The following is a 51,688-nucleotide window of genomic DNA, read 5'->3' as shown; positions in this document are numbered from 1 at the left end:
CAATAGCAGCGGGGAAACGCCCGGTCCCATTCCGAACCCGGAAGCTAAGCCCGCCCGCGCCGATGGTACTGCACCCGGGAGGGTGTGGGAGAGTAGGTTACCGCCGACCCAACAACTTCACACCGTACGCAGCCCGACCCCGGGAAACCACCGGGGCCGGGCTGCTTTCACATGCGTACGGACTTTTGCCGGCACCCAAGAAAGATTTGACAACATCCTTCATAACCCACCCGTTTCCCCAGGTCGCTACATCCAGTGACAACCTGCCGGAGACTCCCGTGTCCGCGGGCGCCGCGGACCGGGGGTCGGCGGCGGCCGACATGTGCCCCGACCCGAGCGCCCCAGAAAGATTCTGCAGAATCTTTCACACCACCACCCAAAACCCCAGGTCGCTACAATACTCCACAACCTGCCGGAGACGAGCGAGCTCGGCGGGGGCCATCGGGGCAGGAAGGCGCCGTCGGAACGCGGCAGCGCCGCCAGCACCCCTACGCGGCGGACTACCCTTGCTAGCCATGCAGTTGAAGCAGATGCGCGTGGGGATGCTGTACGTGGGCGGTTTTGTCGGCCCGTTCGCCGCGCAGTCGTTGGCGGCGGTGATTCCGGATATCGCGGTGACGTTCGACAAGACGGTGCAGGAAGCAGCGTTCGCGGTCACGGCGTACATGATCCCGTTTGCGACGACGATGCTGTTCTCCACAGCCATTGTGCACCGCTTCTCGCCGCACAAGGTCGTGCGGATCGCATACGCCACGACGCTCATTGGGGCGATCATCTGTATGCTCGCCCCTTCGTGGAAGATATTCATCGGCGGCATCGTGGTGATGTCGCTGTCCAACGCGTTCACGCTCCCGATTCTTCAGGTGATAATCAGAGAGGTGACGCATCCGGACAAGCTCGGTGGAGCGCTCGGCAGATACTTTGCTATGCAGTCGCTGGGCAACTGCGCGGCGCCACTCGTCGCCGGCTTCGCAGCAATCGTGAACTGGCAGTTGTTCTACCTCGCGGTGATCGCGGTCGCACTCGCGATGGTCGTCATTGGCGTGCCGGGGATCCAGCCACTAGCAAAGAACACCACCTCGGAAAAGGTAGCGTGGCCGCCGATGATCGTGCACATCCTCACCATTCTGGCGGTTGGCATGAGCATTATCGGCATGGGTGCCGTGCTCACTATCCACCTGGAGAGCGTGTTCAGCATGCCGGCGTCGCAGCGCGGCTTCGTCATCATGGCGGGCGGTCTCGCTGCGTTTTTCTTTGCGGGTCGGATTGGGGGAGCCGTCGATAAGTATGGCGCGCTCCGGGTGCTCACGGCGTGCACGCTCGCCGGTGCCGCCGCGATTGCGCTGGTGCCGCACCTGGGGTGGCCGGTCGTCATCGCGCTGTGCTGGGCGGTCGCCTTCGTCGGCGCGCAGGGTATTCAGACCACGGTGACGTACTCGGCCCTGCGCACGCCGGGCGGTACGAAGTTCAACTCGACGGTGCTCGCGTTCCGCTTCTTTGGCCTCGCGCTCACGCCGGTACTGCTGCTCCCGATCTACTTCCGCAACGCCGCGGCAGGCTTCGCTGTTCCGGCGGCCCTGCTCATTGCGGCGATGCTGCTGCAGCAGTGGCAGGGGCGAAAAACCGCCGCTTAAAGCACGACCAGCGAGTTCTTGGACTGCTCGAGCGTCTCGGCGTTCTTCACCGCACGCTCCAGCACTCGCCACTGCTCCTGCGGAATCGCCTTCCGCGCTGTGGTGATCACGTCCTTGTCGGGCGTGGCCCACGCGATCGGCATGGGCGTGATCGTCTGCCAGTGGTTCTTGTCGTGCGTGGAACGCTGCGCGCCCACTGCGGTGACAGGCACGTGGGTGCCCTTCGCGTCGTTGGTGTTCGGAATTGGCTTCACGACGACTGAGGTCAGGCCCCAGCGCGGCGGCAGCGCCGGATCTACGTTCGCGTTCACCAGCGCCGACAGGGTTACAGTAGTGCCGGCGTTCTCGCTGATGACTGCGGGGGCGAGGGGGTGGGCGTCGTAAAGCGTTTGTGCCTTGCCCACGGAGCGCGGGATGAGGAGCGCGACGAGGAGCATCATGATGCCGAAAAGCGCGAGACCCACCGTGCCGAGGAGGCGCCACGGCGAGGCGGGGCTGATGAAGAGCCAGCACAGCAGCGCGCCGATGAGGGAGAGGGCGAACAGGGCGAAGCCGGAGATCACCAGGTTGCGGGTGTTGCGCAGCATCTCGTTGTGCTGCTTGGCATACTCTTCGTCGACATCGAACTTGAAGACTTTCATCTCGCTCATAGTGCTTCAGTCTAGGGTTCGGCGGCGACGCGAACTAGCTACAGGTCGGACGCATCCACCAAGCGGTACGCGTAGCCCTGCTCGGCGAGGAAGCGCTGCCGGCGCGCCGCGTATTCGGCGTCCAGCGTGTCGCGTGCGACGATGGTGTAGAACAGCGCCTCCGCCCCGTCCGCCTTCGGGCGAAGCAGCCTGCCGAGGCGCTGCGCCTCTTCCTGCCGCGAGCCGAACGTGCCGGAGATCTGGATGCCAACGGCGGCTTCGGGCAGGTCGATGGAGAAGTTCGCCACCTTGCTCACGACGAGGGTGGAAATCTCCCCGCGCCGGAACGCGTCGAAGGTCTGCTCGCGGTTCTTGGTGGAGGAGGAGCCGTCGATAAGCGGGGCCCCGATGTGCGCGGCGACCTCCTCGAGCTGGTCCACGTACGCCCCGATCACCAAGGTTTGCTTGCCGGCGTGCGTGGCAAGGATGCGGTCCAGCGCGGTGAGCTTGCCCCGGCTGCAGGCGGCGATGCGGTAGCGCTCGCGGGTCTCGGCGGTGGCGTAGAGCAGGCGCTCCTCCGCGGAAAGCTCGGTGCGCACCTCCACGCATTCGGCGGTGGCGATGTAGCCGGCGAGTTCGAGTTCTTTCCAGGGGGCGTCGTAACGCTTGGGGCCGATGAGGGAGAAGACGTCGTCCTCGCGGCCGTCCTCGCGCACGAGCGTGGCGGTGAGGCCGAGGCGGCGGCGCGATTGCAAGTCCGCGGCCATGCGGAAGACGGGGGCGGGGAGGAGGTGGACTTCGTCGTAGATAATGAGGCCCCAGTCGCGCGAGTCGAAGAGCTCCAGCGCCTTGTACTCGCCCTTCGTTTTGCGTGTGACCACCTGGTACGTCGCGATGGTGACGGGGCGGATCTCCTTACGCTCGCCCGAGTACTCGCCGATCTCGTTCGGCGTGAGCGTGGTGCGGCGCAGCAGCTCGTCGCGCCACTGGCGGCCGGCGACGGTGTTGGTGACCAGGATCAGCGTCGTGGTCTGCGCCTGGGCCATGGACGCGGCGCCGACGATGGTCTTGCCCGCACCGCACGGCAACACGACAACACCGGAGCCGCCCTCCCAGAACGACTCGGTGGCGTACTGCTGGTAATCGCGCAGGTCCCAGCCGTCGCCGGCGGTGAGCTCGATGGGGTGGTGCTCGCCGTCGACGTAGCCGGCGAGGTCCTCCACCGGCCAGCCGAGCTTGGTCAGCTCCTGCTTGATGCGCCCGCGTTCCGACGGATGGACCGGGGCCGTCACATCATCAATCGGCGCGCCCGTGAGCGGCTGGATCTTCTTACTCCGGAGCACCTCGGTGAGAACCGCCGCGTCTTCGGCCTCCAGGATCAGACCGTGGGCGGGGTGCTTGACCAGCTTGAGGCGGCCGTAGCGGGCCATGGTCTCGGCGACGTCGATAAGCAGCGCCTGAGGCACGGGGAAGCGGGAGTAGCGCTCGAGCACGTCCACCGCCTGCTCCGCGTCGAAGCCGGCGGCGCGCGCGTTCCACAGGGCAAGTGGCGTGATGCGGTACGTGTGCACGTGCTCGGGCGCGCGCTCCAGCTCAGCGAACGGGGCTATCGCCGTGCGGGCGGCGGCGGCCTGCGGGTGCGCGACCTCGAGGAGGACGGTCTTATCCGATTGGACAATGAGGGGGCCGTCACCAAGCGTCATGCCGAAGAGTATGCCCGCCTGGGCTGCGCGAGTCGAACCGCTTGGCCCGGCGGTTTAGGAAACTTTGGTATCTTGGCTTCATGGCTGGCAAAAACACTTCGGTTGTGCTTGGTGAGCGTTACGACCACTTCATCTCGCATCTCCTAGAGTCGGGCCGATACGCCTCGGCCAGCGAGGTTTTACGCGAGGGGCTGAGGTTAGTGGAAGAGCGGGAGCAACGCTTCGAGGCGCTGCGAGCAGCAATCGAAGAAGGACTGGATAGCGGTCCAGCCCTTCCGATCGATTTCGATGCTTACCTCAGGGACATTTAGCTCTACATGATCGAGTTCACGCCTCGTGCGAGACCTGTAGCGCCGTTTTTGCCCCTACGCCCGCGCGCCTTTGAGCGCCTCCGACCACTTGGTCACGCGCCCGTTGTTCAGGATTGAGCGCCGGTAGATGCGCGCGGCCAGCCACACCACCAGCACCGTCGCCGCGAGGGAGAGCAGGAACGACAGCCCGAGCTGCAGCGAGGTGAGGTCGCCGGCAGCCCAGGTCAGCGGTGCGGCGAAGATGGACAGCGGCGGGATCCAGGAGCACACCTGCATCCAGGTCTCGCTGGTGCTGGTCCACCCGAACGCCGGCACGTACGCGCTGGCCATGATGAGCAACAGGATCGGCATCTGCGTGGACTGCAAGTCTTCCGTGCGCTGTACCATCGCGCCGGCGGCGGCGTAGAGCGCGCTGAAGAACAGCATGCCCAGCAGCCAGGCGATGAGCATGATGGGCAGAATCGACCAGTCGAACGGCACGCCGTCGAGCAGCCCGGAGAAGTTGAGGCCGAGCGCGCCTGCGCCGAGGATGACCGCCGTGGCGATAAAGCCGTACGCCAGGTTGCCCAGGATCTTGCCGGCCAGGAAATCCATCGGGCGGACGCTGGCGAGCACCAGCTCGACCACGCGCGAGGACTTTTCCTCCGTCACGCGGCTGCCCACCTGCGCCGCGAACGTGATCACGGTGAAGATCATCACCATCAGCGAAATGAACGCGGTGAGCTGGCGGATGAATTGCTCCTCTGCGCCCTCGTCGCCGTCGACATCCACAGCGTTGACCTGGATCTGCGGCGCCGCGGCGGCGTACTCGGCCGGGTCGATGCCGAGGTTCTGCAGCGCCTCAGCCTGCGATTGCGCCTGCGCAACCGCCTCGACCGCGTCCATCACGGAACCCGACGGGAAGCCGTCCGAGATCACGTCCCACGTGGTGCCGTCCGCGACGACGGCCGCTTTCACGTCGCCGTCGCGCACCAGGCGCTCGGCCTCCGCGCGGTCCGCCGCCCCTTGCGGGTCCAGGCCGGCCGCGGAGAGCGATTGCGTATCGACGCCAACAACAGCCACGCTGTCGCCCGCAGCAGCGGCATCGTCCTTATTGGCCTGCCACGTGAAGAACCCGATCATGCCGAGGGTGGCCACGATCAGGATCACCAGGGTGAAAATCACCGCGCGGCTGCGGGAGATGATCTGCATCTCCCGCAGCGCGGTGGTGCGGACGGTGTGCCAGGGGGAGTAGGTTTCCTGTGCCATTTACTTCACAACCTCCTTGAACAGGTCGTTGAGATCGGGCACCACGCGGGTGAATTCGTGCACTGGGCCTGCGGCCATGGCGGCGTGGAGGATCCGCTGGTCGTCGTCGACGGAGGGTGCTTCGAGGATGACGTGTGTCTCGGTGTCGTCGATAAGCGTCGTGCCCTGCGGGTACCAGCCGCGGGCCCGGGTGCCCACCCGGAAGCGGACGGGGCCGCCGGTGCGCAGCTCGTCGACGGTGCCTTCGGCGACCATGCGGCCGCGGGTGACAATGCCGACGCGGTCGCACAGGCGCTGCACCAGGTCGAGCTGGTGGGAGGAGAAGACGACGGGCACGCCGTGGGTGCGGGCGCGGTCGGTGAGCATGCGCGACATCACGTCGACGGCGACGGGGTCGAGGCCGGAGAACGGCTCGTCGAGGATCAGGATCGCCGGGTCGTGGATCAGCGACGCCGCGAGCTGCACGCGCTGCTGATTGCCTAGCGAGAGGTCGTCGAGCTTCGCGTCCAGGCGCTCGCCGAGGCCGAGCTCGGTGAGCAGCTCGGTGCCGCGCTGCTTGGCGACGTCCGCTTCAACCCCGTGCAGCTTCGCCAGAAAGACCAGCTGGTCGAGGATCTTCTCCTTGCCGTACAGGCCGCGCTCCTCCGGCATGTAGCCGATCTGGCGGCGGATGTCGTCGTTCAGGGGCTGGCCGTCGAGGAAGACCTCGCCCGCGTCGGCCTCGAGCACGCCGAGCGCGATGCGCATCGTCGTGGACTTGCCTGCGCCGTTCGAGCCGACAAACCCATAGATTTCGCCGGGGCCGACGGTGAAGCTCATCCCGTCGAGCGCCTGCAGATCGCCGAAGCGTTTCTGCAGGTTGCGAACCTCTAGTGTGGTCACGTCCGCACCTTTCTTTCCTGGGGGAAATTGCCGCAACCCACCGTAGCGAAAGTTTCTTCCTGTTGCCGGAGTCACACCGCAGGCTGGCCTGCTGCCGGCGCAGATCGCTCAGCTGCTCCCGCAGTTCTAAGCGCTAGCTCAACACCACTCGCGTGATCCGGGGCAGCGCAATCCGGACCACGCGGTCGGTGGCCTCGTCCAACGCGTCGACCTGACCGGCGCTCACCGAGAGAGGCAGAACGGTCGCGGTTTTCCCGCGGCCGTTTTTGTCTACGTACCCCAATGTCACGTGCCTGCGGCCACGGGCGGCGGCACGCAGCGTTTCCAGGGTGTCGCTTGGCTCAACGCCGGCCGCACTTGCAGCCGGACCGCTCCGCAGCACCGCGATGATCCGCTCCGCCTGCTCAGGCTCAATGCTGCGCGGCCGCGGCAGGGGAGAAGGCGTGGCCGGCACGAGGCTCGGCTCGGGTGCGATGTTGAGTTCCACGCCGTCGCTGTTCTCGGCGGTGGGCTGGAAGCCGGCGTCACGAAGCTGCGCCACCAGCCGCGGCAGCGGTTCGGCGGACACCGCAACCGTCGGGGCGAGCACGCGCACCGCAACGCGCTCGGCGGCGGCTGCGATGAGCGCCGGATCGTCGCTGCGGATGTAGCTCAGCGCGCTGCCCGCGCGGATTGAGCCGTGGGTGCGCGACACGTCGTCGATGAGGTAGCTCAGGCCCTGCGGCACCTCGCCGAGCACGTGCCTCCCCAGCCACGCGTGGATATCGGCACTGGTCAGGCCTGTTTCCAGGGCCTTGCGTAACGACGCCTCCGTCACCCGCCACACGCTCGCCAGCCCCGGCGATTCCAACTCCGCGATGCGCTCGAGGAACCGCGCCGCCTCAGGCGCGAGGGGGCCGGGAGCCAGGATGGTCATGTCGGCTTGCGCGATGAGGTAGTCCACCTCGGCAGGAACGAGGGCTTTCGTTGCGGCGGTGATGTCGGTGCCGTCGAGAAGTGCCAGCAGCGGGCTCGATGCTGCGGGGGAGCCGCCGGGCGACGCGAGCGCGCCGACGGTGTGCGCCTCACTGACGACGGCGCCGATCAGCGCGTCGCGCATCCCCGACGCCGCGATGGGGGCGTGAAACAGCAGGCGCCGCATGTCGCCGCCGTGGGCGAGGATGACTTGGCGCGCGTGGCGGATGTCCGGGGCGTGCATCTCCGCGCTCAAAAGCTTGTGGCCGGTGTCCACCCGCCACGGTGAGGCGGCCCAGGCGGCGAGCACGGTCGCCCACTGCTCGGCGAGCGGCGCGTCGATCCAGGTCAGCGCATCGCGGGTGGCGGCGAGGGCGTCGGTTTCGGTGCCGTCGATCTCCGCAACGCCGCGGCCGATCAGCCCGCCGGCCTCGCCGATAGTGATCAAGAGTGCCGGGTCGAAGGCGAGCTCCTTCTGCAGGGCGGAAAGGGCGCGCACGCCCACGGTGCCGTCCTTGTTCAGCGCCACCGGTTGCGCGAGCAAGCGGGTGAGCAGTTGACGCATCTGCCGCACCGTCTCAAGGCCCTGGCCGGCGGCGGCTTCGTCGACGGCGGGTTGGTTGGCGTCGGCAAGCGCCGGCTCCTCTACGGGGAACACCCGCGGGGTGCCGCCGGCGAGCACCTCGCGCACGGGGCGGGGGAGGCGCACGGTGGACGCGTCGACGCGCACGAGCAGCTCGGCGGCGATAAGGCGCGCAACCGGCGTCGTCGGGTCCGCGTCCGGGGCGGCGGCGCGCGTGGTGCCGATCCCGCCGGAGCTGGCCAGTGTTTCCAGCACCCGCCGCTCCCGCGCCGGCAGCGCGTCCACGCGCGGGGCGATGTCCTCAGGGTGCGGGTCGCTCACCCGCCAGCCCGGCGGCAGGCCGGAGAGTGCGCCGGGCGCGATGCGCAGCGCCTCATCCGGGCCGTACACCAGCGCGCGTTCGCGCAGGTGGGTCAGTTCCGCCGAACCAATGCTTGCCGACGCTCTGTTGACGGCCTCGAGCTCGGCGCCGGCGTCGGCAAGCAATTCGAGCGCCCGGAGATCAGCGGCGTTGAGGCTGCGCAGCGCGAGCGCGGCGGAACCGGGCAGCGAGAGCCGGGTGGCCAGCGACGCAGTGGAGGGCGGGGTGGGGAAGAAAGCATCCGGGCGGGTGGCGATCAGCGCGCGGAGCTGCGCGTCGCTGCTCTGTGCGAGCGCGTCCTGGAACGTAGACATTTCGTCCAATGTTACGTGCGTTTCCCGCGCGGACGTGAAACAATGAGGGGCATGGCTAAAGATGCAGCGAAGATCGGTCGCGCGAACCCGGCGTGGCCCACTCATGTTCCTGGTAACGGTCACCCGGTGACTGAGATCTCCTCCAAGCTCACCGGTGCGAACAGCCCGTTCGGCAACGAGCTTGTTCTGCCGCTTCCGGCAGAGCAGACCGGCTACGTGCACACCACCACCCGTCTGAACAAGTAGGGCCTTCCGCCCTGTCATAGGGCGCGGATACGAAAGCACCGGCTACCCCGTTGGTGGGGAGCCGGTGCTTTGTGCTGCTTCAGGCTTAGTTGATGATGCCTGCTGCGCGTGCGGCGCCATAGATGTCGCCGGCCAGAACCGCGTCGATGAGCACCTTGTTGTCGTTGTAGAACGCGTTGTAGTCGTGGCGGTTCGCAGCGTAGGTGTCGTGCACCAGCTGCGGCACGGCGTAGCCGGCGGCGTTCACGGCAGCGACGATCTGCTTGTACACGTTGTCCACGGCGAGGTCGGCGGCCGGGGCGGCAGGTGCCGGTGCCGGAGCCGGAACTGCGGCCGGAGCCGGTGCCGGTGCCGGAGCCGGGGTGGCGGCGACAGCCTGGGCATCGCGGTTGGTCGGCGCGGAACGCAGACCCAGCTTGCGGGAGCAGGCCGGCCATGCGCCCCAACCCTGGCCGGCCAGGGTGCGCTCGGCGACGATGATTTGCTGCTCGCGGGTTGCCTGGTGTGCGTACGGGGCGAACTGGCCGCCGCCGTAGGCGCGCCAGGTGCTCGCGGAGAACTGCAGGCCGCCGTAGTAGCCGTTACCCGTGTTGATGTGCCAGTTGCCGCCGGCCTCGCACTGTGCGAGACGGTCCCAGTCGGAATCCGGGGCGGCGGAAGCCTGCGGTGCGACGATGCCGGCAAGAGCGGCGGCCGCAGCGGTGCCGGCGAGAGCCTTCTTGGCTACCGACGTCGTCTGCTTGGAGTGGCGTCCCATAAATAGTGTCCTCTCGGTTTTAGCCGTTCAGTGTCAGCCGTTCGTAGTCAGCGTGATGCGGGCGAGCCTAACGGTTTATAACGATTCAGTCACGCCCTCGGCACGAAGTTGCGTCGATTCGCATGCTGGACAAGGCAACAACATGGCGTTTGTGCAGCTCACGCGCGTTACAAAAATTTTAGTGGTCTATGTCACAAAATGTTTGGCAACAGACCCGTAAGCCTTCGGGCAGGGAGGAAATAGTAAGCTCGGAGCTTTCGTTATAGGGGAGAAAAGGAGGTCTAGTCATGCCAGTTGGAAAAGTGAAGTGGTACGACGCGGACAAGGGTTTCGGTTTCGCCTCGAACCCGGGCGAGGATGACGTGTTCATCGGCAAGAACGTGCTCCCGGAGGGCGTGGATGAGCTGGTCCCCGGGCAGCGCATCGAGTTCGATTTCGCCGCCGGCCGCCGCGGCCCGCAGGCGCTGCGCGTGAAGGTGCTGGAGACGCCGAAGCGTCGCCCGGTGCACCGCCGCAAGCCGGAGGAGCTGGGCAGCATGCTCGCCGATGTGATGACGATGATTGAGACGCAGATCCAGCCCGCGCTCACCGGCGGCCGCTACCCGGACCGCAAGGAGAGCCGCCAGGTCGCAGAAATCCTGCGCGCCGTGGCGAAGGAGCTTGATGCGTAACGACGGCTCTTATTCAAAGCCGATCGACCATGTGGCGATGACGGGGATTTCCTCTCCGTCATCGCCTTTATCAATTGCCAGGGCAGAGACCTCGGCGACGACGAGCTTCGCGCCGCTGTCGGTGACCGCCTCAACGTCCTGGGTTGCCGCCTCGCCGGAGGTGAAGACGATCTCGTTGTTCGCGGCCGGGTCGTCGTAAATGGTGAGGAGGCGCCAGCTGCCGTCGGCAATCTCGCGCGGCACGGTGACGGTGACAGTAGCGGGGTCCAGCGTCATCGTAGGCGGCTGCCCGCCGGCGCATTCCTCGTCCAGCTCGCAGACGGTATACGGCTCAACGTCAAGCGTCACGCCCGCGGAGGCGACCTCGATCTGCACGTCGCGCACCGGGGTTGAGGGGCGGTTCTTCTGCCACTCCATCACGCCGTACACCGCCGCGACCAACAGAAGCGCCGCGAGAATGATCGCTGCTACCTGCACCCAACCCTGTGCTTGCCGACGTTTCGCCATAGCCAGAAAGTCTAACCCCCGCCCCTAGCCGGCCGGCTCGAAGGTGACGCGGTACAGATCCGGCCAGCGCTTGCCGGCGAGGTAGAACTCGTCGGTGCCCGGGATGTGGGCGATGCCGTTGAGCACGTGGTTCGGGTCAGCGGTGGCGTTGTTCGGCACGTCGGAGGCGTCGATGACAGCGGTGACGGCGCCGGTCGAAGCGTCGATGCGCACGATGTCGGTGGTGGTGAAGATGTTGGCGTACACCGCATCGCCCACGCACTCCAGCTCGTTCAGCCCCGCAACCGGCTCGCCGCCGAGCGTGACCGTGAAGCGCTCCCGCTCCTCGAGCGTGGCCGGGTCCATGCGGCGCAGCTCCGCAGTGCCGTCGGAGAAGATCACCTCACCGGCCTCGGGGCGGGCGCAGATGCCCCAGCCCTCGCCGGTGTACGTGGCGCGGCCGGTCTCCGCGAGCGTCTCGGCGTCGCGCTTCATGGCGACGTTGTCCTGCCAGGTGAGTTGCCACACGTAATCGTCGATACGCGTGATGCCCTCGCCGAAGTACGCCGGATCGATGTCCTGCGCCGCGAGCACCGCGCCGTCGAGGCTGCGGCGGTAGATGCGGGACTCGCCCTCCATGCCGGTGCCGACGTAGAGCGTGCCGTCGGGCGCGACTTCGAGCCCCTGGGTGAAGCTGGTCGGGTCGAAATCGTAGCGTTCCTTAACCACCGCCACCAGCTGCTCGGGCGCGGCCTGCTCGGCCGGTTGCGTGCACGCGGCGGGCAGCAGCGTCAGCGGGAGGGCGGCGGCGAGCGCGGGCACGGCGTGGGGCAGGCGGGGCAGCGTCATGCGCACCATCTTGCCCCACAACACGGCGACCACTGTGCAGCCGCGCGTTTGAGGATGCGCATAATAAAGGCGTGACTGATTCCACCCACCGCTCCCGTTCCCGGTCGCGGCGCCGGAAGGCCGCGCAATCCCCGTTGCTCGCCCCCGCGGCTGTGCAGGCCGCGCGCCGCGCGCTCGAGGAAGTCGCGGACGGGGAGGAAATCGGCGAGCACATCGGCGTCACCGGCCTCGGCGAGAACGTGGCCACGCACCGCTTCGCCGCCGACGTTCCGGGCTACTCCGGCTGGGAGTGGAACGCGGTTGTCGCCTGCGCCACCGGCTCGGACTGGGTGACCATCAACGAGGTCGCGCTCGTGCCCGCCACCGGAGCGCTCGAAGCACCGGACTGGGTGCCCTACTCCGAGCGCCTGCGCCCCGGCGACCTCGGCCCGGGCGACATCATGGAACTTTCGCCTCACGACGATCGGGTTACCGAAGACTCCATGTCGCGCCACGCCATCACGTTCCCCGGCCGCGAGACCAAGCGCTACCTCACGGAGAAGGGCCTCAGCGAGGCGGAGCGCCGCTGGCGCACCGGCGACTTCGGCCCGAACAGCGAGTTCGCCGAGAAAGCCACCCTGTACTGCCGCAGCTGCGCGTTCTACCTGCCGATGGGGGAGCCGGTGGGCGACAACTTCGGCGTGTGCACCAACGAGTACTCCGCCGACGGGCACGTGGTGGCCGCATCCTACGGTTGCGGCGCGCACTCCGACACCACCGTCGCGGACTAACCGCTACACCAGGGCGGCGAGCTGCTTGCGCACCTCGTTGACCTCGCGGTGCGACGGCACCCCGCCCCGGTCGAAGAGCGAGCGCGCCGGGCGCTTCGTGCCGTACTCCAGCCACGTATCCACCAGCCGTGCGCCGTACACCGGGTCAAGCACCCACACCTCGCTCGACGGCAGCGCGTGGGTGTCGAAACCGTCCGGCGCCTCCTCGACGTCGATGCCGTAGCCGGCGAGGATCTGCAGCACGCTTTCCAGGGCGATCGACGGCGTGGTGTCCGGGTGCGTCGACACCCGCACCCGACCGGGCAGTACCTCGATGAGCGGGTACATGACGGCGGAGACGGTGCGAAAATGATCGTCGACAAGCAGTGCCTCGTGCGCCGGGATGCGCGCAAGGACGGACTGCTGCCAGCCCAAGTCGGGCCCCAGATGGCCCGGGTCGGTGCGCTCGTCGCGGATGGCGTCGGCCAGCATCGTGATCTCGCTCGGGGCGGGCGCGAGGGGACGCAGCGCGAGCGCAACATCGCCGCCGCGGACCTCGAGTACGCCCCGGCGAGTGCCGTGGACGCGGGAAAGCTGGATGCGCAGCTGCTGCAGCGCTGAGGGCTGAACCCCCATCTCGCGCAGCCGCGCCGCGTACCGGTCCGCGTCAATCACCGCACCCTCGGCGACGACGAAGTTGAAAACGTCCACGAAACCCCAATCACGCTGGCCGACGTTTGGCTAATTACTCTCCGAAGTGGGAGTCTATGTCAGGCAAAAGCCAGCCAAATTCTATGACCTTCCAAGGGGACCATACCGTGACAACCCGACACGCGCCCACATCCTCGGCCGCGGAACCCACCGGAGCGCTCGACCGCTTCTTCCACATTACTGAACGCGGGTCGAACGTCGGCCGCGAGATCCGCGGCGGCGTGGTCACGTTCTTCGCGATGGCCTACATTGTGCTGCTCAACCCGCTGATCATCGGCACCAGCCCGGACCGCGACGGCGTGGTGCTGGGCATCCCGCAGGTCGCCGCCGTCACCGCGCTCGTCGCCGGCGTGATGTGCATCCTCTTCGGTGTGATTGCGAAGTACCCCTTCGGCATCGCCACCGGCCTGGGCCTGAACACGCTCGTGGCCGTGACGCTGGTGGGGCAGCAGGGGCTGAGCTGGCCGGAGGCGATGGGCCTCGTGGTGATCGACGGCGTGATCATCTGCATCCTCGCCGTCACCGGCTTCCGCACCGCCGTATTCAACGCCATTCCGAACTCCATGAAGGTGGCCATGAGCGTGGGCATCGGCATGTTCATCGCCATGATCGGCCTCGTCGACGCCGGCTTCGTGCGCCGCGTGCCCGACGCCGCGATGACCACCGTGCCGGTGCAGCTCGGCTTCGAAGGCTCCATCGCCTCCTGGCCCACCCTGGTATTCGTGCTCGGCTTGATCATCTGCGGCTTCATGGTCACCCGCAACATCCCGGGCGGCCTGTTCATCGGCATCGTGGTCACCACCATCATTGCCATGATCGTCGAGGCCCTCACCGGCGCCGGCTCCTCGGCGGACGACCCGCACGGCTGGTCCCTGGCGGTCCCGCGCCTACCGGAGTCCCTCGGCGGCGTGCCGGATCTGTCCCTGGTGGGCAAGGTGGATCTCATCGGCGCTTTCATCAACGTCGGCGCCATTGCCGCCTCCCTCATGGTGTTCACCCTCGTGCTGGCTAACTTCTTCGACGCCATGGGCACCATGACCGCCCTCGGCCGCCAAGCCGGGCTTGCCGACGAAAACGGCAACCTGCCCGACATGAAGCGCGCCCTGATCGTGGAGGGCTTCGGCGCCGTCGCCGGCGGTTTTGCGTCCTCCTCCTCGAACACCGTCTACGTCGACTCCTCCGCCGGCATCGCCGACGGCGCCCGCACGGGCCTCGCCAACGTGGTCACCGGCGTGCTCTTCCTCGCGGCGATGTTCTTCACCCCGCTGTACGAGATCGTCCCGATCGAGGCCGCCGCACCCGTCCTCGTCGTCGTCGGCGCGCTGATGATGATGCAGGTCGGCTCCATCGAGTGGACCCAATTCCACATCGCCCTGCCGGCGTTCCTCACCATCGTGGTCATGCCGTTCACCTACTCCATCGCCAACGGCATCGGCGTCGGCTTCATCGCCTTCACCGTCATGGCGCTGTTCGCGGGCAAGGCGAAGGAGATCCACTGGATCATGTGGCTCATCTCCGCCCTGTTCGTCGTCTACTTCGTGCAGGGCCCGCTCCTCGCCGCCCTGAGCTAGGAGCACACTTTGCTTATCGACGATCCTTCATCCCCCCTCCTCGACGACATCCGCGACCTCAAGGGTTCCGACGGGGAGCGCGGCCTCGTCATCGCCGAGGGTCCGCTGATCTGCGGGCGCCTCTTGGAATCGCGCTTCCCGGTCCGGGCGGTGTTCGGCTTCGGGGGTCGGCTGGAAACGTTCGTCGATACGCATGGCGCTGAGCTTCAGCGCCGCGGGATCCCGGTGTACGAGGTGCCTCGCGCGGTGATGGCCGAGGTCGCGGGCTACGACATGCACCGCGGCCTGCTCGCCTCCGCCGACCGGCCCGCGCCGCTGCGCGTCGCGGATGTGCTTGCGGGCGCGCGCACCGTCGTCGTGCTCGAGGGTGTGGGGGACCACGAGAACATCGGCGCGATCTTCCGCAACGCCGCCGGCATGGGGATCGACGGCGTGCTGTTCGGCGCGTCCACCGCGGATCCGCTGTACCGCCGCAGCGTGCGCGTGTCCATGGGGCACGCGCTGCGTACCGCGTTCGCGCACATCGACGGCACGCCGACCACTTGGCAGCGCGGGCTCGCCGAGCTGCAGGAGGCGGGCTTCCACGTCGTCGCGCTCACCCCGGCGCCGGACGCGGTGCAGCTGAAAGACGCGCTGCTGGATCAGCGAACCGGGCGGCAGCACGAGCGGGTGGCGTTCCTCGTCGGCGCGGAGGGGCCGGGGCTGACCGAGCACGCGATGCGCGCCTGCGACGTGCGCGCCCAGATCCCGATGGCTCCGGGCACCGATTCGCTCAACGTGGCGACGAGCGCCGCCGTCGCGTTCTACGAGCGCATGCGGTAGCTGCTCAACGGGCCGGGAAGCTGCCGGTGAGAGCTCCAGACGCTGAGAGCTCCAGGAACCCGCTGCTGTTAGCGGTCCGCGTGGCGGATCTTCTCCACCAGCGCGTCCTTCATCCGCCCGAGGCGGCGGCGCACGTCGCGGCCGATGCGGCGCGCGGCTGCAACGGAGGCGTCAGCGAGCTCGGCGAACTCCTCGCCCTCGGTGTCGCGCGTGCGCACCTCGTAGTCGTCGTAGGCCCCGTCGCCCTCGGCGAAGCGGGCGGCGACCTGCTCCACCGTCTTCACCTGCGGTTTCGCCGGCTTCGCGATCTTCGGCTCCGGGCGCCCGTCAATGGCGTAGCCCACAACGTGCACGTCCGGGCCCTCGCCGTCCAGCTCCAACCCGACCCAGTGGCGCTGCGCCTCGCGCATCAAGTCCTTGGGCTCGAACGGCAGCGTGATGCCGCCGAGCTGCTCCGCCTTCTCGCCGGCCCAGTAGGGCGCCTCGAAGGGCTCCGGCAGGCCGAGATCCTCCAGGACGCGCTCGCGCGTCGCGGTCAGCGAGCGGCGCAGGTCCTCGCCCACGTAGTGCGCGAACCCGGCGTAGTCCGAGTCCGTGCCCTCGGCAAACATGTACGTATCCGCGGCGGGCAGTGCCTCGCGCAGGTAGCGCACCGTTTCGGTGAGCTTCTCCGAATCCGTCACGAACGTCTGCACCACAGCCACACCCGGGTATCCGGCGATGTAAAACTCGCTCTTGCCGGGCTTCGACGAGCGGTTCAGCGGGAACTCGCCGATCGGCGTGATCGGCCACGCTGGGTTGATCTGGCTGAGCAGCTTGCGGCCGAAACCGCGGTCCGCCTTTGGCTCCGACTCCAGCACTGCGGCCGGGTCAGCCGTCGTGACAAACCAGAACGTGACCACCGCGGGGTAGCTGATCGACTGCATCGCGCACCTACTTCTTCGGTCGCTTCGGGGTGGTGCGCACGCCGAGCAGCACGTCCTCCCAGTGCGGGGTGACAGCCTTGCGGCGGCGCTTCTGGGGCTGCTCCTCCTCATCCGGGTGGCGCAGGAAATCGCCCTCCGCAACCAGGTCGTCCCCGCTCGGCTCGGCGTCGGCCGGGGCAAGCTCGGGCTCCTCCGCGCGGAGCGCACGCGTATCGACGGCAGTGAGCGAGCGCACCGGCTGCACAAAATCCGGGTCCGTGAGGTCCGCCGCCACCGCGTTGCGGGCTTCCGTCGTCGCCGCGGAACCCATCTGGCGCTTGTACGACCACACCGCCTCGTTGTCCGTCAGGCCGGCCTGCCAGCGCAGGTGGACAACCCAGGCGTCGCCCGGTTCGCGGGTGGCGTCCCAGGTGGCGTCGGAAAGCGAGTGCCCGCGCGCCGCGAACGCCGACGCCAGGATTTCGAAGAGCGTGAGCTTCGCCGGGCCGTCCTCGCGCAGCGGGTGGGACTGCTTCGCGGCCTCGGCGACCTGGGAACGCTCCAGCAGCACCGGGTGCGCGTACGGCTCGATGCGGCTTTCGGCCACGCCCATCTCGTCCGCGACCTCGGCCGCGGTTGCGCCGGCGCGGATGCGGGCCTGAATCTCGTTCGGGCGCATGGTCAGCGCCTTGGCGTAGAGCGGGTCCGGCTCCGGCAGCGTGCGCTCCTGCGGGGTTTCTTGGACCTCGACCTCGGGTTCCTCCGCCGGGGTTTCGGGCTCCACGGGCGCTTCCGCCTCGTCGGCGTGCGGCACAGCGAACAGCGTGCTGCCGGAGGGGGCGAAACCGGCGTTCACCTCGGGCTCCGCGGCCTCCTGCGGGTCGAGCTCGGCGCGTGCGAGCTGGTAGCGCACCCCATCATTGTCGACGAGGACAAGGAACGTTTCCGTCGATTCCTCATGGCTGAGGTGCAGCTCGCGCATAGCTCTCCCTATTCGGCGGACAGGTTTTCCCAAGCCTAACCCACGGGCCGGGGTTTACTTCGCGCCCACGCCCTGCTCGAGCAAGTAATCGATCGCGCCCGTGAGCTTCTCGACGTCCGCAGTATCCACCGCCGGGAACATGCCGATGCGCAGCTGGTTGCGGCCCAGCTTGCGGTACGGCTCCACGTCCAGGATGCCGTTCGCGCGCAGCGCCTTGGCCAGCTGAGCTGCGTCGATGGTGTCGTCGAAGTCGATGGCGCCCACCACGAGCGAGCGTGCCGACGGCTCCTTGACAAACGGCGTCGCCTGCTCGTTCGCGTCCGCCCAGCCGTAGAGCGCCTGGGCGTTCGCGGTGGTGCGGGTGACCATGCCGTCGAGGCCGCCGTTCTCGTTCATCCAGCGCACCTGGTCGGCGAGCATGAGCAGCGTCGCAACCGCCGGGGTGTTGTAGGTCTGGTTCTTGCGCGAGTTGTCCACCGCCGTCTGCAGGTCCAGGAACGCCGGGATGAAGCGGCCGGACTCCTTGATCTTCGCGATGCGCTCGATCGCGGCCGGGCTCATCGCCGCAAGCCAGATGCCGCCGTCGGACGCGAAGCACTTCTGCGGGGAGAAGTAGTAGGCGTCGGCCTCGTTGAGGTCGACTGGGAGCCCGCCGGCGCCGGAAGTAGCGTCGATAAGCACCAGTGCCTCGGTGTTCGGGCGGGTGACCGGCACCATCGCGCCGGTCGACGTCTCGTTGTGCGCCCAGGCGACGACGTCGGCGTCGGTGCCGTCGAGCTCGCTCGGGGAGGGGGCGGTGCCCGGCTCGCCGGCGACCACCTGCGGCTCCTGAAGCCACGGCGCCTGCTTGGATGCCTTCGCGAACTTGCCGGAGAACTCGCCGAAGCTTAAGTGCGCGGACTTCTGCTCGATGAGGCCGAACGTCGCTGCGTCCCAGAACGCGGTGGCGCCGCCGAGGGAGAGGACGATCTCGTAGCCCTCCGGCAGGTTGAACAGTGCGGCGAGGCCGTCGCGCACCTCGCCGACGACGTCCTTCACCGCCGGCTGGCGGTGGGAGGTGCCGATGATGGCTGCGCCGCGGGCAATCGCGTCGAGCTGCGCGGGGCGGACCTTGGAGGGGCCGCAGCCGAAACGGCCGTCGACAGGCAGGAGGTCAGCGGGCAGGGTGGGGTAGTCGCTCATCGAACAACCGGCTTTCTTCTCGGGGGGCAAGGCCTTCTTTACGCGCATAATATAACGCCGCGTTTGTAAATGTGAGTGTGGTCTACATTCACAAGCCTCTTCGCAGTCATGCGGATCACACCTTTTGCTACTATTGCAGCAGTCATTCACTGGCCTTGGCTGGCGGTGCGTCCTTTCGCGCGTCTACCTGGGCTGGTTCCACCACGTGAGGAAGGGTATTTCGTGGCTTCTGAGAACGAGAACAAGGCCGTACTCCACTACCCCGGCGGCGAGTTCGAAATGGACATCATGCGCGCCACCGAGGGCAACGACGGTATTGTCCTGGGCAAGATGCTCAGCGAGACTGGGTACGTCACCTTCGACCCGGGCTACGTGTCCACCGGCTCCACCGAATCCAAGATCACCTACATCGACGGCGACAACGGCATTCTGCGCTACCGCGGCTACGACATCGCCGACCTGGCCAACAACGCCACCTTCAACGAGGTCTCCTACCTGCTCATCAACGGCGAGCTGCCGAACGCCGAGCAGCACCAGGCGTTCTCCGACGACATCCGCCACCACACGCTGCTCGACGAAGACTTCAAGGCCGCCTTCAACGTCTTCCCGCGCAACGCGCACCCGATGGCTGTGCTGGCGTCGTCCGTGAACATTCTGTCCGCCTACTACCAGGACCAGCTCAACCCGCTCGACGAGGAGCAGCTGGACAAGGCCACCGTGCGCCTCATGGCGAAGGTGCCGATGCTGGCGGCCTACGCTTACCGCGCATCCCGCGGTAAGCCGTACATGTACCCGGACAACAAGCTGAACCAGACCGAGAACTTCCTGCGCATGATGTTCGGCTACCCGACGGAGGAGTACGAGGTTGACCCGCTGCTCGCCCGCGCCATGGAGAAGCTGCTCATCCTGCACGCTGACCACGAGCAGAACTGCTCCACCTCCACCGTGCGCATGATCGCTTCCGCGCAGGCCAACATGTTCGTGGCTATCGCCGGCGGCATCAACGCCCTGGCTGGCCCGCTGCACGGCGGCGCGAACCAGGCTGTGCTCGAGATGCTCGAGGACATCCAGAAGAACAACGACGGCGACGCAACCGACTTCATGAACCGCGTGAAGAACAAGGAAAAGGGCGTCCGCCTCATGGGCTTCGGCCACCGCGTGTACAAGAACTACGACCCGCGCGCCGCCATTGTGAAGGACACCGCCCACGAGGTGCTGGAGCACCTGGGCGGCGACGAGATGCTGGACCTCGCCATGAAGCTCGAGGAGATCGCGCTGAACGACGAGTACTTCATCCAGCGCAAGCTGTACCCGAACGTAGACTTCTACACGGGCCTGATCTACCGCGCCATGGGCTTCCCGACGGACTTCTTCACCGTCCTGTTCGCCATCGGCCGCCTCCCGGGCTGGATCGCGCAGTACCGCGAGCAGCTTGAGATGAACTCCAAGATCAACCGCCCGCGCCAGATCTACACCGGCTACGAGCACCGCGACTTCGTGCCGGAGGATCAGCGCTAAGCTGCCGGCTCACCGCCGCGAGCGGGCTTTCCCTTATACTTTTGGGAGGCCTGTTCCGGCGGTTTTGTCATTCCCGCCACAACACGTGCAAGGAGATTGCCAGCAATGGAAAAGCCCACCATCGAGGTTCCGCAGGAGCCGGCGCCGGTTGACCTCGTTATTGAGGATCTTGTGGTCGGCGACGGTGCCGAAGCCGTCGCGGGTGGTTACGTGAAGGTGCACTACCTCGGCGTGACGTACGACACGGGCAAGGAGTTCGATTCGACCTGGGACCGCGGCGAGGCTGCCGAATTCCCGCTCGACGGCCTCATTGCGGGCTGGCAGGAGGGCATCCCGGGCATGCGCGTCGGCGGCCGCCGCGAGCTGACCATCCCGCCGGAGATGGCGTACGGCCCGGCCGGCGGCGGGCACCCGCTCGCGGGCCGCACCCTGGTCTTCGTCATCGACCTGCTCGACGCTAGCTAGGTGAGCGCCGTGCGCATTCCGCTTACCACGCTTAACGACGGTTATGATTTCCCCCTCCTCGGCCTCGGCACCTACAAGCTGAAGGGCGAGGAGACGGAGCAGATCGTCCGCACCGCCATTGAGTTGGGCTACCGTCACATCGATACCGCCTCGCTGTACGGCAACGAGGTGGAGGTGGGCAAGGCCATCAACGCCGCGATCGCCGCGGGTGACGTCACCCGCGAGGAGCTGTTCGTGACCACCAAGCTGTGGAACGACGACCAGCACCGCGCGGCCGAGGCGTACCAGGAGTCTCTGAAGCGCCTGAACCTGGAGTTCATCGACCTCTACCTCGTCCACTGGCCGGTACCGCAGCAGGGCACTTACGTCGAGGCGTTCGAGCAGATCACCCAGCTGCAGGGCATGGGGCAGCTGCAGTCCGTCGGCGTCGCGAACTTCTACGAAGATGTGCTTGAGGAGATCATCGAGAAGACCGGTGTCACCCCGGTGCTCAACCAGGTGGAGCTGCACGCCGGGTTCACGCAGCCGGAGCTGCGCGCGTTCCACGAGTCCCACGACATTGTCACCGAGGCGTGGGCGCCGCTTGCGCGCGGCGAGAACTTCGACGCGCCCGAGATCGTCGCCGTCGCCGACAAGCACGGCAAGACGCCGGCGCAGATCGTCCTCGCCTACCTGCTTGAGCTCGGTTGCTCTGTGGTGCCGAAGACCTCGAACCCGCAGCGTCTCGTCGAGAACCTCGGCGCGGTCGAGGTGGAGCTCGACGCGGAGGACATCGCCACCCTCGACGCGGTCGGCGGCGGCCGGTTGTACGGGGATCCGAGGACGTTCCCGAATTAAGCGTCGTTAAGCTTCAAGTTCTTAATGAGGGTCTGCCCGCTCGGGCAGGCCCTTCTTGTTGTTCGAGGCGACGGTGGGGGTAGTTGTAGTACCAAAAGTTTCCGCACGTCCCCGGCATGGGCGGGGGTGGAAGATTGGGAAACTCTTGGAAAAGGCTGTTTAACGTTCGTTCACGAAGTGTGCCGTAGGTTACATTCCTTCTGTCGAGTTGCAGGCTTCTCAGCGAGGCCTCAACGAGGCGAGTGTCTATTCGTCTTAGCTAGAAAGGATTGAGGCCGTGGCCGGATCTACAGCTATCCCGACTCGTCGTGAGCCCACTCCCGAGGAGTTCGTCGCAATGCAGCAGAGCTCCGAATTCCAGGAGCTCCGCAGCACATTCCGCGGATTCACGTTCCCGATGATGATCGCGTCCCTCGTTTGGTACCTGCTTTACGTGCTGGTTGCCACCTTCGCGTCCGACGCCATGGCGCGTCCGTTCCTCGGCCTCAACGTGGGCCTGTGGCTGGGCCTTCTGCAGTTCATCACTACGTTCGCCATCACTTGGTTCTACGTGAAGTGGGCGAACAAGAACATCGAGCCGCGTGCGGCGCACATCCGCGAAGTGATGGAGGGCTAAGACCATGCAGACGACTCTTCTCGCCGCCCCCGCTGCGCAGGGCACCGGCAACCCGATTCTCAACATCGCCGTCTTCGGCATCTTCATCGTGGTCACCCTGTTCGTGGTGACCCGTGCCGGCAAGACCACCAGCGAAGCCTCCGACTTCTACACCGGCGGCGCAACCTTCAACGGCACCCAGAACGGCCTCGCCATCGCGGGTGACTACCTCTCCGCCGCGTCCTTCCTGGGCATCGTCGGCTCCATCGCGCTGAACGGTTACGACGGCTTCCTGTACTCCATCGGCTTCTTCGTGGCGTGGCTCGTGGCCCTGCTGCTCGTCGCCGAGCCGCTGCGTAACGTCGGCCGCTTCACCATGGCGGACGTGCTCTCCTTCCGCCTGAAGCAGAAGCCGGTGCGCGTGGCTGCGGCCTTCGGCACCCTGTTCGTGTCGCTGTTCTACTTGATCGCCCAGATGGCCGGCGCCGGCTCCCTGGTGTCCGTGCTGCTGGACCTGCACTCCTTCAGCTCGCAGGCAATCTGTGTCGCGATCGTCGGCGTGATCATGATCGTGTACGTCCTCATCGGCGGCATGAAGGGCACCACCTACGTCCAGATGATCAAGGCCGTGCTGCTCATCGCCGGTGTCGCGATCATGGCTGTCCTGGTGTTTGTCAAGCTGCGCGGCGGCAACCTCTTCGACGCTGCGATCGACATGCACGCGTCCTCCCAGACCCTCGCCGAGAAGGGCTACGCCGCTGAGGCCATCATGCAGCCGGGCCTGAAGTACGGCGGCACCCTGACCAAGCAGATCGACTTCGTCTCCCTGGGTCTCACCCTGGTGCTCGGTACCGCTGGTCTGCCGCACGTGCTCATGCGCTTCTACACCGTGCCGACGGCGAAGGAAGCCCGCAAGTCCGTGACCTGGGCCATCGTGCTCATCGGCTCGTTCTACCTGCTCACCCTCATCCTCGGCTACGCTGCTGCAGCGTTCGTCGGCCCGGACCGCATCCTCGCCGCCCCGGGTGGCGCGAACTCCGCCGCACCGCTGCTGGCGTTCGAGCTCGGCGGCTCCATCTTCATGGCCCTGATCTCCGCAGTCGCGTTCGCTACCGTGCTCGCGGTGGTGGCAGGTCTTGCGATTACCGCCTCCGCCTCCATCGCCCACGACGTTTACGACGCCGTGCTGCGCGACGGCCAGTCCTCCGAGGAGGAGCAGGTCCGCGTCTCCCGCATCACCGTGGTTGTGCTCGGCATCGTCTCCATCATCCTCGGCATCCTGGCCATGACCCAGAACGTGGCGTTCCTGGTGTCCCTCGCCTTCGCCATCGCGGCGTCCGCGAACCTGCCGACCATCCTGTACTCCCTGTACTGGAAGAAGTTCAACACCACCGGCGCTGTCTGCTCCATCTACGCGGGCCTGATCTCCTGCCTGCTGCTGATCTTCCTGTCCCCGGCAGTTTCCGGCTCCCCGAGCTCCATGTTCCCGAACGCTGACTGGGCGCTCTTCCCGCTGTCCAGCCCGGGTATCGTCTCCATCCCGATCGGCTTCCTGGCCGGCATCATCGGCACCTACCTGGGTAAGCCGGACAACTTCGACGCCCTGCAGGCCGAGATGGAAGTTCGCTCCCTCACCGGTGTCGGCGTGGAGGCTCCGGTCGACCACTAGTCGCTGACACTGACGTAACACAGCAACGGCGCGGTTCCGCATAGGAACCCGCCGTTGTTTTTTGTTGCCCGCGCGCAGGGCATGCCGAGGGGCCGCTCGGGGAGCGGCTGGCGGAGAAAATGAGCGTCGAAAAGCGTTAGCCGAACAGTGTTTGCATCGCGCCGTAAGGATGCACCGGGTTGGGGACGGGGTGCCCGTTCGGGGAATGCCAGGTGGGGGTGCCGCGCACCATCTCGACGCGGCCGCGGCTGGGGTGCGCGGGGTCGTCGTCGTTGACCCCGTTGTGGTAGCTGCACAGCATCGCGATGTTGTTGAGGTTTGTCTCGCCGCCGTGGTGCCAGGCGGTGATGTGGTGGGCCTGGTTGTGGTCGGCGGGGCGTCGGCAGTCGGGGACGGGGCAGACGGGGTTCACCATGGCCGCGAGGGTGCGCTGCTTCGCGTTGGCGAAACGCTCCGTGCGGTACAGGTTCACCGCGCCGTGCTCCGGGTGGAAGAGCGCGGCCTGCAGGTGGTGCTCCTCGTCGGCGAACTGTGCGAGGTACTCGGCGCCGGTCATGGTGGTGCCGTCGGTAAGCCCGAGCACCACTTCGTCGCCGGTGCCTTCATGGATGGACACCCAGTCCTCGAGCGCGATCATGAGGGTCGGGTGCGGCGTGGCGAGCGGGACCCCGCTGTGGGCGGCGTCGCCGCGCATGAGCATGAGGAAGTGCGTGAGCAGCTGGGGCGCGAGGGGTTTCGTGTGGTCGACGAGCTGCAGCAGGGCGTGCTCGAGGTCGGCGAGCTCGCGTTCCGACGCCGTGACAATCATCGTGCGCATCCCCGCAATCGAGCGGCCGAAGCGCACGCCCGGCAGCGGGGCGCGCTGCGTGGCGGGCAGGTGCTCGTTGAGGAAGCGGCGCAGCTGCTTGCGGGTGCGGCACGGCGCGGCGGCGAGCATGGCGAGTACTTCGAGGCGGCGCGTGTGGCGCGTGGCTTCGTCCTCGATCGCGGACAGGCGGCGCTCGACCATGTTCAGGAAGTCGAGGGTGAGGCACGCGTTGCGGGCGAGGCGTCGGGCGTCGCGCTGCTTGCGCGTGAACCGCGTGCGCCCGTAGTACGTGGCGTGGAGCTGGCCCCAGGTGTGCACCCAGCCGGGGTTGATGCCGGCGTCGAGCGCGACGGCTTTGTCGAAGCCTTCGAGCGTGTCGACGGAAGTGGCGGCGAGCGCCCCTACGAGCGCGGTGAACGTGGTCATGCCCCGCACACTAAGCCGGGCGCAACCGTCGCGGAAGGCCCGGCGGCGAAGCTGTGGATAACTCCGTTGCGGCGTCAGCAATCACCGCGGGGTTATCCACAGGCGGCTAGCGCCGCAGGAGCGATTGAAGGTCGATCTGCGAAGATAGTTCGCTTGACCCCTTCACCAGTTCGGCCACGGCGGCTGCGGTCTGGCGGTCGTCGGGGGAGATGACCGAATTCAGCGCCGGCGCGACCGGTTGCGGGGCGGCAGCGGCGCCGGGGGTCCACTGCCCCCAGTCGGCGGAGTAGACGTTGTTGATGTCCACTTGGACGCCGTCGATGGTGTCGGTCCACTTCGCCTTCTGGTGGATGGTGGTGCGCGGGTGGATGCGCCCGCCGGAGCCCCAGTCGTGCTGCCAGAAGAAGCTGCCGATGCCGTCCTCGATGCACCACTGGATCACGTTGTAGTTGCCGTACACGCCCGTCTGGTATCCGGCGAGCATCAGCGCGGATTGGAAGGCGCGCAGGTAGGGGCGGATCTGGGCGTCGTACTGGGCGCGGGTGGGGTTGTCGTCGATGGCCACGTAGATCGGCCGGCCGGTCGGGCCGCCGGCGGCGCGGTGGATGCGGATCGCTTCCGGCGCGTGGCGGGCAGCCGACGCCGCGCCGCCCAGCCAGTCGGCGGTCTCGGCGCGCCCGAACTGGTACACGGAGGCGGTGGCGAGGCCGTAGGCCTTGAAGTCGCGCGTCTCGGCGAGCGTGACGGGTTTGCCCAGCATCCAGGTCGCGCCGGGCCGGCGCTCGGACACGTAGCGCACCGCGCCGAGGTGGCCGCGCGCCTTCACAGCGCGTGCCGACGGCACCCCCGCAGCGTAATCAATCACAGTCCCCATCACGCGGCCCTGGGCGCGGGCGGGCACGGGGGCGATGGCGGCGGCCGCGGTCGCGATCGCGGCGGATTTCAGCATGGCGCGACGGCTGATCGTATTCACACCCGTCACACTAGTCCCGCGCGTTACGGGTGGTGGGGAGCGACGCGGTGCTGGTGATCGTCGAGAAGCACGAAGCGGACGTCGGAAAGCGAAGAAAGCGCTTGGCGCACGCCGGCGGCGGTGCCGGACCCGGGGTGGTTCATGTGCGCCAGCACGATGGCGCCGTCGGGCGCGCCGATGATCTGCTGCGCCACCGCGTGCGCGCCGGACGTGGCGCCGTAGTCGCCGTTGACGCTGAAGCCGGCGATCTGCATGCCGGCGTCGCCTGCGATGCGGACGGCGACGTCGTCGTAATGCGCGGTGCCGGCGCGGAACCAGCGCGATTGCACGCCGAAGCCCGCGAGCGTATCGGCGTTGCCGCGGATCTCCGCGATCGCCTCCGCGGGGCTCGCCGTGCCGTGGATGCCGTACGCGGGCTGGCCGGCGACGGTGAGCGGCACGTGGCGGGTGCCGTGGTTCTCGATATGGAAGAGCGGGTCGGCTACGAGCTCCGCGGTGATGTCCGGGTGCGCCTCGATCCACGGCTGGGCGAGGAAGAGGGTGGCGGGGACGCGGTGTTCGCGCAGGACTTGGATGAGGGCGGCGTCGTAAAGCCCGCTGCACGCGTCGAACGTGAGCGCCACGGTGCGCGCGCCGGGCGTGGTGGGCACCGTATCCACGATCCCGGGCAGGTGCGTGCCGAAGGCCTGCGGCACCTCGCCTGCGTACGCTTCCGGCGCGGGCATGCGTGCCGACGTCTGCGTTACCGGCGCCGCCGTTTCCATCCGTGTCGATGTGACCGTGGTGGTCGGGTCCGACATCGTTTCGGTGGGGCGAGCGCATGACACCGCGCCGCCAGTGAGCAGGAGCGAGGCGGCGAGGAAGCGGCGGCGGGTCAGCGGAGCGGGCACAGGGGCAGTGTATGCGTGAGCGGCAAACCGTGCGCGGGGTAGGGGTTGTTAGGTATAAGAAACAGTATGACTGGCAAGTCCTCGAATGCCCTGCGGGCGCTGGTGTGGGTGCACGTTGTGCTGGTGATCTTCACGGTGATCTACGCCCTGCTCGGGCCGCGGGTTGCGATGGACATCCTGGGTGCCGTGGTGTGGTTGGTCGGCGGCATTGCGCTGCTCGTCGGCGCGTGCTGGCCCGGGGTGCCTGCGAGCGTACGCATCCTGACGGTGCTCGCCGCACTCTGTTACGCGCCGGCGGGCGGGTCCCACTTGTACTATGCGGCGTTTCCGCCCGAGGTGATCGGCGCGCTTATCAACCCGCTCGCGCTGGCCGGGTTCTTGGGGCCGCTGTTCGGCTTGCCCGCCGTCGCTTTCGCCGGGCTTAAGCAGCGGCCAGCGGCGCAGTAGCCCACTGCTTGCGGGTGTGCATGACGGCGAACTGGAAGCCGATGAGGAAGATCAGCGTGGCCACCGGGACGAGCACGAAGCCCATGCCGTAGGAGCCGAAGCGCTCCGGGAACCAGCCCCACAGCGGGGTGCCCAGCGCGAGGCCGATCGGGAACGCCATGCCGAGCACACCCCAGATCTTGGCGAAGTCCCGCTGGCCGAACGCGGCCTGCGCGATCAGTGGCGGGGAGACCGTGCCGTTCGCGGCACCGAGCGACATGAAGACGATGAGCACCAGGTACGGGATGAAGAAGGTGACCCACGTGGAGACGAGCACCGCGATGGCCGCGAAGCCGAGGGTGATCCAGAGCGTCTTCATCAAGCCGATCTTGTCGATGAGCCAGCCGAGGAACGGCTTGAAGATGATCAGCGCGATCATCTCGGTGACGATGACGGCGGAGATCTTCTCCGGCGGTACATAAATGTCCCACGGCGTGTTGGAAAGGTAGTTGACCAGGTGCTGGGTCAGGCCGTAGGTGATGCCGAGGAGCAGCACGGAAAAGGCGAGCACGTAGAAACCCGGAGACTTGTAGGCCTCCGCCTGGGTGAGGCCTGGCTCGACGCCGCCGGCGGTGGCGGTCTGGTCTGCGTCGGCGGAGAGCTGACCGAAGGCCGGCACGCGGGCGTCGGCGGGGCTGTTGCGGATGAGGAAGAGCGCAGGCAGCACGGTGAACGCTGCGAAGAAGGCGGCGAGGAAGAATGCGGTGGGGCGCCAGCCGGTGGCGTCGATAAGCTTGGGCAACACCGCGCCGAAGATGGCGCCGCCGATGCCGGAACCGGCGAGCGCGATGCCGAGCACCGTGCCCTTGCCCTTGATGAACCAGCGGTTGATCACCACCACCGGCACGTACTGCGCCGAGAGACCGACGCCGAGGCCGATGATGATGCCGGCGAGGTAGAACATCCAGATCTTCGACGAGATGCCGAACAGCACCAGGCCGGCCGCGGTGACCGAACCGCCGAGAATCAGCAGGCCCTGCGCCTTAATCTTGTCGACGAGCTGTCCCGCCAGCGGCATCGAGAGCGCCGAGCAGATGCCGAGCAGGGTGTAATAAATGAGGAACTCGGAAGCAGAGAACGAGGTGAACTCGCCGAGAATCACCGGGGTGAAGAAGCTCATGGCGGTAAACGAGACCGCCATCGCGATGTTGATTAAGCAGGCACCGATGGCGATGCGCAGGTACACGCCGGACATCTTCTCGCTCGCGGCGATTTGCTCAGGGGAGTAGGCGGGAGCGGGGGAGTTGGAACCGACTGCAGAAGACATGAACCCTCCTAGAGTGTCACCCCTCATGCTAGTTGTGAGCTGGGGTTTTCTCCTGGCAAGGAGGTGTGGTCTCGGCCAAGCCGAGCGTCCTGCGCTCCCAGCGGACTTCGCCGTCAACGACCGAGCGCCCCAGAGAGGAATCGAACCTCCGACACCGGCTTTAGGAGAGCCGTGCTCTATCCACTGAGCTACTAGGGCAACAGGCCAAGATTAGCGCACGTGCGGGCGCGCCTGAAACTTACGCCTCGCCGGTGAGTTCGCGCAGCTTGGCGCGCACCGCGGAGGCCTCGGGGTTCGTGGCGTGCGTGCCGTCGGAGTACAGCACGGTGGGCACGATGCGGTTGCCGCCGTTCACGCTCTCGATCCACGCGTTGACCTCGTCCATGCCGTCGGCGTCCACGTCCACGACCTCGTACGGGGTTTCGGTGCGGTCGAGGCGCTCGCGCAGCTTCTTGCAGAACGGGCACCACTCGGCGGCGAAGATGGTGACGTGCTCGGTGGTCTCGGGTGCAGAGATGCTCATTATTTCCTCTCGAAGCGCTGGTACTTGAACTTGAGGCCATTGCTTTTCGACGTTTGCCACTCACCGTCGTCGGTAAGCGAAAACTCGTCCCCGATGCGGGGCGCGAAGACTGGGGTGGTGACGGCGTCGGCCAAATGAACGTCGATAAGCGTGCGCTCGATGACGTCGACCTCGTCGAGCGTGGCCTCGTAGAGCTGGCCGCCGCCGATGATCCACGCGTCCGTGTTGAGGTCCGGCAGGTCGGTGGAGACGTACGCGCCGTCGGACCAGCGGCCCGGCTCGCGCGAGGACAAGACGTGGTTCGCGCGGCCCGGCAGGGGTTTCACCGGGAGTGCCTCCCACGTGCGGCGGCCCATGATGATGGGGCGGCCCATCGTGATTTCTTTGAAGTGGCGGAGATCCTCCGGCAGGTGCCAGGGCATGGTGTCGCCGTCGCCGATCACGCCGTCGAGGGACTGCGCCCAGATGGCGCCGAGGGTGGCCATTAGACAGAAACCTTTGCGGTGATGGTCGGGTGCGGGTCGTAGCCGACAACCTCGATGTCCTCGAAGGTGTAGTCGAAGATGCTGTCGGCCTTGCACAGCTTGAGCTGCGGGTAGGGGCGTGCGTCGCGGCTGAGCTGCTCGCGCACCTGCTCGATGTGGTCGTTGTAGATGTGGCAGTCGCCGCCCGTCCAGATCAGCTCGCCGACTTCGAGGTCCGCCTGCTGCGCGAACATGTGCGTGAGCAGAGCGTAGGACGCGATGTTGAACGGCACACCGAGGAACATGTCGGCGGAGCGCTGGTACACCTGCATGCTCAGGCGGCCGTCGGCAACGTAGAGCTGGAACAGCAGGTGGCAGGGCATGAGTGCCATCTTGTCCAGCTCCGCCACGTTCCACGCGGACACCAAGTTGCGGCGGGAATCGGGGTTTTCGGTGAGCGTGCGCACGGCCTGGGCGATCTGGTCGATGTGTGCCCCGTCCGGCGTGGGCCAGGAACGCCACTGCACGCCGTAGACGGGGCCAAGCTCACCGTCTGCGTCCGCCCACTCGTTCCAGATGCGGATCCCATTTTCCTGCAGCCAGCGCACGTTGGACTCGCCGCGGAGGAACCACAACAGCTCACCGGCCACGCCCTTGAAGTAGACCTTCTTGGTGGTCAGGAGGGGAAACGAGTCCTCGAGGTTGTATCGGATTTGGCGGCCGAACACGCTGCGGGTGCCGGTGCCAGTACGGTCGCCCTTCGGGGTGCCGTTTTTAAGTACATCCCGCAGGAGATCTTCGTACGGGGTGGGGATTGCCACTAGTTGGAGACTCCTTCAAAGCTGCCGTGCTGCTCGTAGTAGCGAGCACATGCAGCGAGAATGTCATCTGCCAGCTCGGGGCGGCAAATCAGCAGGTCCGGAATGTAGGTATCCGCGTTGTTGTAGCGCAGCTCGGAGCCGTCGAGGCGGGAGCAGTGCAGACCCGCGGCCATGGACACGCCCACCGGCGCGGCCTGGTCCCACTCGTACTGGCCGCCGGCGTGGACGTACGCATCATAATCGCCGAGCAGCACGTGCATCGCCTTCGCGCCGGCGGAGCCGACCTGGGCGGTTTCAAACCCGATCTCCTGCGCTACAAAGGAGGCGACAGCCGGGGGACGGTTGCGAGACATTGCCACCTTGCCGGCGAAGGGGCCGGAAACGTGGCGCACGTCGGAGGACTTGAACACTACGCCCAAGTCCGGCAGACCGACGGCGGCGTGGACCGGCACACCGTCCTCAACCAGCGCGATGTGCACCGCCCAGTCCTGGCGGCCGGTGGCGAACTCCTTAGTGCCGTCGAGCGGGTCGACGATCCACACCCGGTTGTTGTCCAAGCGGGCCAGATCATCAGCTGCCTCTTCGGAGAGGAAGCCGTCACCCGGACGGTGCTGCTCCAACACGCGAGCGATCCAGTTCTGCGCGAGGTCATCGCCAGCCTCGCCGAGCTCACGCCCGCGCAGCAGGCCCACGCCGCGGATGCCCTTCAGGATCTCGCCGGTGCCTTGCGCAATGAGGTTGGTTAGCCTGGAATCGGAGTATTCGGCGCTCATACCCCCGAATCCTACCGGCTAAAGTAAGCCCATGCCCGCCGAGCATTCCGAGGTCTTGAGCCGCTTCCACCCCCAGGTGGCAACCTGGTTCGAGGAGGTTTTTGCTGCGCCCACCGCGGTGCAGGCGAGCGCGTGGCGCGCGATTTCCGACGGCGAAAATTCCCTCGTCGTCGCCCCCACCGGCTCCGGCAAAACACTCGCCGCCTTCCTGTGGTCCCTCAACTCCCTCGTTGAGCGCGCCGGGCAGCAGGCCCTGCCTATCGACGGTGCCCAGCGCTCCACGCACGGCGGCGTCCGCGTCCTCTATATCTCGCCGCTCAAAGCCCTCGGCGTGGACGTGGAGAACAACCTGCGCGCCCCGCTCCAGGGCATCACGCGCGTGGCGCAGCGTATGGGCCGTCAGATGCCGGACATCTCCGTAGGCGTGCGCTCCGGCGACACCCCGCAGGCCGAACGCAACCGCCAGCTGCGCAAACCGCCGGACATCTTGATCACCACCCCGGAATCGCTCTACCTCATGCTCACGTCGAAGGCGGCGGCGATCCTGCAATCCGTGGACACCGTGATCATCGACGAAATCCACGCGCTCGCCGGCACGAAGCGCGGCGTCCACCTGGCGCTCTCCCTCGAACGGCTGGCCAGGCTCGCGGGGAACTTCCAGCGCATCGGCCTGTCCGCCACGGTGCGGCCCATCGAAACGGTGGCCAACTTCCTCGGGCCGCGCACCACCATCATCAACCCGCCCGCCGAGAAGCGCTGGGACCTCGTCGTGCGCGTGCCCGTGGAGGACATGAGCGATCTCCCCGTCCCCGAGGAGGGCTCCACCATCGGGGAGGCGATCATCGACGATCGCTTACTGCTTGACGACGATCCTCTGACCGGCCCGAACGAAGCGGAGCCACCCGCACCGCTCCCGTCAGGCGCGAAGAACAGCATCTGGCCCCACATCGAGCAGGCGGTGTACCAGGAAGTCATGGCGCACCGCTCCACCATCGTGTTCGTGAACTCGCGCCGCACGGCGGAGCGCCTGACCAGCCAGATCAACGAGCTGTGGGCGAAGGAGCACGACCCGGAGGCGCTCAGCGCGCCCACGCGGCGCCCGCCCGCGCAACTGATGAAGTCCGTGGACACCGCCGGCCACGCAGTACCCGTGATCGCGCGCGCCCACCACGGCTCCGTGTCCAAGGATGAGCGCCTGCTCACCGAGACGATGCTGAAGGAGGGGTCGCTCAAAGCGGTGATCTCCACGAGCTCCTTGGAGCTGGGCATCGACATGGGCGCGGTGGACCTGGTGATTCAGGTGGAATCGCCGCCGAGCGTGGCCTCCGGCCTGCAGCGCGTGGGCCGCGCCGGGCACGCGGTGGGCGCGATCTCCGAGGGCTCGTTCTACCCCAAGCACCGCTCCGACCTGGTACAGACGGCGGTGACGGTGCCGCGCATGCGGGCCGGCCTCATCGAGGAGCTGCATCCGCCGAAGAACCCGCTCGACGTGCTGGCGCAGCAGACGGTCGCCGCGATTGCGTTCGAGGACATCGAGGTGGACGACTGGTACGAGACCGTCACCCGCGCCTGGCCGTACCGCGACCTGCCGCGCGAGGTGTTCGACGCGGTGATCGACCTGGTCACCGGCGTGTACCCGTCCACGGACTTCGCGGAGCTGAAACCCCGCGCGATCCTGGAGGGCACCACGTTGAAAGCCCGCCCCGGCGCGCAGCGCGTCGCCGTGACCAACGCGGGCACGATTCCGGATAGAGGCATGTTCGGCGTTTTCCTCGTGGGCTCGGATGCGGAGGGCGGCGTGCCCCGCCGCGTCGGCGAGCTGGACGAGGAGATGGTGTACGAGTCCCGCGTCGGTGACGTGTTCACCCTCGGCGCATCCAGCTGGCGCATCGAGAACATCACGCGCGACCAGGTGCAGGTCTCGCCGGCTCCTGGCCACACGGGCCGCTTGCCGTTCTGGACTGGTGACAGCCTGGGCCGCCCGTACGAGCTGGGCAAGGCGCTGGGCGCGTTTCGTCGGGAAGCGAAAAGCGGCGAGGGCATCGACCCCTCGCTGGATGAGAAAGCCCGCAACAACCTTGTGCAGTACCTCGCGGAGCAGGAGGAGGCCACTGGCATCCTGCCGGACGACACGACGCTGGTGCTCGAGCGCTTCACCGACGAGTTGGGGGATTGGCGCGTGGTGCTGCACACCCCGTTCGGCAAAGGCGTCAACGCCGCGTGGGCCCTGGCCACCGGGTGGCGCGTGGCGCAAGAAACCGGCATGGACGCCCAGGCTGTGGCCGGCGACGACGGCATCGTCCTGCGCCTCCCGCAGGGGGAGAAGGAGCCGGACGGCTCGCTCTTCCAATTCGACGCAGACGAAATCGCGGACATCGTCACCGAGCAGGTGGGCAACTCCGCCCTCTTCGCCTCCCGCTTCCGCGAGTGCGCCGCGCGTGCGCTCCTGCTCCCACGCAAGAACCCCGGCAAGCGCGCCCCCTTGTGGCAGCAGCGGCAGCGTGCTGAGCAGCTTCTCGACGTCGCCCGCAACTACCCGTCCTTCCCCATCATCTTGGAGACGGTGCGCGAATGCCTCCAGGATGTCTACGACCTGCCGGCGCTGCAGGACGTGATGCGGCAACTGAACACGCGGCGCATCCGCGTGGCCGAGGTGACTACGGACACGCCCAGCCCCTTCGCGTCCAGCCTGCTGTTCAACTACACCGGCGCGTTCATGTACGAGGGCGACACGCCCCTTGCGGAGAAACGCGCCGCGGCGCTCGCGCTGGACCCTTCGCTTTTGGCCAAGCTCCTGGGCACGGTGGAGCTCAGAGAGCTTCTCGACGCCGACATTATCGCCGAAGTGGACCGCAACCTGCGCCGCGTCGGCCGCGCCGAAACCTCGGAGCAGTTCGCGGACACGTTGCGCATCGTGGGGCCCGTGCCTGTCGACGAATTGTCCGAGTACACCTCCGTACCGTTAAACACGCTGGAACAGACCCTGGGGCCCGCGCGCGTGATGCGGGTGCGCATCGGCGGGCGCGAGCACGTCGCGCAAACCCTGGACGCGGCGCTCCTCCGCGACGCGCTGGGCGTACCCGTCCCGCCCGGCGTGCCGGCGCAGGTGGCTACCATCCCGGACGCACTGGCCCAGCTGGTGGGCCGGTGGGTACGCACCCGCGGGCCGTTCACGCTGCGCGACTTGGCGGACGCGTTCGGCCTTGCGGTGGGCGCCGCCTATTCCGCGCTGCAACCCTTTATAGATAATGACAAGGTTGTTGAGGGTCGTTTTCGCCAGGGCATCGATGAGCAGGAGTACGTCGCCGCCGAGGTGCTGCGCACCATCCGCACGCGATCACTGGCGGCGGCGCGGGCGCAGGCGCGACCGGTTTCCCAGTCGGCGTTCGGCCGCTTCATGCCCGCGTGGGCGAACGTCGCCCCGGCCGGGGTCACGCCCGCGCTGCGCGGTGCCGACGGCGTGTATTCCGTGCTGGAGCAGCTCGCCGGTGTGCGGTTGCCGGCCAGCGCGTGGGAGTCCCACATCTTGCCCTCCCGGGTGGGTGACTACCAGCCGGAGATGCTGGATGAGCTGACCTCCGGCGGCGAAATTGCCATCGTCGGCGCGGGGAAGGCGGGCGCGCGCGACCCGTGGATCATGTTGCTGCCCACCGATTACGCCGCCCAGCTCATGCCGCAGGTGGACCCGCCGGTGTTGAGCCTGACCCAGCAGCAGGTTTTGGACACGATCGGCCGCGGCGGCGGGTACCTGTTCACGGACCTGTTGGCAGCCGTTGGCGGCGTGCAGAGCGCCACGACGGAGGAGCTGCGCGAAGCCATGTGGGACCTTGTGGAGGCCGGGTTCTTAGCACCCGACTCCTTCGCCCCGATCCGCGCAAGGCTTGCGGGCGGGAAGGTGGCGCACAGGGCGAAGCGGCGGCCGTCGCGAAGCAGGGTGCGCTCGGGACGCACCTCCTTTGCCAACCTCACCCCGCCGGACATGGCCGGGCGCTGGGCGGCGACGCCTGCGCCGGATGCGGATGCCACGCGGCGCTCGCTCGCGTTCGGTGAAGCGTGGCTGGACCGCTACGGTGTGGTCACGCGCGGCAGCATCGTCGCCGAGGACGTGCTGGGCGGGTTCGCGCTGGCGTATAAGACGCTGTCCGGCTTCGAGGAAAGCGGGAAGGCCATGCGCGGCTACCTCATTGAGGGCCTCGGCGCGTCCCAGTTTTCCACGCCTGCAACCATCGATAGGCTGCGTGGCTATCAAGATTCCGACGATATTGTGGGCTGGCCGTCGGGTGCGCGGGAGCCGTTGGTACACGTGCTGGCGGCGACGGATCCCGCGAACCCGTACGGTGCCGCACTGCCATGGGCGGAACAGGGCCCGACCCGCTCCGCGGGTGCGATGGTGGTGCTGATCGACGGCCTTTTGGCCGCGCACATCACCCGCGGCGGCAAGACCATGACCACGTTCTTCGACCACTTCCCCGACGGGGTGGGCGACCCGCTGCCGCTGGTGGTGCACGCGCTTGACGACGCCGTGAGGCGTGGCCGCATGTCTCCATTGAGCGTGGAAAAGCTTAATGGGGGAGCGGCGTTCAGCCTGCGCGAGTACGGGGCGACGGTGACCCACAAGGGCGCGCGCATCGGCGGGAAGGTGCATGCGGCACCGAAGCGGCGGGGCAGGAGTGTGGCCGAGGCGTTGGAGGAAATGGGGGAGCTAGATCCCCGGTTGCCAGCTGCAAACGAGGATGAGGTGCTCAGCTTCGACGACTAACCGGGGGATGGTTGGGACGTGCCTGGTTTCTCATCACCGCCATGCCAGCATTGGTTCAGGTAGCTCCAACTTTTCGAGTAGAGTTACACCTGTTTCCGAATGCTGCCCCGAAACTTGGCCAATACCCGCACGTAGTCGACGCGGCGGCGGAGACGCTCACGCGCTTTGCCAGCCAGCTAGAGGTTGACCCGGTGCTGCTGGTGGTGACTGGGGGCGGGTCCGCGTACACTGGGCGGACGGGATTAACGTCGTACCGGTGTCGCTACTCGGGCCGTGAACAGGGTCTTTTGCGTACCCACGCCAGCACTGAGGTGCAGTTCAAGGGGGTTGCGGCGAATCCTGGTTCGTAGCGGATTGGTTAGGAGATTTGTGCTGGTATTGCGGGTACTGGGTTTGATGTACGACTGGTATCCCGATCCATGACCTACGCTATGAGCCATGAATCCCCGCTTCGAGCTTCCTGAATTCGACTACGAACCGAAGGTCGATATAACTAACATTGCTCAAGTCCTCGATATGCTCGATGCGATCGAAGAGCGGGAGCGTCGCGAATTCAAGTTACATACATTCTCAGGCCGCGGCCCAAGGACGGAGATGGTCAATATCGGGGAGGTCCTTGAGCTCATCGAGGACGGAGTGGCGAGACGCTTCGACGTGAATCGCTAACAACCGATCAGGTGAGCGAGCGGCAAAGGCTTTCCCACGGTGAGCCTCGACTCACTGTGCTGGGTAGCGCACGAGGAGGTCGTCGCCGATCACGGCGCCGTCGTTAAGCTTTGCTTCACTTATCGTCGCACCATCGGCCCGCAACCCCATGATGTGCTTGACGTCGTCTTCGTGGGCGAGGAGGTGGTCAGCGATGATGCGGCGGTGGCAGCGCCACCACACTGCCTCGGAGCACATGATCGCTGTGGGGGTTTCAGCGGCGTGACGGCGCAGTTCGGCCAGCGCGTCGGCGAACTCCTGTCCAAGAGCGTGGTCGGCATAGTTGTGGAAGCTGCGGTTTTGCCAGTTGGCGTTGACCTCGAAGGGCACGGTCTTGGACACATTTCGCCGACCCGCCAGGCCCGCGCTTTTGCCGTACGTGATGCCGTGCTCTGGCAGGTTCTCAGCGAGAGAGTCGTCGTTGAACCAGGGGTACTTCTTCGAGCCGGTGAGTTTGCGCACGTCGATGACCGATTGCACTCCCGCAGCCTCGAGCATCCGGACGAACTCGTCGAGCTCGAGGTTTGAGTGGCCGACCGTGAAGATACGCATGCGGGTTACGGTACTCGCGTGACAACCCGGGAGGTTCCCGGTGCTAACTTTCCCACGGGTCCACGGTGTCGAGGAGGATCACGAGAGATCCGCCGCTCGAGCTCGTCCCTCTCGCGGAGGAATCTGCAGGTGCACTCCGCCGATATCGCGGCTTGCTTCGTAGAGGGCGAGGCCGAGGTTGGGCGGTTTTGTCCCATCGTCGAGGAGATGGCGAGCCTCCGCCTCCATGGAGCGGCCGTTGCGTTTGGCCTGCGCGGCTAGTCTCCGTTTCACGCCTTCAACTTACCGGGAGGATCGATATCGTGGCCACGTCGACGTGCAAGTACACTCCCACCCATGCCTGAAGGCGATTCGGTTTACCAGCTGTCCAAGCGTCTGCAATTCATGGCGGGACGGGAGGTCACGCACACGTCGCTGCGCGTGCCGCGCTATGCCACGGTGGATTTCACCGGCATGGTGTGCGAGGAAGTGTGGCCGTACGGCAAGCACCTGTTCATGCTGTTCGCGGCGGACGGGCACGAGCCGCAGGTGCTGCACACGCACCTGAAGATGGAGGGGACGTGGGCGATGCACCGTGCGGGCGCGCGTTGGCGGAAGCCCGGCTACACGGCGCGGGTGGTCTTAAGGCTCGCCGACAAACCCAAGGCGGACATCGAGCTGGTGGGGCACGAGCTCGGCCTCGTCGAGGTGTTCCCGGCCCGCGAGTTCGACGAGCGGATGGGCTACCTTGGTCCTGACCTGCTGGCGGAAGACTTCGATTTCGAGGAGGCGAAGCGACGCATCCTCGAAGACCCGGAGCGGGAGATTGGCAGGGCGTTGCTCGACCAGTACCGCTTAGCCGGCATCGGCAACGAGTACCGCGCGGAGATCTGTTTCCTGGGTGGCGTGCATCCGAGGGAAAAGGTGAAGAACTCGGACGTCGATAAGCTCCTGCTCCTTGCGCGGCGCCTGATGTGGGCGAACAAGGACGAGCCTGTGCGGGTGAGCACCGGCGTTAAGCGCGCGGGGGAGACCAGCTACGTGTTCGGGCGGAACAACAAGCCGTGCCGGCGCTGCACCACGCTGATTAGGAAAGGTTTCTTGGGCGGGGAGGGGGACTTGGAGCGGGTGATCTGGTGGTGCCCGAAGTGTCAGCCGGAGCCTGTGGAAGAGGGCTAGAGGTGCAAATAAGGATCCATGCGTTCGTGCAGAATCCTTACAATCTGCACTCCGTCCGGCACGGGTCGGTAGTAAATAACGTGGCTAGCGTACTTAATTCTTCTGTATCCAGCTCGGATCTCCTCTACCGAGCGGCCTGCGGCGGGGAATGCGTCGAGCTGAACAAAACGCTCGCTAATGGCGCGAATGTAGGCGTCAGCCTGCATGACACCCCAGGTTTCCGAGGTGTACTCCCAGATATCCAACAGATCGGCATTGGCAAGTTCGCTGGTCCAGACGGTCACCGCGCCCGCCTCGCACGGGCCAGGAACTCGTCCACATTGAATTCGTGAAACCCGCTTTGCTCCCCCGCTTCAAGAGCAGAGTTGAGGGCGGCAATCTTCTCCGTGCGTTCTTCGAGTAGCCGTAACCCAGCTCGGAGCACTTCGCTGGAGGTCTCGAACTTGCCACTCGCTACCTGGTCTGCGACGAAGTTACTGTAGTGGTCACCAAGCGTGACAGAAGTGTTTCTAGCCATGCGACGAGTGTACCGAGAAGTAATATAACGCGCCTACGCCTTCGCGCCCCGCTCCTTCACCGCGCGGCGGATGAAGAACACCAGGAAGCCGAGGATGATCAGCCCGAGGATCACGTAGATCACGTTGGAATACGTGTCCACGTAACCGGTGGCGGCCTCCCAGTTATCGCCGAGCAAGTAACCCAGGTAGATCAGGATGGCGTTCCAGATGCCGGAGCCCAGCGTGGTCCACAGGCCGAAGGTGATCAGGTTCATCCGGTCCAGGCCGGCAGGGATGGAGATCAAGGAGCGCACGCCCGGGATGAGGCGGCCGAAGAAAATGCTGGGCTTGCCGTACTTGTTGAAGAAATTCATGGCAGCGTCCACGTCGGATGACTTGACTAGCCACATCCAGTCGGCGATCTTGCGTAGCCGCTCAAGCCCCAGCCACGCGCCCACGCCGTAGAGGATGTACGCGCCGATCACGGAGCCGGCGACAGACCAGATGAAGACGGCCAGCCAGTTCAGCGAGCCCTGGGCGACGGTAAAGCCGGCCAGCGGCAGCACCACTTCGGACGGGATCGGGGGAAAGAGGTTCTCCAGCAGGATGGCGATGCCGACGCCGGGGGCGCCGAGCAGCTCCATGAGGCTTACAATCCAGTCAATAATCCCTTGCACAACCGGCTATTGTGCCCTACTCAACCTCCAGCGACCAAGTGTGCACCGGCGCGCCGGAGTCCTGATTCTTCAGGTACTGCCGGGTCACGCGGGCAAGTGCTTCCCGACGCTCCTTCGAGTTCACCTTGGACATCGGCGCTACCCGGTTCAGGGCATCCAGCTGCCACATTGCGCCATTCTGGCGGGTGCGCACGCGGCCTTCGATGATGCCGAGGTACTCCTCGCGGTACTCCGGTGAGACACCGAGGGTACGCAAGCCGTCGTCGGCAATGGGCAGCAGGTGCTCGCCCACCAGCTCGGTGACGGGGATGGAGCCCAGGGTGGGCCAGGTCAGGTTCGCGGTCAGGCCGTGGCGGGCACCCTGGCGGAAGTTCTCCTGCGCGTCCTCGAAGTTCAGACGCGACCAGACGGGGCGGGTCTGCTCGCCCAGCGTCTTCACGCAGCCGTAGTAGAACGCCGCGTCCGCGATAATGTCCTTCACCGTCGGTCCCGCCGGCAGGATGCGGTTCTCCACGCGGATGTGGGAAAGCTTGCCGTTGGGATCATAAATCGGGCGGTTCCAACGCCAAATCGTGCCGTTCTGCAGGTTGAGATAGTGCAGGCCCGGGTTGTCACCCATCATCTCCGGCTTGCCGGCCTCCGCGCGGCCTTCCGGCAGCAGCGGGGAGAAGAAGCGCACGTTCTCCTCGAACAGGTCGAAGACGGAGGTGATCCACCGCTCGCCGAACCACACGCGCGGGCGCACGCCCTGGTTGATCAGCTCCTTGGTGCGGGTGTCCACCGCCTGCTTGAACACCGGGATGCGGGACTCGTGCCACAGGCGGTGGCCAAGAAACAGCGGCGAGTTCGCACTCAGCGCCACCTGGGCGCCCGCGATGGCCTGGGACGCATTCCACGCGTTGGCGAACATGTTGGGTGCAACCTGCAGGTGCAGCTGCATCGAGGTGCAGGCGGATTCGGGCGCGATGCTGTCAAAGTCGTGGTGGTAGTTCTCCTCCCTCCACAGGCTCATCTGCACCAACTCGCCGCGGGAATCCATCACGGACTTGTTCAGGCCCGCGTAGCGGTTCTCCGGAGTCATCCAGTTCGGATCCTCCAGGAACTGCGTGGTCAGCGTGGGCAACGTACCAACCATCGCGACACTGGATCCGGCCTCCGCGGCCGCTCTCTTCACGTCGTCAAGCCTCTCCTGCAGCCCCGCCTCGAGCTTGCGCAGGCCGTCGCCGTGGATGTCCAGCGGCGGGTGGTTCAGCTCGACATTGAACTGGCCTACCTCGGCCTGGTACTCGTCGCTCAGGCCGGCCAGGACGGCTTGGTTGTTGGCGTGGGGCTGCATTGCGTCGTCCACGAGATTGAGCTCCAGCTCGAGCCCGATCGTGCCGTGGTCGATGAACTCCGCCTCCTGGAGGTGGCGGTCGAAGGCCTCCAACTCCTCCTCCAGCTGACGGCGGTAGACCGTCCGCTGGCGGGGAGTGTACGACTGCGCAGAAACTTGCTCGCCCATAGGCGAAAATTTTAGCGGTTAGCGCGGTACCAGGAGATCAACGCGTCCGTGGATGCGTCACCGGTTGCGGGCTCCTCCTTGCCGGCGACAGCCGCGGCGAGGTCGTTAGCCTGCTGCTTGCCCAGCTCCACGCCCCACTGGTCGAAGGAGTTGATGTCCCAGATCACGCCCTCGGTGTAGGTGATGTGCTCGTACAGCGCGATGAGGGCGCCGAGCGCCTGCGGGGTGAGCTCCTCCGCCAGGATCGTGGTGGTCGGGCGGTTGCCCGGCATGACCTTGTGCGGCGCGAGGTCATGGGCCACGCCCTCCGCCTCGATTTCCTGCTGGGTCTTGCCAAAGGCCAGCACCTTCGTCTGCGCGAAGAAGTTGCCCATCAGCAGGTCGTGCATGCTGCCGGTGCCGTCCGCGGTGGGGAAGTCCTCCTTCGGCTTGGCAAAGCCGATGAAGTCCGCCGGGATCAGGCTCGTGCCTTGGTGGATGAGCTGGAAGAAGGCGTGCTGGCCGTTGGTGCCCGGCTCGCCCCAGAAGACCTCGCCCGTGTCGTAGGTGACGCGGGTGCCGTCCTTGCGTACGGACTTGCCGTTGGACTCCATGGTCAGCTGCTGCAGGTACGCCGGGAAGCGGGACAGGTCCTCGGAGTAGGGGAGCACCGCGTGGGTCGCCGCGCCCAGGAAGTTGCGGTACCAGACGTTGAGCAGGCCCATGAGCACCGGCACGTTCTGCTCGAACGGCGCGGTGCGGAAGTGCTCGTCCATCGCGTGGAAGCCTTCGAGCAGGCGCATGAAGTCCATCGGGCCGATCACGGCCATGAGGCTCAAGCCGATCGCCGAGTCCATGGAGTAGCGGCCGCCGACCCAGTCCCAGAAGCCGAACATGTTGTTGGTGTCGATGCCGAACTCGGCCACCTTCTCCGCGTTCGTCGACACCGCGACGAAGTGCTTGGCGATCGCGGACTCGTCGCCATTGAACTGCTCCAGCAGCCAGCGCTTCGCGGCGTGCGCGTTGGTCAGCGTCTCCTGGGTGGTGAAGGTCTTCGACGCGATGATGAACAGCGTCTCCTCAGCGTTGCAGCGGTCCAGCACCGCAGCCATATCCGCCGGGTCCACGTTGGACACGAATTCCGCGGTGATGCCGGCGGTGGCGTACGCGCGCAGCGCCTTCGTGGCCATCGCGGGGCCCAGGTCGGAGCCGCCGATGCCGATGTTCACGACCTTCTTAATCGTGTGTCCGGTGTGGCCCTGCCACTCGCCCGAGCGCAGCGCGGACGCGAAGTCGCGCATGCGGCCCAGCACCTCGTGCACGTCCGCGGCGATATCCTGGCCGTCCACCTCGAGATTGCGCTCGGCCGGCATGCGCAGCGCGGTGTGCAGCACGGCGCGGTCCTCGGTGTTATTGATGTGCTCGCCGCCGAACATGGCCTCGATCTTGTCGCGCAGCTGCGCTTCCTCCGCAAGCGCGAGCAATTGCTTCACGACGTCCGCGTCCACCAAATTCTTGGAAAGATCCACGTGCAGTCCGGCTGCGTCGAAGGTGTAAGACGCGGCGCGGTTCTCATCCGCGGCGAAGAGATCGCGCAGGGTGGTCTGCGTCTTTTCCGCCTTCAGCTTCTCCAGGTTGGCCCAGGCCGTGGTGGTGGTGATGTCGCTCATGGTGGCAGTGTCCTCCGTGACGTGTGGTGTGCCTGCTATGTAGCTTCAACGGTATCCAAAAATTCGCCGGCCGGTTCGGCGAAGGCCGAGCTGCTGGAGTTCGAGGTCGTCCTCGACTCCCTCGAGCAGGACTAGCTAGTTACCCAAGCTTGCCGCGGCCGAGGCGCAGGAGGATCTGCGCCAGGCCTGGGCCCTCCTCGCCGAGTTCGTCGCGGAACTGGTTGATAATCGCCACCTCGCGGGTGTGCACCAGCTTGGTGCCGCCGGAGCCCATACGGGTCTTGCCGATGGCTTTCGAGATCTCGGTGCGGCGCTTCACGGCGTCCAGGATCACGCGGTCTAAGCGGTCGATTTCTTTGCGGTACTGCTGAATCTCGGCGTCGGAAAGCGGATCGTCCGTGCCGGAGGGCATGCGGATTTCGAAATCGCCGGTGGTCTCGCTCATGGCAGCATTATGCCACGCCAGTTCGAATGCGAACTGGCCGTGCCGGAGGCGGTCTGTAGGGTTACACAGCATGACCGATCTGACGCTTGGGCTCAATCCGCAACAGCAGGCCGCCGTGACGCACACGGGCGGGCCGCTGCTCATCGTCGCCGGCGCCGGCTCCGGCAAAACTGCGGTGCTGACCAGGCGCATTGCGCACCTGATGCAGGACCGCGGCGTGGCCCCGTGGCAGATTCTCGCCATCACGTTCACCAACAAGGCCGCCGCCGAGATGCGTGAGCGTGTGGCCGCGCTCGTCGGCGAGCATGCGGAGCGCATGTGGGTGGCCACGTTCCACTCCGTGTGCGTGCGCATCCTGCGCCAGCAGGCGCAGCTCGTGCCGGGCTTGAACACCAACTTCACGATCTACGACGCGGACGATTCGCGCCGGTTGCTGGGCATGATCGCGAAGGATTACAACCTGGATCTGAAGAAATTCACGCCGCGCACGCTGGCGAACGCGATCTCGAACCTGAAGAACGAGCTGATCGGCCCCGAGGCGGCGCTCGCCCAGGCGGAGCGCACGCACAACCCGTTCGAGACGACCGTGGCCAAGGTGTACGCGGAGTACCAGCGTCGCCTGCGGATGGCGAACTCCCTGGATTTCGACGACCTCATCGGCGAGGTCGTGCGCATTTTCAAGGAGCACCCGGAGGTCACCGACTACTACCGCCGCCGCTTCCGCCACGTGCTGGTGGATGAGTACCAGGACACCAACCACGCGCAGTACGAGCTGATCCACACCCTCGTCGGCGACGGGCCGGACGCGCCGGAGCTCGCCGTGGTGGGCGACAGCGACCAGTCGATTTACGCGTTCCGCGGCGCGACGATCCGCAACATCGAGGAGTTCGAGCGCGACTATCCGGACGCCACCACGATCGTGCTGGAGCAGAACTACCGCTCCACGCAGAACATCCTCAGCGCAGCCAACGCTGTGATCGCGCAGAACGCGGACCGCCGCCCGAAGAAACTGTGGACGGACCACGGCGCCGGCGAGAAGATCGTGGGCTACGTGGCGGACAACGAGCATGATGAGGCCCGGTTCATTGCGTCGGAAATTGATGCCCTGTCAGACCGCGGCGTGCCGTACAGCGACATGGCGATCATGTACCGCACCAACAACGCCTCCCGCGCGATGGAGGACATCTTCATCCGCTCCGGCATCCCGTACAAGGTGGTCGGCGGCACGCGCTTCTACGAGCGCCGCGAGATCCGCGACATCGTCGCCTACCTCAAGGTGCTGGACAATCCGGACGACACGGTGAGCCTGCGCCGCATCGTCAACGTGCCCAAGCGCGCGATCGGGGACAAGGCGCAGGCCATGGTCGCGCTGCACGCCGACAACGTAGGCGTGAGCTTCGGGCAGGCGCTTGCCGACGCCGCGAATGGCGACGTCCCCATGCTGAAAACCCCTGCGGTGAACGCGATCCGCAGGTTCGTGGACATGATGCAGCAGCTGCGCGAGGACATGGGGGAGATGCGCAACGAGGTCACCGGCATGCCCGACCTGGGCCAGCTGGTGGCGCGCGTGCTCGAGGTGACCGGCTACAAGGCGGAGCTGGAGGCATCGAACGACCCGCAGGACGCGTCCCGCCTAGACAACTTGAACGAGCTGGTGTCGGTGGCGCGCGAATTCTCCTCCGAGGCCGCGAACCAAGTGGCGTACATGAGCCAGGAAGAGCTGGACGCGGTGATGGAGGACGGCGAGCCGGTGCCCGGCAGCCTGCAGGCGTTCTTGGAGAAGGTCTCGCTGGTGGCGGATGCGGACCAGCTGCCGGACAACGAACAAGGCGTGGTCACGATGATGACGCTGCACACCGCGAAGGGCCTGGAGTTTCCGACGGTGTTTGTCACCGGCTGGGAGGACGGGCAGTTCCCGCACCTGCGCTCGCTGGGGGATCCGGCTGAGCTGGCGGAGGAGCGGCGCCTGGCGTACGTGGGCATCACCCGCGCACGGGAGCGGCTGTACCTTACTCGCTCCATGCTGCGCGCCTCGTGGGGTGCGCCGGTGACCAACCCGGCCAGCCGCTTCCTGGCGGAGGTGCCGGATGAGCTCGTGGATTGGCGCCGTCTCGCCCCGGAGCCGGCGATGACCTCCAGCGCCTGGGGTTCGCCCGCACCCGTGCCGCAGCGGGCGATGCGTCCGCGCCGCGGCCGGGAAAGCTCCGTGCCGGTGCAGAAGAACCTGGATCTTGCGCCGGGGGACCGCGTGAATCACGCGAAGTACGGCCTGGGCACCGTGCTCACCGTGGAGGGTTCCGGGGTGCGCGAGACGGTCACGGTGGATTTCGGTTCCTCCGGCACCGTGCGCCTGATGCTCATCGGCGGCGTGCCGATGGAGAAGCTCTAGATCGTGATGCCCGCCTGCGCGAACCAGGGGCGCGGGTCAACCTGGGTCTCGCCGTTCGGCTTGATCTCGAAGTGCAGGTGCGGGCCGGTCGACTGGCCCTCGTTGCCCATCTTGGCAATCTGCTGGCCGGCGGTGACGCGCTCGCCCACAGACACGTTGTAGGAGACGATGTGGCCGTAGACGGAGACCTCGCCGCCGTCGTGCTTGATCACGACCCACTTGCCGAAACCCTGCGCCGGGCCCGCCTTGATCACGGTGCCGTCCATGACGGCGTAGATCGGGGTGCCGATGGCGTTGGCGATGTCGATGCCCTGGTGCATGCGGCCCCAGCGCGGGCCGAAGCCGGAAGTGAGGCGGCCGACGGTCGGGGTGACTACGGTGCGCCCGTCTGCGGTGCGGCCGCGCTGGTACGCGACACGGCCCGGCTCCACGGTGGCGGGTGCAACGTCGGCGAAGGCCGCGGCGATCTCCTCGCCGAGCACGCGCGGGTCGAACACGATGGTGTAGTCGCCGATGCTGGAGGTCGCGCCGGTGTCCGCCACGTTGGAGGCGGCGCCGGCAAGGGCTGCGAGGGCCTGCTTGGCGGTCTCGATCTGGGCGCCGTTGATCTGGATGTTCACCGCATTCGCGGTCGGGGCGGCCGCGGCGGAAGCCGCGAGAGCGGCGGCGACGGCGGCAGCGAGCAGACGGCGTTTCATAGGGGTGACGGACCTTTGCTTCTCCAGGGGCAGTTCCGCGCTAAAACTTAGCGCCTGCCCGCAGGTGAAGCAACGCTCTGACGTGCAGATTTCGGCTGTATGCCACCCAAATCCAGGCGTCCTCGCAGGTCAGCCAGCGTGTTACTGATGTGAAAATTGTGACTAAAGTGATTCTCGGTCGGGGGTAGCCGGAAGGTGTGGCAGCGGCGTCGGAAAGCAAAAACCGCCCCGAAGGGCGGTGTGAAAGTGCGGTGCCTAGAGGAAGATGCCGCGGGCGGCGAGCCACGGAGCCGGATCGATCGGGGAGTTGCCGTCCGGGTGGATCTCGAAGTGCAGGTGGCTGCCGGTGGAGAAGCCCATGCTGCCCATGCCGGCGATCTTCTGGCCCGCGGACACGCGCTGGCCCACAGCCACGTCCAGGGACTGCATATGGCCGTAGACGCTCACCGCACCATCGTCGTGGCGGATGCGGATCCAGTTGCCGTAGCCCTGGGCCGGGCCGGAATCGATCACAGTGCCGTCCTCCACAGCCAGGATCGGGGTACCCGGGGCGTTGGCGATGTCGATGCCGAAGTGGAAGCTGCCCCAGCGCGGGCCGAAACCGGAGGTGTATGCGCCCTCCGCCGGCTTCACGGTCAGCGGGAGGCGAGCTGCGAGATCGGCGGCGGCGACCTCAGCGGAGTGCTCGACAGCCTTGGTGAGCTGGTCAGCCAGGTTCTCAACCGGCTTGTACTCGGCGATAGCCAGGATCTGCGGGGCGGCATCCACCTCGGGGGCGGAGACAACCTCGAGCGGGTTGGTGTTGGCGGCGAGGGCGAAACCCAGCTTCTGGGCGTGGGTCTCAGTCTTGTTAGCAGTCAGCTCTGCAGCGGCTGCGCCCGAGAAACCGGCGGTAGAAACGGCACCGGTGGTGACGGCTACCATTGCGACACGACCCTTGTTCGGGGTCTGCTTGCGGTGCTTGCCGCCGCTGCGAGTCGAACTAAACATACGCCCTCTTTGTAACCATCCTGTTATCCAGACGGTGTAACTGTAACGAATTGGTCTCGGTTCGGCAACCCGCTTCGGGCCTAAAGGTATTCGTTAAATTCAGGCGGTATGTTACATCGCCCTCAGGGGAGTGTTCTGCGCCGATAACCTCGCACTCGGTGGCAGAGTAGGTCAGCGATGAGCAACACGCACGCCCCCCGATCTGCCGCCCCGCGCCGGCCTGACACGCGGCGCCGCCAAGTGCGCGGGCGGGTCCCCGGCGCAAAGCGCACCCGCCCGGAGCCTCCTGCGCCGGAGACGTGGGCGCAGCGCTTCCGCCATTACGCTCCCGCGGCTGTCCTGCCGCTGGCGGTGCTCGCGCTCGCCGTCGTTGCAGTGTGCTTCGGCACCATCCTCATCGGCGGCTGGCGGCTGGCGTACCTGCCGGCGGCGATCGGCCAGACGTGGCTCACGCTCAACGCGGCACCCCTGCGCATCGACGGCGTGGACCTCGGCGCCGTGCCGCTTTTGCCCGCCGTGGGCATTGTGGCGCTGGTGGCCTCGCGCATCCGCGCCGCCACCCGCCGCCGCGTCAGCGTGCTGGACCTCGCAGCGATCCTCGGGTTGATAGTGCTCACCTCGCTCACGCTGTCCGGCATCGCGCTGTTCATGGTGTCGGATGCCTCGAACGTCTTCGCCGTCGCGCCGCCGCACCCGGCCGCAGCGCTGCTCGCCCCGCTGGGGCTGCATCTCGCCGGCTTCATCTTCGGCATCCGCCCCGTGGTCTGGCGCGCGCTCGCCCGCCGCGTGGCTGTGCCCCCGGTTGTCGTCGAGTCCGCGCACGCGGCGTGGCAGCTGGTCCGCGACCTTCTGTGGGCCGCCCTCGCCGTGTACGTGCTGTTCCTGGTGCTCGGACAGGCGCGCGTGAGCGAAATCGGCGCCGCGTACCCGCCGCTGCACTGGTCCGGCCTCCTCGCGCTCGCGGCGCTGACGATCGCGTACCTGCCCAACGCCGCCGTCGCCACGCTCTCGGTGCTGCTCGGAGGCAGCGTCGACTACGCGGGTGCGTCGCTGTCGCTTTTCGACGCCACCGCCGTCGCCCTCCCGCCGCTGCCCATCTTCGCCGCCGTCCCGCCCGCCGTCCCCGCCTGGGCGCCGGCACTCATGCTGGTCCCGGCCGCCATCGCGGTGCGCTTCGTGCTCACCCGGGACTTCACGCTTATTAGCGTTGCGGCCACCGCCACCTGGGCCGCAATCATCGGCATCATCCTCGGCCTCTACGCCTCCGGGACCGCCGGCGCGTACGGCGTCATCGGGCCGGATCTGTGGACGCTCGCGCTGCTGCTCTTCGCGTGGGCCGGCGTGTGCGGCCTCGCCGCCTGGCTGGTAGCGCTCGTGCGCGGCCGCGGCGAGGGGGCCGCAGCCGAGACGGGCGAGTCCGGCGGCGAGGACTAGACTTAGCCCACGTGAGTTGTGAAGCTGCGATGCCCATCGTCGTGCTCGTGTCCGGCTCGGGCACGCTGCTGCAGGCGATCCTTGATAATCAGGACGATTACTACCGCGTGAAGCTCGTTGTGGCGGATAAACCCTGCCCGGCGCTGCAGCGCGCGGAGCGCGCCGGCGTGCCGTCGGCAGTCGTCGGCATGCGGGAGGACCGCGCCGCGTGGAACGCGGAGCTTGCGCGCGTCGTGGGGGAGGCGGCGCCGGCACTGGTGGTCTCCGCCGGCTTCATGCGCATCCTCGGCCCGGCGTTCCTCGCTGAGTTCGCGGGCCGCACCATTAATACTCACCCCTCGCTGCTGCCCGCCTTCCCCGGGGCGAACGCGGTGGGAGACGCCATGGCGTACGGCGTGAAGGTCACGGGCTGCACCGTGCACTACGTCGACGCCGGCATGGATACCGGGGAAATCATTGCGCAGCGCGCCGTCGAGGTGCGCGAGGGCGAGAGCCAGGACGACCTGCACGAGCGCATCAAGCAGGTAGAGCGCGAGCAGATCGTGGATCTGCTGCGCAAGGCGACGTATGAACGAAACGGAAAGGTGACCTTCTAAATGGGTATCGAGATCAAGCGCGCGCTCATCAGCGTGTACGACAAGACGGGCCTGGAGGACCTGGCCCGCGCGCTGGGTGAGGCGGGCGTGGAGATCGTCTCCACCGGCTCCACCGCGCAGCGCATCGCCGACGCCGGCGTGGCGGTCACCGAGGTCGCCGAGCTCACCGGCTTCCCGGAGGTGCTCGACGGCCGTGTGAAGACGCTGCACCCGCGCGTGCACTCTGGCATCCTCGCCGACCTGCGCAAGGATTCCCACGTGGACCAGCTCGCCGAGCTGGACATCGAGCCGTTCCAGCTCGTGGTGGTCAACCTCTACCCGTTCGAGGAGACTGTTGCCTCCGGCGCGAGCTACGACGAATGCGTGGAGCAGATCGACATCGGCGGCCCGTCGATGGTGCGCGCAGCCGCGAAGAACCACCCGTCGGTAGCCGTGGTGACGTCCCCGGCCCGCTACGGCGAAGTCGCCGAGGCTGTTAAGCAGGGCGGCTTCACCTTGGACCAGCGCAAATCCCTCGCGCTTGAGGCGTTTACCCACACCGCTCAGTACGACGCAGCCGTGTCCACCTGGCTGGGCGGCCAGCTCGCCGCCGAACTTGCCGACGCCGTTCCGGCAGCCGACGGGGCCGCCGCGGAAGCGGACGCCGCAGCGCCGGGAGCGCTGCGCTACGGCGAGAACCCGCACCAGGCCGCCCGCCTCGAATCCGAGGGCTGGGGCATTGCTGCGGCCAAGCAGCACGGCGGCAAGGAGATGAGCTACAACAATTACCAGGACGCGGACGCCGCATGGCGCGCCGCCTGGGACCACGAGAAGCCGTGCGTGGCGATTATCAAGCACGCCAACCCCTGCGGCCTCGCGGTTTCAGAGGTCTCCATCGCCGATGCGCACACCAAGGCCCACGCCTGCGACCCGGTCTCCGCCTACGGCGGCGTGATCGCCTGCAACCGCGAGGTCACCCTCGAGCTGGCCGAACAGGTCACCCCGATCTTCACCGAGGTCATCATCGCCCCGTCCTACGAGCCGGCCGCGCTGGAGAAGCTTCAGGAGAAGAAGAACCTGCGCATCCTCGAGGTCGAGCCCGGCGGCATCGAAGAGGAGCGCCGCCAGATCACTGGCGGTTGGCTCATCCAGGAGCGCGACTCCTACCAGGCCGAGGGCGACAACGCCGCGAGCTGGACCCTCGCCGCCGGCGAGGCCGCCGACGAGGCCACGCTCGCGGACCTCGAGTTCGCGTGGCGCGCAGTGCGCTGCGTGAAGTCCAACGCCATCCTGATCGCCGCCGACGGCGCATCCGTGGGCATCGGCATGGGACAGGTCAACCGCGTCGACTCCGCGAAGCTGGCGGTGGACCGCGCGAACACGCTCGACGACGGCAAGAACCGCACCAACGGCGCAGTTGCCGCCTCCGACGCGTTCTTCCCGTTCGCAGACGGCTTCCAGATCCTCGCCGACTCCGGCGTGAAGGCCGTAGTCCAGCCGGGCGGCTCCATCCGCGACGAGGAGGTCATTGCCGCCGCCAATGAGGCGGGCGTGACCATGTACCTCACTGGCACCCGCCACTTCTCGCACTAAGGGCTGGGCGCGTCAATGGGATTGTCGAGTCAGCTCACCGCGGCGCTGCTCGCCGCCGGCATTGCGTTCCCCGGCGTGGCCACCGTCTACGAGCTGCCGGTGGTCGGCCCCGCCCTAGTGCAGGCTTATAACAACGCGCCGGAGCAGCTGCGCCACCGCCTGCCCGCCCCGCCGCGCCCGCAGCAGCCTGCCGCCGAAGCGCCGGCGCGGCCGCTCGTGTCCCAGGCCGAGCTCGACGAGCTCGTCCGCTCGGTGCAGGCCCGCCACGGCGGCCGCGTCACGCTCTCAGTCGCCGGCCGGGAGGGCCAGCTCACCGCCGGGGACAACCAGCCGGTGGGCGCGTTCTCCACAATGAAGGTGCCCAGCGCCATCGTCGCGTTGCGCAACAACCCCGCTACCTACCCGGATGCGCACGCCGCCGTCACGCGTTCCGACAATGACGCGGCGCACCGGCTGAACTACGTCGTCAGCGGCCGCGAGCTCGCCGACGTCATAGCGCAGGCTGGGTCGCGCACCACGAACAGCGCGGGCTGGCGCATGGACACCTTGTGGACTACCGCCGACCAGGCCCAGTTCGCATCGGGCCTTCGGTGCGTGCCGGGCCACGAGCCCGTGCTGGCCATGATGGGCGAGATCGTCCCGGATCAGCGCTGGGGGCTCGGCCGCGTGCCGGGCGCCCGCTTCAAGGGCGGCTGGGGCGATTCGCCCGACGGGTTCGTCGCCCGCCAATTCGGCTTGATCCCGGGGCCACACGGTGATGTTGCGGTGGCGATTACCGCGGTCAACCCGGCTGGGTACGGGGCGAGCGTCGCCACGCTCAATGAGCTCGCGGACGGCCTGCGTGCGAGACTCGCAGTGCTGCCCACGGCGCGCTGCTTAAGTTCTAGTGGTCGTTGCAACACTGATCTGAAGGGTTGGTGTTGGTGATGACGGTGTCACGGTGGGATCCACCGGTTGAGGAGATCACTCGGTTCCACCAGTTGGTGGTGGGTGATGGT

51 protein-coding genes, 1 tRNA gene and 1 rRNA gene are annotated in these 51,688 nt (G+C 66.9%); 22 read left to right on the top strand and 31 right to left on the bottom strand.

The window, feature by feature from the left end:
- Both rrf and M5J20_RS09360 read left to right on the top strand, forming a co-directional pair.
- A 5S ribosomal RNA gene (gene rrf, locus M5J20_RS09365) occupies positions 1 to 109 on the top strand; the annotation flags it as partial.
- A 406-nt stretch (positions 110 to 515) separates the two neighbouring features.
- Positions 516 to 1,634, top strand: coding sequence for an MFS transporter (locus tag M5J20_RS09360; RefSeq protein WP_253578942.1), 1,119 nt, complete (start codon positions 516 to 518; stop codon positions 1,632 to 1,634).
- Here the strand turns inward: M5J20_RS09360 and M5J20_RS09355 are convergent.
- On the bottom strand, positions 1,631 to 2,284 hold the full coding sequence (locus M5J20_RS09355; protein ID WP_367614946.1) for a DUF3239 domain-containing protein: 654 nt from the start codon (positions 2,282 to 2,284) through the stop codon (positions 1,631 to 1,633). The genes M5J20_RS09360 and M5J20_RS09355 overlap by 4 nt on opposite strands.
- Before the next feature lie 38 nt (positions 2,285 to 2,322).
- On the bottom strand, positions 2,323 to 3,966 hold the full coding sequence (locus M5J20_RS09350; RefSeq protein ID WP_253578940.1) for a DNA repair helicase XPB: 1,644 nt from the start codon (positions 3,964 to 3,966) through the stop codon (positions 2,323 to 2,325).
- An 80-nt stretch (positions 3,967 to 4,046) separates the two neighbouring features.
- Here M5J20_RS09350 and M5J20_RS09345 point away from each other — a divergent pair, with 80 nt between their 5' ends.
- A complete protein-coding gene (locus tag M5J20_RS09345) occupies positions 4,047 to 4,277 on the top strand; it encodes a type II toxin-antitoxin system ParD family antitoxin (protein WP_253578938.1) in 231 nt (76 codons plus the stop codon).
- A gap of 54 nt (positions 4,278 to 4,331) precedes the next feature.
- On the opposite strand, the gene M5J20_RS09340 is transcribed toward M5J20_RS09345, so the two are convergent.
- The 3 genes from M5J20_RS09340 to M5J20_RS09330 form a co-directional block, all read right to left on the bottom strand.
- On the bottom strand, positions 4,332 to 5,525 hold the full coding sequence (locus tag M5J20_RS09340) for an ABC transporter permease (protein WP_253578936.1): 1,194 nt from the start codon (positions 5,523 to 5,525) through the stop codon (positions 4,332 to 4,334).
- A complete protein-coding gene (locus tag M5J20_RS09335; RefSeq protein WP_253578934.1) occupies positions 5,526 to 6,407 on the bottom strand; it encodes an ABC transporter ATP-binding protein in 882 nt (293 codons plus the stop codon).
- Positions 6,408 to 6,540: 133 nt separating this feature from the next.
- Complete coding sequence (locus tag M5J20_RS09330) at positions 6,541 to 8,619, bottom strand: helicase-associated domain-containing protein (protein WP_253578932.1); 2,079 nt, start codon at positions 8,617 to 8,619, stop codon at positions 6,541 to 6,543.
- A gap of 51 nt (positions 8,620 to 8,670) precedes the next feature.
- Here M5J20_RS09330 and M5J20_RS09325 point away from each other — a divergent pair, with 51 nt between their 5' ends.
- Positions 8,671 to 8,865, top strand: a complete 195-nt coding sequence (locus M5J20_RS09325; protein WP_253578930.1) for a hypothetical protein — start codon at positions 8,671 to 8,673, stop codon at positions 8,863 to 8,865.
- Between the two features lie 85 nt (positions 8,866 to 8,950).
- On the opposite strand, the gene M5J20_RS09320 is transcribed toward M5J20_RS09325, so the two are convergent.
- The gene (locus M5J20_RS09320) at positions 8,951 to 9,622 is read right to left on the bottom strand and encodes a resuscitation-promoting factor Rpf1 domain-containing protein (RefSeq protein WP_253578928.1); all 672 of its coding nucleotides are present in this window, start codon (positions 9,620 to 9,622) and stop codon (positions 8,951 to 8,953) included.
- A 287-nt stretch (positions 9,623 to 9,909) separates the two neighbouring features.
- Between M5J20_RS09320 and M5J20_RS09315 the strand changes: the two genes are divergently transcribed.
- A complete protein-coding gene (locus M5J20_RS09315; protein ID WP_253578926.1) occupies positions 9,910 to 10,293 on the top strand; it encodes a cold-shock protein in 384 nt (127 codons plus the stop codon).
- Positions 10,294 to 10,302: 9 nt separating this feature from the next.
- Here the strand turns inward: M5J20_RS09315 and M5J20_RS09310 are convergent, their stop codons facing one another.
- Positions 10,303 to 10,800 carry a DUF2771 domain-containing protein gene (locus M5J20_RS09310; RefSeq protein ID WP_253578925.1) on the bottom strand — a complete coding sequence of 166 codons (498 nt, stop codon included), beginning with the start codon at positions 10,798 to 10,800 and terminating at the stop codon, positions 10,303 to 10,305.
- A 24-nt stretch (positions 10,801 to 10,824) separates the two neighbouring features.
- Positions 10,825 to 11,637, bottom strand: a complete 813-nt coding sequence (locus tag M5J20_RS09305) for a glutaminyl-peptide cyclotransferase (RefSeq protein ID WP_437177642.1) — start codon at positions 11,635 to 11,637, stop codon at positions 10,825 to 10,827.
- A 62-nt stretch (positions 11,638 to 11,699) separates the two neighbouring features.
- On the opposite strand from M5J20_RS09305, the gene M5J20_RS09300 reads away from it, so the two are divergent.
- A complete protein-coding gene (locus M5J20_RS09300) occupies positions 11,700 to 12,398 on the top strand; it encodes a DUF3027 domain-containing protein (protein WP_253578921.1) in 699 nt (232 codons plus the stop codon).
- A gap of 3 nt (positions 12,399 to 12,401) precedes the next feature.
- Here the strand turns inward: M5J20_RS09300 and M5J20_RS09295 are convergent, their stop codons facing one another.
- Complete coding sequence (locus M5J20_RS09295) at positions 12,402 to 13,088, bottom strand: hypothetical protein (RefSeq protein WP_253578920.1); 687 nt, start codon at positions 13,086 to 13,088, stop codon at positions 12,402 to 12,404.
- An 83-nt stretch (positions 13,089 to 13,171) separates the two neighbouring features.
- On the opposite strand from M5J20_RS09295, the gene M5J20_RS09290 reads away from it, so the two are divergent.
- A complete protein-coding gene (locus M5J20_RS09290) occupies positions 13,172 to 14,659 on the top strand; it encodes an NCS2 family permease (protein WP_437177641.1) in 1,488 nt (495 codons plus the stop codon).
- Between the two features lie 9 nt (positions 14,660 to 14,668).
- Positions 14,669 to 15,481 carry a TrmH family RNA methyltransferase gene (locus M5J20_RS09285; RefSeq protein WP_256478234.1) on the top strand — a complete coding sequence of 271 codons (813 nt, stop codon included), beginning with the start codon at positions 14,669 to 14,671 and terminating at the stop codon, positions 15,479 to 15,481.
- 68 nt (positions 15,482 to 15,549) lie between these two features.
- Here M5J20_RS09285 and M5J20_RS09280 read toward each other — a convergent pair whose 3' ends face one another.
- From M5J20_RS09280 to serC, 3 genes are read right to left on the bottom strand one after another with little or no spacing between them, the layout of a single operon-like run.
- Entirely contained in the window at positions 15,550 to 16,407 is an 858-nt protein-coding gene (locus M5J20_RS09280; RefSeq protein WP_253578916.1) for a DUF6928 family protein, read from the bottom strand.
- Positions 16,408 to 16,414: 7 nt separating this feature from the next.
- Positions 16,415 to 17,368 (bottom strand): septation protein SepH, encoded by a 954-nt coding sequence (sepH, locus tag M5J20_RS09275; protein ID WP_253578914.1) that lies wholly within the window; start codon positions 17,366 to 17,368, stop codon positions 16,415 to 16,417.
- A gap of 54 nt (positions 17,369 to 17,422) precedes the next feature.
- Positions 17,423 to 18,550 carry a phosphoserine transaminase gene (gene serC / locus M5J20_RS09270; protein ID WP_253578912.1) on the bottom strand — a complete coding sequence of 376 codons (1,128 nt, stop codon included), beginning with the start codon at positions 18,548 to 18,550 and terminating at the stop codon, positions 17,423 to 17,425.
- 222 nt (positions 18,551 to 18,772) lie between these two features.
- Between serC and M5J20_RS09265 the strand changes: the two genes are divergently transcribed.
- The 5 genes from M5J20_RS09265 to M5J20_RS09245 all read left to right on the top strand — a co-directional run bounded on the left by M5J20_RS09265 (position 18,773) and on the right by M5J20_RS09245 (position 23,634).
- Complete coding sequence (locus tag M5J20_RS09265; RefSeq protein ID WP_253578910.1) at positions 18,773 to 20,068, top strand: citrate synthase; 1,296 nt, start codon at positions 18,773 to 18,775, stop codon at positions 20,066 to 20,068.
- Positions 20,069 to 20,173: 105 nt separating this feature from the next.
- The gene (locus M5J20_RS09260; RefSeq protein ID WP_253578909.1) at positions 20,174 to 20,533 is read left to right on the top strand and encodes an FKBP-type peptidyl-prolyl cis-trans isomerase; all 360 of its coding nucleotides are present in this window, start codon (positions 20,174 to 20,176) and stop codon (positions 20,531 to 20,533) included.
- Positions 20,534 to 20,542: 9 nt separating this feature from the next.
- Positions 20,543 to 21,370, top strand: coding sequence for an aldo/keto reductase (locus M5J20_RS09255; RefSeq protein WP_437177640.1), 828 nt, complete (start codon positions 20,543 to 20,545; stop codon positions 21,368 to 21,370).
- A gap of 337 nt (positions 21,371 to 21,707) precedes the next feature.
- Positions 21,708 to 21,986 (top strand): DUF485 domain-containing protein, encoded by a 279-nt coding sequence (locus M5J20_RS09250; protein WP_256478237.1) that lies wholly within the window; start codon positions 21,708 to 21,710, stop codon positions 21,984 to 21,986.
- A gap of 4 nt (positions 21,987 to 21,990) precedes the next feature.
- The gene (locus M5J20_RS09245) at positions 21,991 to 23,634 is read left to right on the top strand and encodes a monocarboxylic acid transporter (protein WP_253578903.1); all 1,644 of its coding nucleotides are present in this window, start codon (positions 21,991 to 21,993) and stop codon (positions 23,632 to 23,634) included.
- 136 nt (positions 23,635 to 23,770) lie between these two features.
- On the opposite strand, the gene M5J20_RS09240 is transcribed toward M5J20_RS09245, so the two are convergent.
- The 3 genes from M5J20_RS09240 to M5J20_RS09230 form a co-directional block, all read right to left on the bottom strand.
- Positions 23,771 to 24,868, bottom strand: a complete 1,098-nt coding sequence (locus tag M5J20_RS09240; RefSeq protein ID WP_253578902.1) for an HNH endonuclease signature motif containing protein — start codon at positions 24,866 to 24,868, stop codon at positions 23,771 to 23,773.
- Positions 24,869 to 24,974: 106 nt separating this feature from the next.
- Positions 24,975 to 25,817 (bottom strand): DUF1906 domain-containing protein, encoded by an 843-nt coding sequence (locus M5J20_RS09235; RefSeq protein ID WP_256478236.1) that lies wholly within the window; start codon positions 25,815 to 25,817, stop codon positions 24,975 to 24,977.
- A gap of 47 nt (positions 25,818 to 25,864) precedes the next feature.
- Positions 25,865 to 26,731, bottom strand: coding sequence for a polysaccharide deacetylase family protein (locus M5J20_RS09230; protein ID WP_253578896.1), 867 nt, complete (start codon positions 26,729 to 26,731; stop codon positions 25,865 to 25,867).
- A gap of 66 nt (positions 26,732 to 26,797) precedes the next feature.
- On the opposite strand from M5J20_RS09230, the gene M5J20_RS09225 reads away from it, so the two are divergent.
- Positions 26,798 to 27,178 carry a hypothetical protein gene (locus M5J20_RS09225; RefSeq protein WP_253578893.1) on the top strand — a complete coding sequence of 127 codons (381 nt, stop codon included), beginning with the start codon at positions 26,798 to 26,800 and terminating at the stop codon, positions 27,176 to 27,178.
- Here the strand turns inward: M5J20_RS09225 and M5J20_RS09220 are convergent.
- From M5J20_RS09220 to M5J20_RS09195, 6 genes are all read right to left on the bottom strand, one after another.
- Entirely contained in the window at positions 27,153 to 28,484 is a 1,332-nt protein-coding gene (locus M5J20_RS09220) for an MFS transporter (protein ID WP_253578890.1), read from the bottom strand. The genes M5J20_RS09225 and M5J20_RS09220 overlap by 26 nt on opposite strands.
- Positions 28,485 to 28,609: 125 nt before the next feature.
- Positions 28,610 to 28,682 (bottom strand) — tRNA-Arg (locus M5J20_RS09215).
- A 40-nt stretch (positions 28,683 to 28,722) separates the two neighbouring features.
- Positions 28,723 to 29,007 (bottom strand): mycoredoxin, encoded by a 285-nt coding sequence (locus M5J20_RS09210; protein WP_253578887.1) that lies wholly within the window; start codon positions 29,005 to 29,007, stop codon positions 28,723 to 28,725.
- Positions 29,007 to 29,492: a dihydrofolate reductase gene (locus M5J20_RS09205; protein ID WP_253578884.1), complete on the bottom strand. Its 486-nt coding sequence runs from the start codon at positions 29,490 to 29,492 to the stop codon at positions 29,007 to 29,009. Before M5J20_RS09205 ends, M5J20_RS09210 begins: the two co-directional genes overlap by 1 nt.
- Positions 29,492 to 30,292: a thymidylate synthase gene (locus tag M5J20_RS09200; protein ID WP_253578881.1), complete on the bottom strand. Its 801-nt coding sequence runs from the start codon at positions 30,290 to 30,292 to the stop codon at positions 29,492 to 29,494. The genes M5J20_RS09205 and M5J20_RS09200 overlap by 1 nt, the downstream gene beginning before the upstream one ends.
- Positions 30,292 to 31,065, bottom strand: coding sequence for a 3'(2'),5'-bisphosphate nucleotidase CysQ (locus M5J20_RS09195; protein ID WP_253578878.1), 774 nt, complete (start codon positions 31,063 to 31,065; stop codon positions 30,292 to 30,294). Before M5J20_RS09195 ends, M5J20_RS09200 begins: the two co-directional genes overlap by 1 nt.
- A 31-nt stretch (positions 31,066 to 31,096) precedes the next feature.
- Between M5J20_RS09195 and M5J20_RS09190 the strand changes: the two genes are divergently transcribed.
- Together M5J20_RS09190 and M5J20_RS09185 are read left to right on the top strand one after the other, a co-directional pair.
- Positions 31,097 to 35,824 (top strand): ATP-dependent helicase, encoded by a 4,728-nt coding sequence (locus M5J20_RS09190; RefSeq protein WP_253578875.1) that lies wholly within the window; start codon positions 31,097 to 31,099, stop codon positions 35,822 to 35,824.
- Positions 35,825 to 36,262: 438 nt separating this feature from the next.
- Complete coding sequence (locus M5J20_RS09185; protein ID WP_253578872.1) at positions 36,263 to 36,490, top strand: hypothetical protein; 228 nt, start codon at positions 36,263 to 36,265, stop codon at positions 36,488 to 36,490.
- Between the two features lie 51 nt (positions 36,491 to 36,541).
- Here M5J20_RS09185 and M5J20_RS09180 read toward each other — a convergent pair whose 3' ends face one another.
- Positions 36,542 to 37,081 carry a DUF488 domain-containing protein gene (locus M5J20_RS09180; RefSeq protein WP_253578869.1) on the bottom strand — a complete coding sequence of 180 codons (540 nt, stop codon included), beginning with the start codon at positions 37,079 to 37,081 and terminating at the stop codon, positions 36,542 to 36,544.
- 78 nt (positions 37,082 to 37,159) lie between these two features.
- On the bottom strand, positions 37,160 to 37,354 hold the full coding sequence (locus M5J20_RS11555) for a FitA-like ribbon-helix-helix domain-containing protein (protein ID WP_437177639.1): 195 nt from the start codon (positions 37,352 to 37,354) through the stop codon (positions 37,160 to 37,162).
- A 63-nt stretch (positions 37,355 to 37,417) separates the two neighbouring features.
- On the opposite strand from M5J20_RS11555, the gene M5J20_RS09175 reads away from it, so the two are divergent.
- On the top strand, positions 37,418 to 38,239 hold the full coding sequence (locus M5J20_RS09175; protein ID WP_253578866.1) for a DNA-formamidopyrimidine glycosylase family protein: 822 nt from the start codon (positions 37,418 to 37,420) through the stop codon (positions 38,237 to 38,239).
- On the opposite strand, the gene M5J20_RS09170 is transcribed toward M5J20_RS09175, so the two are convergent.
- From M5J20_RS09170 to M5J20_RS09145, 6 genes are all read right to left on the bottom strand, one after another.
- Positions 38,236 to 38,523, bottom strand: coding sequence for a type II toxin-antitoxin system RelE/ParE family toxin (locus tag M5J20_RS09170; RefSeq protein WP_253578863.1), 288 nt, complete (start codon positions 38,521 to 38,523; stop codon positions 38,236 to 38,238). The two genes, M5J20_RS09175 and M5J20_RS09170, sit on opposite strands and share 4 nt — an antisense overlap.
- Complete coding sequence (locus M5J20_RS09165) at positions 38,520 to 38,756, bottom strand: type II toxin-antitoxin system ParD family antitoxin (RefSeq protein WP_253578860.1); 237 nt, start codon at positions 38,754 to 38,756, stop codon at positions 38,520 to 38,522. Before M5J20_RS09165 ends, M5J20_RS09170 begins: the two co-directional genes overlap by 4 nt.
- A gap of 33 nt (positions 38,757 to 38,789) precedes the next feature.
- Entirely contained in the window at positions 38,790 to 39,413 is a 624-nt protein-coding gene (locus M5J20_RS09160; RefSeq protein ID WP_253578857.1) for a DedA family protein, read from the bottom strand.
- 16 nt (positions 39,414 to 39,429) lie between these two features.
- Positions 39,430 to 40,917, bottom strand: coding sequence for a glutamate-cysteine ligase family protein (locus M5J20_RS09155; protein WP_253578855.1), 1,488 nt, complete (start codon positions 40,915 to 40,917; stop codon positions 39,430 to 39,432).
- Positions 40,918 to 40,928: 11 nt separating this feature from the next.
- Positions 40,929 to 42,566, bottom strand: coding sequence for a glucose-6-phosphate isomerase (gene pgi / locus M5J20_RS09150; RefSeq protein ID WP_253578852.1), 1,638 nt, complete (start codon positions 42,564 to 42,566; stop codon positions 40,929 to 40,931).
- Positions 42,567 to 42,705: 139 nt separating this feature from the next.
- Entirely contained in the window at positions 42,706 to 43,011 is a 306-nt protein-coding gene (locus M5J20_RS09145; protein WP_253578849.1) for a chorismate mutase, read from the bottom strand.
- 70 nt (positions 43,012 to 43,081) lie between these two features.
- Here M5J20_RS09145 and pcrA point away from each other — a divergent pair, with 70 nt between their 5' ends.
- Positions 43,082 to 45,400: a DNA helicase PcrA gene (gene pcrA / locus M5J20_RS09140; protein WP_253578846.1), complete on the top strand. Its 2,319-nt coding sequence runs from the start codon at positions 43,082 to 43,084 to the stop codon at positions 45,398 to 45,400.
- Here pcrA and M5J20_RS09135 read toward each other — a convergent pair.
- On the bottom strand, positions 45,397 to 46,098 hold the full coding sequence (locus tag M5J20_RS09135) for a M23 family metallopeptidase (RefSeq protein ID WP_253578843.1): 702 nt from the start codon (positions 46,096 to 46,098) through the stop codon (positions 45,397 to 45,399). The genes pcrA and M5J20_RS09135 overlap by 4 nt on opposite strands.
- A gap of 255 nt (positions 46,099 to 46,353) precedes the next feature.
- Positions 46,354 to 47,088 carry a M23 family metallopeptidase gene (locus M5J20_RS09130; protein ID WP_253578841.1) on the bottom strand — a complete coding sequence of 245 codons (735 nt, stop codon included), beginning with the start codon at positions 47,086 to 47,088 and terminating at the stop codon, positions 46,354 to 46,356.
- Positions 47,089 to 47,265: 177 nt separating this feature from the next.
- Here M5J20_RS09130 and M5J20_RS09125 point away from each other — a divergent pair, with 177 nt between their 5' ends.
- From M5J20_RS09125 to M5J20_RS09110, 4 genes are read left to right on the top strand one after another with little or no spacing between them, the layout of a single operon-like run.
- The gene (locus M5J20_RS09125; RefSeq protein WP_253578837.1) at positions 47,266 to 48,522 is read left to right on the top strand and encodes a cell division protein PerM; all 1,257 of its coding nucleotides are present in this window, start codon (positions 47,266 to 47,268) and stop codon (positions 48,520 to 48,522) included.
- 29 nt (positions 48,523 to 48,551) lie between these two features.
- Positions 48,552 to 49,118: a phosphoribosylglycinamide formyltransferase gene (purN, locus tag M5J20_RS09120; protein ID WP_253578945.1), complete on the top strand. Its 567-nt coding sequence runs from the start codon at positions 48,552 to 48,554 to the stop codon at positions 49,116 to 49,118.
- The gene (gene purH / locus M5J20_RS09115; protein ID WP_253578834.1) at positions 49,119 to 50,690 is read left to right on the top strand and encodes a bifunctional phosphoribosylaminoimidazolecarboxamide formyltransferase/IMP cyclohydrolase; all 1,572 of its coding nucleotides are present in this window, start codon (positions 49,119 to 49,121) and stop codon (positions 50,688 to 50,690) included.
- Between the two features lie 15 nt (positions 50,691 to 50,705).
- Positions 50,706 to 51,617 carry a hypothetical protein gene (locus M5J20_RS09110; RefSeq protein WP_253578831.1) on the top strand — a complete coding sequence of 304 codons (912 nt, stop codon included), beginning with the start codon at positions 50,706 to 50,708 and terminating at the stop codon, positions 51,615 to 51,617.
- Positions 51,618 to 51,688: the final 71 nt, after the last annotated feature.

This window comes from Corynebacterium stercoris (assembly GCF_024160105.1).
Lineage (GTDB): Bacteria > Actinomycetota > Actinomycetes > Mycobacteriales > Mycobacteriaceae > Corynebacterium > Corynebacterium stercoris.
The sequence above is the reverse complement of the archived record's forward strand: the minus strand, read 5'-3'. Positions and strand labels throughout refer to the sequence as shown.

What these genes read in the sequence shown, in the direction of transcription:
- M5J20_RS09360 (WP_253578942.1), top strand. Translation starts at nt 516, where the DNA reads ATGCAGTTGAAGCAGATGCGCGTGGGGATGCTGTACGTGGGCGGTTTT.
- M5J20_RS09355 (WP_367614946.1), bottom strand. Translation starts at nt 2,284, where the DNA reads ATGAGCGAGATGAAAGTCTTCAAGTTCGATGTCGACGAAGAGTATGCC.
- M5J20_RS09350 (WP_253578940.1), bottom strand. Translation starts at nt 3,966, where the DNA reads ATGACGCTTGGTGACGGCCCCCTCATTGTCCAATCGGATAAGACCGTC.
- M5J20_RS09345 (WP_253578938.1), top strand. Translation starts at nt 4,047, where the DNA reads ATGGCTGGCAAAAACACTTCGGTTGTGCTTGGTGAGCGTTACGACCAC.
- M5J20_RS09340 (WP_253578936.1), bottom strand. Translation starts at nt 5,525, where the DNA reads ATGGCACAGGAAACCTACTCCCCCTGGCACACCGTCCGCACCACCGCG.
- M5J20_RS09330 (WP_253578932.1), bottom strand. Translation starts at nt 8,619, where the DNA reads ATGTCTACGTTCCAGGACGCGCTCGCACAGAGCAGCGACGCGCAGCTC.
- M5J20_RS09325 (WP_253578930.1), top strand. Translation starts at nt 8,671, where the DNA reads ATGGCTAAAGATGCAGCGAAGATCGGTCGCGCGAACCCGGCGTGGCCC.
- M5J20_RS09320 (WP_253578928.1), bottom strand. Translation starts at nt 9,622, where the DNA reads ATGGGACGCCACTCCAAGCAGACGACGTCGGTAGCCAAGAAGGCTCTC.
- M5J20_RS09315 (WP_253578926.1), top strand. Translation starts at nt 9,910, where the DNA reads ATGCCAGTTGGAAAAGTGAAGTGGTACGACGCGGACAAGGGTTTCGGT.
- M5J20_RS09310 (WP_253578925.1), bottom strand. Translation starts at nt 10,800, where the DNA reads ATGGCGAAACGTCGGCAAGCACAGGGTTGGGTGCAGGTAGCAGCGATC.
- M5J20_RS09305 (WP_437177642.1), bottom strand. Translation starts at nt 11,637, where the DNA reads ATGGTGCGCATGACGCTGCCCCGCCTGCCCCACGCCGTGCCCGCGCTC.
- M5J20_RS09290 (WP_437177641.1), top strand. Translation starts at nt 13,172, where the DNA reads ATGACCTTCCAAGGGGACCATACCGTGACAACCCGACACGCGCCCACA.
- M5J20_RS09280 (WP_253578916.1), bottom strand. Translation starts at nt 16,407, where the DNA reads ATGCAGTCGATCAGCTACCCCGCGGTGGTCACGTTCTGGTTTGTCACG.
- sepH (WP_253578914.1), bottom strand. Translation starts at nt 17,368, where the DNA reads ATGCGCGAGCTGCACCTCAGCCATGAGGAATCGACGGAAACGTTCCTT.
- serC (WP_253578912.1), bottom strand. Translation starts at nt 18,550, where the DNA reads ATGAGCGACTACCCCACCCTGCCCGCTGACCTCCTGCCTGTCGACGGC.
- M5J20_RS09260 (WP_253578909.1), top strand. Translation starts at nt 20,174, where the DNA reads ATGGAAAAGCCCACCATCGAGGTTCCGCAGGAGCCGGCGCCGGTTGAC.
- M5J20_RS09250 (WP_256478237.1), top strand. Translation starts at nt 21,708, where the DNA reads ATGCAGCAGAGCTCCGAATTCCAGGAGCTCCGCAGCACATTCCGCGGA.
- M5J20_RS09245 (WP_253578903.1), top strand. Translation starts at nt 21,991, where the DNA reads ATGCAGACGACTCTTCTCGCCGCCCCCGCTGCGCAGGGCACCGGCAAC.
- M5J20_RS09240 (WP_253578902.1), bottom strand. Translation starts at nt 24,868, where the DNA reads ATGACCACGTTCACCGCGCTCGTAGGGGCGCTCGCCGCCACTTCCGTC.
- M5J20_RS09235 (WP_256478236.1), bottom strand. Translation starts at nt 25,817, where the DNA reads ATGCTGAAATCCGCCGCGATCGCGACCGCGGCCGCCGCCATCGCCCCC.
- M5J20_RS09225 (WP_253578893.1), top strand. Translation starts at nt 26,798, where the DNA reads ATGACTGGCAAGTCCTCGAATGCCCTGCGGGCGCTGGTGTGGGTGCAC.
- M5J20_RS09220 (WP_253578890.1), bottom strand. Translation starts at nt 28,484, where the DNA reads ATGTCTTCTGCAGTCGGTTCCAACTCCCCCGCTCCCGCCTACTCCCCT.
- M5J20_RS09210 (WP_253578887.1), bottom strand. Translation starts at nt 29,007, where the DNA reads ATGAGCATCTCTGCACCCGAGACCACCGAGCACGTCACCATCTTCGCC.
- M5J20_RS09205 (WP_253578884.1), bottom strand. Translation starts at nt 29,492, where the DNA reads ATGGCCACCCTCGGCGCCATCTGGGCGCAGTCCCTCGACGGCGTGATC.
- M5J20_RS09195 (WP_253578878.1), bottom strand. Translation starts at nt 31,065, where the DNA reads ATGAGCGCCGAATACTCCGATTCCAGGCTAACCAACCTCATTGCGCAA.
- M5J20_RS09190 (WP_253578875.1), top strand. Translation starts at nt 31,097, where the DNA reads ATGCCCGCCGAGCATTCCGAGGTCTTGAGCCGCTTCCACCCCCAGGTG.
- M5J20_RS09185 (WP_253578872.1), top strand. Translation starts at nt 36,263, where the DNA reads ATGAATCCCCGCTTCGAGCTTCCTGAATTCGACTACGAACCGAAGGTC.
- M5J20_RS09180 (WP_253578869.1), bottom strand. Translation starts at nt 37,081, where the DNA reads ATGCGTATCTTCACGGTCGGCCACTCAAACCTCGAGCTCGACGAGTTC.
- M5J20_RS09175 (WP_253578866.1), top strand. Translation starts at nt 37,418, where the DNA reads ATGCCTGAAGGCGATTCGGTTTACCAGCTGTCCAAGCGTCTGCAATTC.
- M5J20_RS09165 (WP_253578860.1), bottom strand. Translation starts at nt 38,756, where the DNA reads ATGGCTAGAAACACTTCTGTCACGCTTGGTGACCACTACAGTAACTTC.
- M5J20_RS09155 (WP_253578855.1), bottom strand. Translation starts at nt 40,917, where the DNA reads ATGGGCGAGCAAGTTTCTGCGCAGTCGTACACTCCCCGCCAGCGGACG.
- pgi (WP_253578852.1), bottom strand. Translation starts at nt 42,566, where the DNA reads ATGAGCGACATCACCACCACCACGGCCTGGGCCAACCTGGAGAAGCTG.
- M5J20_RS09145 (WP_253578849.1), bottom strand. Translation starts at nt 43,011, where the DNA reads ATGAGCGAGACCACCGGCGATTTCGAAATCCGCATGCCCTCCGGCACG.
- pcrA (WP_253578846.1), top strand. Translation starts at nt 43,082, where the DNA reads ATGACCGATCTGACGCTTGGGCTCAATCCGCAACAGCAGGCCGCCGTG.
- M5J20_RS09135 (WP_253578843.1), bottom strand. Translation starts at nt 46,098, where the DNA reads ATGAAACGCCGTCTGCTCGCTGCCGCCGTCGCCGCCGCTCTCGCGGCT.
- M5J20_RS09130 (WP_253578841.1), bottom strand. Translation starts at nt 47,088, where the DNA reads ATGTTTAGTTCGACTCGCAGCGGCGGCAAGCACCGCAAGCAGACCCCG.
- M5J20_RS09125 (WP_253578837.1), top strand. Translation starts at nt 47,266, where the DNA reads ATGAGCAACACGCACGCCCCCCGATCTGCCGCCCCGCGCCGGCCTGAC.
- purN (WP_253578945.1), top strand. Translation starts at nt 48,552, where the DNA reads ATGCCCATCGTCGTGCTCGTGTCCGGCTCGGGCACGCTGCTGCAGGCG.
- purH (WP_253578834.1), top strand. Translation starts at nt 49,119, where the DNA reads ATGGGTATCGAGATCAAGCGCGCGCTCATCAGCGTGTACGACAAGACG.
- M5J20_RS09110 (WP_253578831.1), top strand. Translation starts at nt 50,706, where the DNA reads ATGGGATTGTCGAGTCAGCTCACCGCGGCGCTGCTCGCCGCCGGCATT.